This is a genomic window from Candidatus Nitrospira nitrosa, from assembly GCF_001458735.1.
Classification (GTDB): Bacteria; Nitrospirota; Nitrospiria; order Nitrospirales; family Nitrospiraceae; genus Nitrospira_D; species Nitrospira_D nitrosa.
Genome location: NZ_CZQA01000009.1, coordinates 57,672 through 115,342 on the forward strand (window position 1 = coordinate 57,672; position 57,671 = coordinate 115,342).

Annotated in this window: 53 protein-coding genes (2 of these 53 cut by a window edge); 13 read left to right on the forward strand and 40 right to left on the reverse strand. The window is 52.2% G+C overall.

Features of this window, described 5'->3' with window-relative positions:
* The 4 genes in view from dnaB to COMA1_RS12465 are tightly spaced (at most 22 nt apart) and all read right to left on the reverse strand, a layout consistent with a single transcriptional unit that may run on beyond the window.
* Nucleotides 1–860 carry the 5' portion of a replicative DNA helicase gene (dnaB, locus tag COMA1_RS12450; protein WP_090748998.1) on the reverse strand. The gene continues 493 nt to the left of window position 1, outside the view, so only the first 860 of its 1,353 coding nucleotides appear in the window; its start codon is at nucleotides 858–860; its stop codon lies off the left edge, out of view.
* A complete protein-coding gene (gene hisZ, locus COMA1_RS12455; protein WP_090749000.1) occupies nucleotides 857–2,251 on the reverse strand; it encodes an ATP phosphoribosyltransferase regulatory subunit in 1,395 nt (464 codons plus the stop codon). The genes dnaB and hisZ overlap by 4 nt, the downstream gene beginning before the upstream one ends.
* Nucleotides 2,252–2,273: 22 nt before the next feature.
* Nucleotides 2,274–3,872 carry a phosphoglycerate dehydrogenase gene (gene serA / locus COMA1_RS12460; protein WP_245631064.1) on the reverse strand — a complete coding sequence of 533 codons (1,599 nt, stop codon included), beginning with the start codon at nucleotides 3,870–3,872 and terminating at the stop codon, nucleotides 2,274–2,276.
* A 17-nt stretch (nucleotides 3,873–3,889) separates the two neighbouring features.
* Nucleotides 3,890–5,032 (reverse strand): pyridoxal-phosphate-dependent aminotransferase family protein, encoded by a 1,143-nt coding sequence (locus COMA1_RS12465; RefSeq protein ID WP_090749002.1) that lies wholly within the window; start codon nucleotides 5,030–5,032, stop codon nucleotides 3,890–3,892.
* A 301-nt stretch (nucleotides 5,033–5,333) separates the two neighbouring features.
* Between COMA1_RS12465 and COMA1_RS12470 the strand changes: the two genes are divergently transcribed.
* Nucleotides 5,334–6,659 (forward strand): lytic transglycosylase domain-containing protein, encoded by a 1,326-nt coding sequence (locus COMA1_RS12470; protein WP_141654330.1) that lies wholly within the window; start codon nucleotides 5,334–5,336, stop codon nucleotides 6,657–6,659.
* A 59-nt stretch (nucleotides 6,660–6,718) separates the two neighbouring features.
* Here COMA1_RS12470 and COMA1_RS12475 read toward each other — a convergent pair whose 3' ends face one another.
* Nucleotides 6,719–7,495 (reverse strand): tetratricopeptide repeat protein, encoded by a 777-nt coding sequence (locus COMA1_RS12475; protein WP_090749006.1) that lies wholly within the window; start codon nucleotides 7,493–7,495, stop codon nucleotides 6,719–6,721.
* Between the two features lie 148 nt (nucleotides 7,496–7,643).
* Here COMA1_RS12475 and bioF point away from each other — a divergent pair, with 148 nt between their 5' ends.
* From bioF to COMA1_RS12490, 3 genes are all read left to right on the forward strand, one after another.
* On the forward strand, nucleotides 7,644–8,816 hold the full coding sequence (gene bioF / locus COMA1_RS12480; RefSeq protein WP_218055376.1) for an 8-amino-7-oxononanoate synthase: 1,173 nt from the start codon (nucleotides 7,644–7,646) through the stop codon (nucleotides 8,814–8,816).
* Between the two features lie 117 nt (nucleotides 8,817–8,933).
* Nucleotides 8,934–9,992 carry a type IV pilus twitching motility protein PilT gene (locus COMA1_RS12485; protein WP_090749012.1) on the forward strand — a complete coding sequence of 353 codons (1,059 nt, stop codon included), beginning with the start codon at nucleotides 8,934–8,936 and terminating at the stop codon, nucleotides 9,990–9,992.
* 26 nt (nucleotides 9,993–10,018) lie between these two features.
* Nucleotides 10,019–11,197: a PilT/PilU family type 4a pilus ATPase gene (locus COMA1_RS12490; RefSeq protein ID WP_090749014.1), complete on the forward strand. Its 1,179-nt coding sequence runs from the start codon at nucleotides 10,019–10,021 to the stop codon at nucleotides 11,195–11,197.
* Nucleotides 11,198–11,265: 68 nt separating this feature from the next.
* Here the strand turns inward: COMA1_RS12490 and COMA1_RS12495 are convergent, their stop codons facing one another.
* Both COMA1_RS12495 and COMA1_RS12500 read right to left on the reverse strand, forming a co-directional pair.
* Nucleotides 11,266–11,631, reverse strand: coding sequence for a hypothetical protein (locus COMA1_RS12495; protein WP_141654331.1), 366 nt, complete (start codon nucleotides 11,629–11,631; stop codon nucleotides 11,266–11,268).
* Between the two features lie 285 nt (nucleotides 11,632–11,916).
* Nucleotides 11,917–12,318, reverse strand: coding sequence for a YidB family protein (locus tag COMA1_RS12500; protein WP_090749018.1), 402 nt, complete (start codon nucleotides 12,316–12,318; stop codon nucleotides 11,917–11,919).
* A gap of 286 nt (nucleotides 12,319–12,604) precedes the next feature.
* On the opposite strand from COMA1_RS12500, the gene COMA1_RS12505 reads away from it, so the two are divergent.
* From COMA1_RS12505 to COMA1_RS12525, 5 genes are all read left to right on the forward strand, one after another.
* Nucleotides 12,605–13,264: an outer membrane protein gene (locus tag COMA1_RS12505; RefSeq protein ID WP_176698024.1), complete on the forward strand. Its 660-nt coding sequence runs from the start codon at nucleotides 12,605–12,607 to the stop codon at nucleotides 13,262–13,264.
* 12 nt (nucleotides 13,265–13,276) lie between these two features.
* Nucleotides 13,277–13,984: a Slp family lipoprotein gene (locus tag COMA1_RS12510; RefSeq protein WP_090749022.1), complete on the forward strand. Its 708-nt coding sequence runs from the start codon at nucleotides 13,277–13,279 to the stop codon at nucleotides 13,982–13,984.
* Nucleotides 13,985–13,986: 2 nt separating this feature from the next.
* Nucleotides 13,987–14,715 carry an intradiol ring-cleavage dioxygenase gene (locus tag COMA1_RS12515; RefSeq protein ID WP_090749024.1) on the forward strand — a complete coding sequence of 243 codons (729 nt, stop codon included), beginning with the start codon at nucleotides 13,987–13,989 and terminating at the stop codon, nucleotides 14,713–14,715.
* A 206-nt stretch (nucleotides 14,716–14,921) separates the two neighbouring features.
* The gene (locus COMA1_RS12520; RefSeq protein ID WP_176698025.1) at nucleotides 14,922–15,536 is read left to right on the forward strand and encodes a hypothetical protein; all 615 of its coding nucleotides are present in this window, start codon (nucleotides 14,922–14,924) and stop codon (nucleotides 15,534–15,536) included.
* 15 nt (nucleotides 15,537–15,551) lie between these two features.
* Nucleotides 15,552–16,529 (forward strand): hypothetical protein, encoded by a 978-nt coding sequence (locus COMA1_RS12525; RefSeq protein ID WP_090749028.1) that lies wholly within the window; start codon nucleotides 15,552–15,554, stop codon nucleotides 16,527–16,529.
* Between the two features lie 52 nt (nucleotides 16,530–16,581).
* Here COMA1_RS12525 and COMA1_RS12530 read toward each other — a convergent pair whose 3' ends face one another.
* Nucleotides 16,582–17,652 carry a P-loop NTPase gene (locus tag COMA1_RS12530; RefSeq protein ID WP_176698026.1) on the reverse strand — a complete coding sequence of 357 codons (1,071 nt, stop codon included), beginning with the start codon at nucleotides 17,650–17,652 and terminating at the stop codon, nucleotides 16,582–16,584.
* 203 nt (nucleotides 17,653–17,855) lie between these two features.
* Between COMA1_RS12530 and pyk the strand changes: the two genes are divergently transcribed.
* The 4 genes from pyk to COMA1_RS12550 all read left to right on the forward strand — a co-directional run bounded on the left by pyk (nucleotide 17,856) and on the right by COMA1_RS12550 (nucleotide 22,343).
* Nucleotides 17,856–19,307, forward strand: coding sequence for a pyruvate kinase (gene pyk, locus COMA1_RS12535; RefSeq protein WP_090749032.1), 1,452 nt, complete (start codon nucleotides 17,856–17,858; stop codon nucleotides 19,305–19,307).
* A 455-nt stretch (nucleotides 19,308–19,762) separates the two neighbouring features.
* Nucleotides 19,763–20,422, forward strand: a complete 660-nt coding sequence (locus COMA1_RS12540) for a fibronectin type III domain-containing protein (protein WP_176698027.1) — start codon at nucleotides 19,763–19,765, stop codon at nucleotides 20,420–20,422.
* Between the two features lie 500 nt (nucleotides 20,423–20,922).
* The gene (locus COMA1_RS12545) at nucleotides 20,923–21,498 is read left to right on the forward strand and encodes a fibronectin type III domain-containing protein (RefSeq protein WP_176698028.1); all 576 of its coding nucleotides are present in this window, start codon (nucleotides 20,923–20,925) and stop codon (nucleotides 21,496–21,498) included.
* Nucleotides 21,499–21,626: 128 nt separating this feature from the next.
* Nucleotides 21,627–22,343 carry a fibronectin type III domain-containing protein gene (locus tag COMA1_RS12550; protein ID WP_090749040.1) on the forward strand — a complete coding sequence of 239 codons (717 nt, stop codon included), beginning with the start codon at nucleotides 21,627–21,629 and terminating at the stop codon, nucleotides 22,341–22,343.
* A gap of 111 nt (nucleotides 22,344–22,454) precedes the next feature.
* On the opposite strand, the gene COMA1_RS22200 is transcribed toward COMA1_RS12550, so the two are convergent.
* The 32 genes from COMA1_RS22200 to COMA1_RS12710 form a co-directional block, all read right to left on the reverse strand.
* The gene (locus COMA1_RS22200) at nucleotides 22,455–22,769 is read right to left on the reverse strand and encodes a PEP-CTERM sorting domain-containing protein (RefSeq protein ID WP_090749042.1); all 315 of its coding nucleotides are present in this window, start codon (nucleotides 22,767–22,769) and stop codon (nucleotides 22,455–22,457) included.
* Between the two features lie 468 nt (nucleotides 22,770–23,237).
* Nucleotides 23,238–24,266, reverse strand: coding sequence for a lipid II:glycine glycyltransferase FemX (locus tag COMA1_RS12560; RefSeq protein WP_176698030.1), 1,029 nt, complete (start codon nucleotides 24,264–24,266; stop codon nucleotides 23,238–23,240).
* Between the two features lie 62 nt (nucleotides 24,267–24,328).
* Nucleotides 24,329–25,312, reverse strand: a complete 984-nt coding sequence (locus COMA1_RS12565) for an exosortase/archaeosortase family protein (protein ID WP_090749046.1) — start codon at nucleotides 25,310–25,312, stop codon at nucleotides 24,329–24,331.
* Between the two features lie 123 nt (nucleotides 25,313–25,435).
* Nucleotides 25,436–26,695, reverse strand: coding sequence for an acyltransferase family protein (locus COMA1_RS12570; protein ID WP_141654333.1), 1,260 nt, complete (start codon nucleotides 26,693–26,695; stop codon nucleotides 25,436–25,438).
* Between the two features lie 100 nt (nucleotides 26,696–26,795).
* Entirely contained in the window at nucleotides 26,796–28,352 is a 1,557-nt protein-coding gene (locus COMA1_RS12575; RefSeq protein WP_090749050.1) for a class I adenylate-forming enzyme family protein, read from the reverse strand.
* Between the two features lie 31 nt (nucleotides 28,353–28,383).
* Nucleotides 28,384–29,358: an NAD(+) synthase gene (gene nadE, locus COMA1_RS12580; protein ID WP_090749052.1), complete on the reverse strand. Its 975-nt coding sequence runs from the start codon at nucleotides 29,356–29,358 to the stop codon at nucleotides 28,384–28,386.
* The gene (locus COMA1_RS12585; protein WP_090749054.1) at nucleotides 29,355–29,648 is read right to left on the reverse strand and encodes an acyl carrier protein; all 294 of its coding nucleotides are present in this window, start codon (nucleotides 29,646–29,648) and stop codon (nucleotides 29,355–29,357) included. Before COMA1_RS12585 ends, nadE begins: the two co-directional genes overlap by 4 nt.
* 94 nt (nucleotides 29,649–29,742) lie before the next feature.
* Nucleotides 29,743–31,704, reverse strand: coding sequence for an asparagine synthase (glutamine-hydrolyzing) (gene asnB / locus COMA1_RS12590; RefSeq protein ID WP_090749754.1), 1,962 nt, complete (start codon nucleotides 31,702–31,704; stop codon nucleotides 29,743–29,745).
* Nucleotides 31,705–31,755: 51 nt separating this feature from the next.
* The gene (locus COMA1_RS12595; protein ID WP_218055377.1) at nucleotides 31,756–32,664 is read right to left on the reverse strand and encodes an aldo/keto reductase; all 909 of its coding nucleotides are present in this window, start codon (nucleotides 32,662–32,664) and stop codon (nucleotides 31,756–31,758) included.
* An 8-nt stretch (nucleotides 32,665–32,672) separates the two neighbouring features.
* Nucleotides 32,673–33,776, reverse strand: a complete 1,104-nt coding sequence (locus COMA1_RS12600; RefSeq protein WP_090749058.1) for an acyltransferase — start codon at nucleotides 33,774–33,776, stop codon at nucleotides 32,673–32,675.
* 33 nt (nucleotides 33,777–33,809) lie between these two features.
* Nucleotides 33,810–34,574, reverse strand: coding sequence for an SDR family oxidoreductase (locus COMA1_RS12605; RefSeq protein ID WP_090749060.1), 765 nt, complete (start codon nucleotides 34,572–34,574; stop codon nucleotides 33,810–33,812).
* Nucleotides 34,571–35,035, reverse strand: a complete 465-nt coding sequence (locus tag COMA1_RS12610; RefSeq protein ID WP_090749063.1) for a 3-hydroxyacyl-ACP dehydratase FabZ family protein — start codon at nucleotides 35,033–35,035, stop codon at nucleotides 34,571–34,573. The genes COMA1_RS12605 and COMA1_RS12610 overlap by 4 nt, the downstream gene beginning before the upstream one ends.
* Nucleotides 35,036–35,070: 35 nt before the next feature.
* Nucleotides 35,071–35,319 carry an acyl carrier protein gene (locus tag COMA1_RS12615; RefSeq protein ID WP_176698032.1) on the reverse strand — a complete coding sequence of 83 codons (249 nt, stop codon included), beginning with the start codon at nucleotides 35,317–35,319 and terminating at the stop codon, nucleotides 35,071–35,073.
* Between the two features lie 28 nt (nucleotides 35,320–35,347).
* Complete coding sequence (locus COMA1_RS12620) at nucleotides 35,348–36,115, reverse strand: SDR family NAD(P)-dependent oxidoreductase (protein WP_090749067.1); 768 nt, start codon at nucleotides 36,113–36,115, stop codon at nucleotides 35,348–35,350.
* On the reverse strand, nucleotides 36,112–37,161 hold the full coding sequence (locus COMA1_RS12625) for a 3-oxoacyl-ACP synthase III family protein (RefSeq protein WP_090749071.1): 1,050 nt from the start codon (nucleotides 37,159–37,161) through the stop codon (nucleotides 36,112–36,114). The genes COMA1_RS12620 and COMA1_RS12625 overlap by 4 nt, the downstream gene beginning before the upstream one ends.
* The gene (locus COMA1_RS12630) at nucleotides 37,148–37,822 is read right to left on the reverse strand and encodes a YdcF family protein (RefSeq protein WP_090749073.1); all 675 of its coding nucleotides are present in this window, start codon (nucleotides 37,820–37,822) and stop codon (nucleotides 37,148–37,150) included. Before COMA1_RS12630 ends, COMA1_RS12625 begins: the two co-directional genes overlap by 14 nt.
* A gap of 96 nt (nucleotides 37,823–37,918) precedes the next feature.
* Entirely contained in the window at nucleotides 37,919–38,071 is a 153-nt protein-coding gene (locus COMA1_RS21115) for a DUF5989 family protein (RefSeq protein ID WP_176698033.1), read from the reverse strand.
* Nucleotides 38,072–38,106: 35 nt separating this feature from the next.
* Nucleotides 38,107–38,508, reverse strand: a complete 402-nt coding sequence (locus COMA1_RS12635; RefSeq protein WP_090749075.1) for an SxtJ family membrane protein — start codon at nucleotides 38,506–38,508, stop codon at nucleotides 38,107–38,109.
* 13 nt (nucleotides 38,509–38,521) lie between these two features.
* Nucleotides 38,522–40,366 (reverse strand): carbamoyltransferase family protein, encoded by a 1,845-nt coding sequence (locus COMA1_RS12640; protein ID WP_090749077.1) that lies wholly within the window; start codon nucleotides 40,364–40,366, stop codon nucleotides 38,522–38,524.
* Between the two features lie 121 nt (nucleotides 40,367–40,487).
* A complete protein-coding gene (locus COMA1_RS12645; RefSeq protein WP_141654334.1) occupies nucleotides 40,488–40,919 on the reverse strand; it encodes a fibronectin type III domain-containing protein in 432 nt (143 codons plus the stop codon).
* Between the two features lie 103 nt (nucleotides 40,920–41,022).
* On the reverse strand, nucleotides 41,023–42,159 hold the full coding sequence (locus COMA1_RS21410) for a sugar transferase (RefSeq protein ID WP_218055378.1): 1,137 nt from the start codon (nucleotides 42,157–42,159) through the stop codon (nucleotides 41,023–41,025).
* Between the two features lie 23 nt (nucleotides 42,160–42,182).
* Nucleotides 42,183–43,184 (reverse strand): Gfo/Idh/MocA family protein, encoded by a 1,002-nt coding sequence (locus tag COMA1_RS12655; protein ID WP_090749081.1) that lies wholly within the window; start codon nucleotides 43,182–43,184, stop codon nucleotides 42,183–42,185.
* 748 nt (nucleotides 43,185–43,932) lie between these two features.
* The gene (locus tag COMA1_RS12660; RefSeq protein WP_176698034.1) at nucleotides 43,933–44,889 is read right to left on the reverse strand and encodes a polysaccharide deacetylase family protein; all 957 of its coding nucleotides are present in this window, start codon (nucleotides 44,887–44,889) and stop codon (nucleotides 43,933–43,935) included.
* 2,432 nt (nucleotides 44,890–47,321) lie between these two features.
* Nucleotides 47,322–48,290, reverse strand: coding sequence for an acyltransferase family protein (locus COMA1_RS12670; RefSeq protein WP_141654335.1), 969 nt, complete (start codon nucleotides 48,288–48,290; stop codon nucleotides 47,322–47,324).
* A gap of 80 nt (nucleotides 48,291–48,370) precedes the next feature.
* Nucleotides 48,371–49,717 carry an O-antigen ligase family protein gene (locus COMA1_RS12675; protein ID WP_090749087.1) on the reverse strand — a complete coding sequence of 449 codons (1,347 nt, stop codon included), beginning with the start codon at nucleotides 49,715–49,717 and terminating at the stop codon, nucleotides 48,371–48,373.
* Entirely contained in the window at nucleotides 49,714–50,598 is an 885-nt protein-coding gene (locus tag COMA1_RS22205; protein WP_090749089.1) for a polysaccharide deacetylase family protein, read from the reverse strand. The genes COMA1_RS12675 and COMA1_RS22205 overlap by 4 nt, the downstream gene beginning before the upstream one ends.
* The gene (locus COMA1_RS12685) at nucleotides 50,504–52,312 is read right to left on the reverse strand and encodes an HAD-IIIC family phosphatase (RefSeq protein ID WP_090749091.1); all 1,809 of its coding nucleotides are present in this window, start codon (nucleotides 52,310–52,312) and stop codon (nucleotides 50,504–50,506) included. Before COMA1_RS12685 ends, COMA1_RS22205 begins: the two co-directional genes overlap by 95 nt.
* Before the next feature lie 38 nt (nucleotides 52,313–52,350).
* Entirely contained in the window at nucleotides 52,351–53,472 is a 1,122-nt protein-coding gene (locus tag COMA1_RS12690; RefSeq protein ID WP_090749094.1) for an SGNH/GDSL hydrolase family protein, read from the reverse strand.
* 74 nt (nucleotides 53,473–53,546) lie between these two features.
* Nucleotides 53,547–54,491: a GNAT family N-acetyltransferase gene (locus tag COMA1_RS12695; RefSeq protein WP_090749096.1), complete on the reverse strand. Its 945-nt coding sequence runs from the start codon at nucleotides 54,489–54,491 to the stop codon at nucleotides 53,547–53,549.
* Nucleotides 54,492–54,524: 33 nt separating this feature from the next.
* Nucleotides 54,525–56,342 (reverse strand): asparagine synthase-related protein, encoded by a 1,818-nt coding sequence (locus COMA1_RS12700; RefSeq protein WP_090749098.1) that lies wholly within the window; start codon nucleotides 56,340–56,342, stop codon nucleotides 54,525–54,527.
* 4 nt (nucleotides 56,343–56,346) lie between these two features.
* Nucleotides 56,347–57,156 carry a ChbG/HpnK family deacetylase gene (locus COMA1_RS12705; protein WP_176698036.1) on the reverse strand — a complete coding sequence of 270 codons (810 nt, stop codon included), beginning with the start codon at nucleotides 57,154–57,156 and terminating at the stop codon, nucleotides 56,347–56,349.
* Nucleotides 57,153–57,671, reverse strand: partial view of a lipid II:glycine glycyltransferase FemX gene (locus COMA1_RS12710; protein WP_090749103.1) — the end only. Its footprint extends 540 nt past the window's final position; only the last 519 of its 1,059 coding nucleotides appear in the window; the start codon falls outside the window, past its right edge; the stop codon is at nucleotides 57,153–57,155. Before COMA1_RS12710 ends, COMA1_RS12705 begins: the two co-directional genes overlap by 4 nt.

Consider the following 57,671-nt stretch of genomic DNA (forward strand, 5'->3'; position numbering starts at 1 on the left):
CGACCAGCTGCCTCTGCCAATCTCCACCAGTCCTCTTTCTGCAGTTTGCCCGTGCGGAGCGCATGTGAATCGACCCGTGCTTCAGAGCTGAGCATGCGCAGGACGATTTGAGGTTTGGACATTTCGAGACTAAAGATACCAACGACCGTGTTGGCATGAATGGCAGCATGTGTCGCAAACCCCAACGCCAGACTTGTTTTTCCCATGCTCGGCCGCCCTGCCACAACGATTAAGTCCGACGCTTGAAGCCCAGCAGTAATGTCATCGAGGTCATAATAACCAGTCGGCACACCTGTCACATGTTCCTTTCGTTTCGACAGCTTATCGATGACATCCAGACTTTCTTTAATAACCTGACTGATTGGGCTAAATGATCGCTCCAGTTTCCCCTGGGCAATGCTGAACACCGACCGCTCCGCAAAATCGAGCAAGTCATCGATAGAGGCAGTCCCCTCATATCCTCTCGTCAGTACCTCTGTCGAGGTACTAATCAGCTGACGGGCGACGGCCTTGTCCCGAACGATTTTGCAGTGATAGCGAATGTTGGCCGAGCTGGGGACAATCTGAACCAATTCCGCGAGGTATGCCGCCCCTCCAACTGCCTCGAGTTCCTTCCGGGCCTTGAGCCGCTCAGTCAACGTGATGTGATCGATGACTTCGCCCGTATCAGCGAGTTCAAGCATCGCTTGAAAGACTTTCTTGTGGGCAGTGCGGTAGAAGTCGTCCTCGACCAGCAGCTCCATCGCCTTCGGCATCGAGGCGTTATCGAGCAAGATCGCACCGAGCACCGATTGCTCTGCTTCCAAGTTTTGTGGCGGGAGCTTGGGTTGGGAGAGATCAACTGAACTGCCAGCCATCATGGTGCCCCTGCAGGGCTGGCATACAGCGTGCGGACAAGGTTCTGCTTCAGCACCGTTCGCCTCTGAACCTTGGTCGTACTGGTCGTGTTTCCGACTCGTTGTGATATCCCCTGTTGCAACAGCAAGACATGATCCTTGTGAGATCTATCCGTGCCAATTACGACTGTCGTGGAGGCGTCTGCCTCACGACCAACTTCCGCAGCCATCCGGATCAAGTCTTGGCCAGAGGCCGCAACGAATCGTTGCAATACTCGTAAGCCCGCCCGGCGAAGTTCCTGGGTGAGGGAAACCAGATCGGAGGACAGGTTCGTAGGGCCTATCACAAGGATCTTGGAGTCAAGAGGCTGTATGGATCCAGAAAGCTTGAGACTTCGGAAGAGGCGATCGACATTGAGTCCGAATCCTGTGGATGGGAGATCACGGCCAAACCGCCCGATGAGATGGTTGTATCGCCCTCCCCCACCTAATTCCACCTCGATCCCGTCCGAGAATACGTCAAAGACCACTCCATCATAGTAATCAAACCCTCGAAACTCACCCAAATCAAGCAGCAGGAAATCTTTGAACCCTGAGGCGCAGAGTATTCCATAGACGCTGGCCAATCGATCTAAGGCCTGTAGCAGAGGTTTCTCACCTTTGGCGAGGGTACGTCCTTTGACTAAGACGTCGGCTGTTCCACAGAGCTCAAGCGCATCCAGGATCCGACGCGCAGAACGCTTGCTCACGCGCTCTTGGAAGATGATTTCTTCAAGCAGAGGCAAATCCTTCCTGGCGGCGGCCTCTTCTGCCCGTTTTCTTCCCTCGACGGAAAGTCCAGTGCACACCAGGAGGCCTTTGAAAAACCCGACATGCCCCAGTGATACCTTGAACGACTCTAGCCCCACCTGACGAAGTGATTCAATCATCAGGGTGATCATTTCGCAGTCGGCGGACGGATCATCCGCCCCAATCAGTTCAGCGCCAACTTGAAAGAGCTCCCGGTCTCGGCCGACATGCTCCGGTTCATAGCGAAACACTGTGGCGCGATATGACAATCGTAAAGGGAGACGAGCGCCGACCATACCCATGGCGACAGTTCGCGCAATTTGCGCAGTGACGTCAGGCCGTAAGAGCAGGATGCGACCGGTTGTCCTGTCGATGATTTTATAGGAATTTTCCGCTAACCTTGGATCCAGTCCTGGCGCCAGTACGTCGAGATATTCAAAGGTCGGGAGGATGATTTCGTCGTAGCCAGCTCCGTAGAATCCCTGGAGCAGCTCGGATTCGAGATGACGAACGTGACGGGCCGCCTCCGGGAGAATGGTCGCCATTCCGATAGGAACGAGCGAGCGTTCGCGTACGAGGGGTACCTTCTCCGAAGAGACAGCGCGCACCGGAGGGGCAGTAGCCATAATAGCCTAGTGACTACAATACCTATGACAGGTTCGCGACTTTAACGGAGAGAATATTTGAGCTCGCACGAATCTCGTTTAGTGCCTCAGCCGGAAACTCCGCATCGGACCCGATGATCAGAAGGGCATCGCCTCCACGTTTTTCCAACGCGCATTGCATTCGAAGAATATTAATCGCCCGATCACCGAGGACTTTCCCCACCATTCCAATAACACCAGGACGGTCCACATTATGAATGAGCAGCATGTGCCCTTCAGGGACGACTTCAACTTTGAATTGGTCGATCTCGGTAATTCTGGCTTCTTTTTTATGATACAGGGTGCCTGCAACTTGGTGTGATGTTTTCCCTGCATCGACACGAACTCGAATCAGGCTCGTGAAATCTCCGGCATCGGTACTCTTAATTTCTTTGACCTCAATGCCCCGCTCCTTCGCCACAATGGGCGCGTTCACATAATTAACGGGATGTTCCATGATGGAGTTAAGGAGGCCTTTCAGAACAGCAATGGTCAACGGCGCTATTGAAAGACTGGCAACCTCACCACTGTACTCCACCGTCACTCGTTCGAGGCCAGCCTGTACCAACTGAGTCTGAAGGGAGCCAAGCTTTTCGGCCAGGGTGAGGAAGGGTTGGAGTCGAGGCAGCAGTTCAGGGGCGACGGAAGGGATATTGACGGCCCCCTTTGCCACGCCCTTGGTGAAGTAGTCAACGATCTGTTCGGCGATTCCGATGGCGACGTTTTCTTGCGCCTCCGTGGTCTGGGCACCGATATGCGGAGTGCAAATAAAATTATCCAATGTCAGGAGTGCATTGTCTGGCTTCACGGGTTCTTCTTCGAACACATCGAAGGCGGCAGCCGCCACTCGTTTTGTTTTCAAGGCCTCGCACAAATCCTGTTCGTTGATAATTCCACCACGAGCGCAGTTGACGATGAGTACTCCAGGCTTCATCTTCTCGATGGCTTGGGCATTGATGATACCTTTGGTTTCCGGAGTCAGCGGTGTGTGAACGGAAATGATGTCGGCTCGGCGGAACAGTTCATCAAGATCCAACATGGTCACACCCATCCGCTCGGCTCGCTCAGAAGTCAGGTAGGGGTCAAATGCGACGACGCTCATCCCGATTCCCTGAGCCATCTTGGTCAGGTGACTACCGATTTGTCCGGCACCGATGATGCCGAGCACTTTGTTGTAGAGCTCGACACCCATGAATTTATCTTTTTCCCACTTTCCGGACTTGACTGAGGCGGTGGCTTGGGGAATGCGGCGGCTCATGGCGCAGATCATGGACATCGTATGCTCGGCAGTCGTCACGGTATTGCCGCCAGGGGTATTCATCACGACGATGCCACGACGGGTCGCTGCAGGTGTGTCGACATTGTCGAGGCCGGATCCAGCTCGTCCCACCACCTTGAGCTTTTCAGCTGCAGCAAGCAGTTCTTCGGTCACCTTTGTGCCGGATCGTACGATTAATCCATCGGCATCCTTGATTTCTTTGAACAGTTCATCCTTCGGCATTTTGGACTTCACCACCACGGTGAACCCCGCTTTTTCCAAAGCTTCGACCCCTTGCTTAGATAAACTATCGCTGATCAGAATTTTCATTCCTGCTGCGGCCATGTCTCTCCTCACTCTGGTTACTTTGCCATCAAGATCTCTTGCGCTTTTCCGACACCACTGCCTAGTTTCACGGAATGGCCAAGTCCCTTCAACACCATCTCAGTTGCAGCGAGGGCGGCGATCACATCGAATGTATCGGCATAGCCCATATGCGAGAGGCGGAAGATTTTCCCCTTAAGGTGATCTTGCCCACCTGCTGCGGTCATGCCGTACTTCACACGAAGATTCTTGTAGATGGCCTGGCCATCAATGCCATCTGGCGCACACACGGCTGTGAGGGCATCGCTCGGAGACTCCTTGGGAAACAGGGCCATGCCGGCGGCTTTCACACCTTCCCGCATCGCCTGAGCTAATCGTCCCTGTCGTGCAAACATCTGTTCCAACCCTTCTGCCCGCATGATCTTGAGGGCTTCCTGAAGCCCAATGATGAGTGAGACGGTTGGGGTAAACAACGTTTGATTCTTGGCCTGATTTTCCCGTTCCTTCTTGAAGTTAAAGTAAAAGGCGGCATTCGTTGCTTTATCGGCCAAGGCCCAGGCCTTGGAGCTCACGCTCACGAAAGCCATGCCTGGAGGTAGCATCAAGGCTTTCTGAGAACCGGTGATGACGACGTCCAGTCCCCAGGCGTCGGTCTTTATATCAAACACGCCAAGCGCCGTTATCGCGTCGACCACCAAAATGGTGCTCTCGTATCCTTTGACGATTTCACCCAGCGCCTTGACGTCATGCGATACGCCGGTAGACGTCTCACTTGCTTGCACATAGACAGCCTTGATTGAAGGATCTTTTTTCAGGGCGTCGGCGACTTGTTGAGGATCAATTGCACGGCCCCACTCGACCTTGAGTTCAGTCGACTGGATGCCGAATGTTTTACACAGCTTGCCCCAGCGCTCACCGAATTTTCCGGCGTTCACATACAAGGCTTTATCACCGGGCGATAAAAAGTTGGACACAGAGCCTTCCATCCCACCGGTGCCGGATGCAGCAAGCATCAGGACGTCATTTTGTGTCTGAAACAGCCATTTTAGCCCCTCGCGCACCTCGGCAAAGATCGGGTCGAATTCTGGGGCGCGGTGATGGATCATGGGACGAGCCATTGCCAACAACACCTCCGGTGGAACGGGTGTCGGGCCAGGAGCCAATAGATAGCGCTTCAGCATTGATCAATACCTCCTCAACAAAATAACAATGTAAATTCGGTAAGATAGCTCTCTGGAGAGGCCGTACGCTACCATTTGCCTTGGGAGCCTGTCAAGGAATCGAGCGACAGAATTGCGTGCGTGATTCAGTCTTTTTCGAGGTCTTGCTAATGTCCGTCTCTGAGGCCATCTGTGACCGGGAGAGGAATCGGACAGGAGTCAATGTGGCTTGCAGGGTGACCCTGATCAACGCGGATACTACGGATTAGGATGTCCGGTCGATTTCTTGACAAGTTTGCAGGGGATCGATAGGCTCTCTCGTATGTTGTTTCTTGTGATGATGTGTGTGAAGCGATGGCGTTGGACTGCCGGAATTGCGGCCACCTGTGTGGTGGGCTCCGTTCTGCTCGCGCTTCCCTGTCAGGGTTTGGCGCAAGATGCAGCTGCGACAAACCAGTCGTCCCCCTCCCCTGCCGGACAGGACACGGCACTGGAAGGGATCGATGCAGCGCAAGAAAACGGTGAAGATCTGGATCCCAATCTGGTTCCCCTAGAACCCGAGCTGACCGCATCGCCTCCAGATCTTTCCACCAGTGACAATTCTGTTGAGACGCCTTTGGTTGAGACGGCAGCAAGCGCGGGGTCGTCCGGACCGCAGGAGACGCTCTATAATATTCCAGTGGTGATCGACCAATCGGTGCAGAGTCACATCCGGTTTTTCAACACCTCAATTCGGGACCGATTCGAACAGTGGATGGTGCGGCTCAATCGCTACCGTCCGCTGGTCGAGAACATCTTTGCAGAATTCAATCTTCCGAGTGATCTCGTGCATTTGTCCTTGGTTGAAAGTGGGTTCAATCCGTACGCCTATTCAAGGGCCAAAGCGACGGGTCCATGGCAGTTTATGAAAGGGACCGGAAAACTGTATGGATTACGCATCGATCATTATGTGGATGAACGCCGAGATCCTATTAAGTCGACCGTAGCGGCAGCGCGGTATCTCAGGGACTTATATGATATTTTCGGAACCTGGCCGCTAGCAATGGCAGCCTATAATGCCGGAGAAGGAAAGGTGTTACGTGCACTTCACAAGGCCCAAGCTGAATCGTTTTCTGAGATCTCCCGGACCAAGTTGATTCGGTTGGAAACGAAGCAATATGTCCCTCGCATTATGGCGGCCACGATCATTGCTCGGAATCCTGACCAATATGGGTTTGCTCAAAACCCGGTTCCTCCTCATGAGTTTGAGGAAGTCGTCGTGACTCGCCCACTGCACTTTCGGGCCATTTCCAATATCACGGGCATTTCATACAACGATCTTCGACTCCTGAACCCGGAACTTCGTCGGGATGCAACGCCTCCGGACGAGGCGGCGTACCACCTGAAGGTTCCCGTTGGGATGAGCTCAAAAGTACTGGAATTGCTTGAACGAGTTCCTACCCACAAATTCCCTCCCGTAGCCATGATGGCAGATCGAGAGATCTCACGTCCCAAGGTCAGTGCGTCACATTTATATCGCGTTCGAATAGGCGACACACTTCAAAAAATCTCGCGAAAGTTCGGAGTTCCCATCAAGACCATCAAGGCCCGCAATAATATTTCCGGCCCCGGTATTCGAGCTGGTGCACTACTGAATCTTGCCCGATAACAGCGGGCGGACCTCTGGAAAGATCCTTACACCCACTTTGCTCTGTTCAGATGGATGGCCTAGGGTTTGGTAGGCTTGGAGGGGGTTGGTGCGGCTGGCGCAGCAGCGGCCGGAGAGGGCTCAGGGTTTTTCTTGGCCTCAATAACCTTTACTCGTACGGCGGCTTCGCTCGTAAGCGGGGAGTTTGGGTAGGTCTTCATGAGTTCTTGATAATGCTTTAAGGCCTCGTCTGGCTTTGAACGGTTTTCTTCAAGCCGAGCGACTTCAAACAGCGCATAGTCCCGGTTCATCGCTCCAGGCATGTCGATGATCGAAGAGTACGCTTTGGCTGCCTGGTCGAGATCTTTTTTCAGAAGATAGGCATAGCCTAACTTTTGATAGACCAGCCCCAGGAGCGAGGTGTTGGAGGCATAGGTGGATGTAAATCGTTGGTAGGCATCGATTGCCGAGTCCACGTTGTTTGATTGAAGATACGCATTTCCTAGGCTGAATTGTACAAGCGGGGCGGTCGGGGTACGTGGATACTCATCAAGTACTCGCTTATACAATGCAATCGCCTCATTGAGATTGGTGGCCGTTTTTTGTGGGTCATTGGACGTCCGTGTAAACAGGCGAAGCGTCGCTTCTCGCTCCAGTTCTTGCGCCTTACTGGCGTTTTGTTCCTCGTACCAGAACAATCCCCACAGGCCCATTCCCATCAGGAGTAGCAGCACAAAGCCGACAATCAAGGACCATCGATAGCTCTTGAGCCCGATCAGCCAGTGCTCAAGTCCACTCACGAGTTGTTCTTCACCAACCGGTAAGGTGCGAGGCGGAACTTTTATTCGGTACGTCATCGAGCCCCATTACTCCTTTGCGAATCAAGACAGGCTTTCTGTCATAGAACCGTTGTCTTATACTGAACGGTAGCGCACCTTGTCAATGGAATCGGAACGTGGCGGGATGGGCACGCCTCTCTGGCAACCGACATGTCGGGGGATTAACTTGTCGACTGATCAATTTCGAGCCGCACTCCAACAGCTTACCGATCAATCATTGAGGCGCTCGTTGTCCGCGTTGGATTCCGCCACTGGACCGGTCGTGAACTATGCCGGACGCCCGGTCATCTTGCTTTCGTCCAACGATTATCTTGGTCTTGCTACCCATCCGCAGGTGATTCAGGCTGCCATCGAAGCGACGGCACGGTATGGAACGGGATCCGGCGCATCGAGGCTGGTGAGTGGTACGCTTCCTCCTCATACCTCCCTTGAGACTGCACTAGCGAAGTTTAAAGGGACAGATGCGTCGCTGGTATTCGGGGCTGGCTATCTCGCCAACGTAGGCGTGATACCAAATCTTATCGGCCGAGGCGGCCTTATCATTGCCGACCGCTTATGCCATGCGAGTCTGATTGATGGTTGTCGATTGAGTCAGGCTGATTTTCGTGTATTTCGGCATGGTGATTGTGCGCATCTTGAAGTACTCCTGCGACGGCGGGCCGGTCATCGTCGTACTCTCATCATCACGGAAGGCCTATTCAGTATGGATGGTGATGTAGCGCCGCTGACCGATCTGGTCGGCCTCGCTGAACGCTACGAGGCGATGTTGTATGTGGATGATGCTCACGGAACCGGCATCATGGGAGCCAATGGTCGTGGCACGATCGAACAGTTCGGTCTGGAGGGGCGAATCCCCTTTCACATGGGAACACTCAGTAAAGCGCTGGGCAGTTATGGGGCGTATGTCGTTGGATCAAACGACTTTGTCCAGTATTTATTGAACCTGGCCCGGTCCTTCATTTTTACCACGGCTCTTCCCCCTGCTATGGCGGCAGCGGCCTCGGCTGCCATTACCATAGTTGAGCGGGAGCCGGAGCGACGAGCTCAGCTTTGGGCGAATCGCCAATACCTGTTCGATGGGCTCCAGAACCAAGGTTTTTGTCTAACGCCAACCGTCAGCCCCATTCTCCCGGTTCTCATCGGTGATGCAGCCAAAGCTTCCGCGTTTGCTGACCGTCTTCTTGCCCACGGGGTGTACGCTTCTGCCATTCGGCCACCCACCGTGCCCGACGGTACAAGCCGGATCCGGTTCACCGTAACTGCTGTGCACACCACGGGCCAGCTTGAGCAAGCCCTCCAGGCCATGACGCGTGCCGGCCGTGAAGTAGGCCTCCTCTAACTCGCTCCACGCTGATCGGCGCCTTCCGGCTATTTTCTTGATTTCAGGCAGTGATGTGACATCATGCAGAGGATGTTCCCATCCTCGCTATAACCCATTTACCAGGGGTCACACGGAATGGATATTTCCAAGCTGCTGACGTTCTCGGTCAAGGAAGGCGCATCCGATTGTCACATCAGTGCGGGCGAGCCCCCGATGATCCGTATTCACGGTGACCTCAAGAAACTCGACCACCCACCGCTGACGCCTGATGAAACACACGCGTTGATCTACGACATGATGAACGACGCTCAACGGAAGTCCTTCGAGGAAAAACGTGAATGTGACTTTTCCTTTGAGCTTGGAGACATCGCGAGGTTCCGCGTCAACGTCTTTGTCCATCAGCGTGGGCTCGGCGCGGTCTTCCGAAATATCCCAACGACGATTCTTCCGTTGGAGAAGCTTGGTATGCCGCCGATTCTGAGGCAACTGTGTGATAAGGAGAAAGGCCTGATTTTGGTGACCGGACCGACGGGATCGGGTAAGTCGACGACGTTGGCCGCGATGGTGGACTATCTGAACAACACGTTTGAGGGCCATATCATTACCATCGAAGATCCGATCGAGTTTGTTCACAAATCGAAGAAGTGTCTGGTCAATCAGCGCGAACTGAGTGTGCACACTCTCTCTTTCGCCAATGCGTTGAAGTCGGCGCTGCGTGAAGATCCGGACATCGTGCTCGTGGGCGAAATGCGGGATTTGGACACCATTCAATTGGCGTTGACCGCGGCGGAAACCGGACACTTAGTCTTTGGCACTCTCCACACGTCGAGCGCGCCAAAGACGATCGACCGTATCATTGACGCGTTCCCACCAGCACAGCAGGCACAGATCAGGACACAGCTTTCTGAAGCGTTGGAAGCGGTGCTCACTCAGACTCTCCTGAAGAAGAAAGCAGGAGGACGGGTCGCCGCGTTAGAAATCATGGTGGCGACGACGGCTGTACGGAACCTGATTCGTGAAGCGAAGTTGCATCAAATCCCAGGGATCATGCAAGCGAGTCAAAAAGACGGGATGCAAACGATGGACATGGCATTGGTTGATCTCGCGACACGTGGAGTCGTGCATAAGGCAGAGGCGCAGTCGCGCAGCATGAATCCGAATCTGTTCGGGGCGTCGGTGGCTGGAGCTGCATAAGGTCACAGTACTGGTGGAGTATGAGTATGGATGTTCGAAGCCTCTTAAAAGTCATGGTGGACCGCGAAGCCTCAGACTTGTATTTGACGATCGACGCCCCACCGATTTATCGGGTTCATGGAGCCACTGAGCAGACGGAGGCGCCGCCCTTTACGAATGAACAGCTTGAAGCGCTGGCGTTGGCGCTCATGCGTGGGCAACAGCGGAGCGAATTCGAAGAAAAAATGGAGATGAATCTGGCGTTGTATTACAAGGAACTTGGCCGGTTCCGCGTCAACATCTTCAGGCAGAGGGGCAATGTCGGGCTGGTATTTCGACATATCAAGGCGGAAATCCAGACGGTCGACCAGCTTCAACTTCCTCCGATCATCAAAGATGTCGCGATGACCAAACGCGGCTTGGTGCTGGTCGTTGGTGCGACCGGCTCCGGAAAATCGACGACGCTGGCGGCGATGATCGATCACCGCAATGCCATTTACCCGGGCCATATCATCACGGTTGAGGATCCAATCGAGTTCGTCCATCAGCATAAGAAATCCCTTATCACCCAGCGTGAAGTCGGGTTTGATACCTTATCGTTTCAGAACGCGCTGAAAAATACCCTCCGTCAAGCTCCGGATGTGATCCTGATCGGCGAGGTGCGAGATACGGAGACGATGGAAGCCGCGATCACCTTTGCCGAGACCGGCCACCTCTGTATTGCCACACTGCACTCCAACAACGCCAATCAGGCGATCGAACGGATTATGAACTTTTTCCCGGTCGAACGTCACGCCCAGATCTATTTACAACTCTCCTTGAACTTACGGGCGGTGATTTCGCAACGGCTGATCCCGTCGTTGGATGGGAAGCGTGTGCCGGCGTTAGAAATTATGATGGACACACCACGCGTCAAGGACTTGATCAAGAAGGCCGAGATCGATACCTTGAAAGAGGCCATGGAACAAGGAACGGATGAAGGGTGTCAGACCTTCGACTATGTCTTGTTTCAGCTGTATAAAGCGAACAAGATTTCCTTGGAGCAGGCCCTTATCAATGCCGATAGTGCGAATAACCTTCGCTTGAAGATCAAGCTTGAAGGACTCAAGGGCGATGATGCCGTGAACGCGTTGCTCGATAAGCAGCCAGGAACAGGCCCAGGCGCAGATGCCTTCAAGATTCAGGGAGGTCCCTCCGGAAACGTCACGCCCTTCCGAAAACGATAAGAATCCTGCCACCCGTTCACGGATGCTGACGGATAATCCAGGATGCCACCTCAGTATCCTACCTTCTGCTAGTGTTCGGCCGTTTGCCGTTCAAGATACAGCGCGATCTTTTCGAGGGCTAATGCGCTAAGTTTGGATCCATACCAGGTCGGCATGGTGTGTTCCGGATAGCCCTGCACCACAAATTGCTGAGGGGCCAACACTGACTCCACGATATACTCGTGCACCGTCCTGGCTTCGCCGTGATAGGTTGGGTCCTTGAGCCTTTGTGTACCGGTGGTACCGAGTATCAAGGGAGGGCCCACCTGGCCGTTGGCCCCAGGAATGCCGGGGATCACATGGCAGACCGCGCAGCCTGCATGTGTAAACAGATCAATGAACGGTTCCTCCCCTGTCACCAAGGGGACCTTGTCCGGTGTAACTGGTACTTCCACGGCCTTACTCGACATAATTTGTGGAGATGGGTCTCGAAGTGCCCAGATCACTGACAAACAGACCAACGCGATTGCCGTCCATACGACAGCGGGTTTTGGGGAGCGTGATCTTGATTGTGAGGTGAAGGATTCGTCTGGGGTTGAGGACATTGTGTCGGGGTGCGCAGCAGATGGCTCAACTGTTTTAGGGAGTACTGTTCACCGAAGCCTATGGATGAAGCGAACGTTGTTTGTCCCGATGGTCAAGCGGCATTCCGACCATCGGGACAAAATAGGATCTACTCGTTATTTCCCCTGGATCAGCTTGAGAAGTTGCTCCAAGGGAGCAGCCTCGATCTTCCCGTTCGGAGTGAGTTTGTCCACCAAGTTTGGAAGAAGGTTGGACAACTGTGAGCTCGTATCTTGTGGGGATAACCCGGCTGTACTCGCCAGTTGCTTGAGTAGATCGCTTCCTAACCCTTGCTCAATTTGCTGCGGCGACACCGGCATGTTCTGTCCCGTACTCACCCAGGAATTCACAATCTCACCCAATCCGTTTTTCTGAAAGGCCTGAACCAGCCCAGCGAGTCCACCGAGGTTGCTGTTGTTCCCCAGCAAACTAGTGACAGCTTGCAGGAGCGGGTTCTGCCCACCCTGCCCACTCAGGAGACCACCAACAACTTGCCCCATTTGGTCCATCAATCCCATAATCAATACCTCCGTTCTCGTAGCGTGTGTGAGAATTCCGTGTCTTATGGTTATGCCCCGTACGTGATGTACCATAGGTGACGCGCAGAGTCCAAGTGGGAATATGTTGGTGAGAGCGTGGGATTCGATGGTCACCTGAGATCTTGTAGAATACGGAATTCATGAAGTTCTATTACGATGGAGACCGAATAGTGAGAAGACCACGATGAGGTGACCAAGGTCTTGCGTCCATCGGGGATCTTGCACGGACAAGACTTCTGGTATGATGATTCACCGGAGGTTCAGGATGGAAAAGAATCAAACGAGTCTCATCACCCTCTTTGCGATTGGGTTCGCAAACATCATGCTGTTGACTATTCCTGCATCGGCGGAGATGTATGTCGCCGGAACTGCGGGGGTAATCTTTGCAGATCGTATCAATAGCATTGCAGGCACAGGCAGCCAGGCCGGAGTTTCTGGTCCACTTGCTGACTTTGACCTCCAAAACTCGATTGCCTATGGTGCCAAGATTGGCTATTTCCCCGGCCACAGTTGGTATGGCATTGAAGGCGAAGTCTTACACACCACCCCTCATATAAAAGAACTGCCAGCCACCTCATCTGCCCCAGCTGATCCCGGTATCCACATGAGAGTGACGACGGTCGGTGTGAATTTTATTGCTCGGTATCCAGGTCGTACGTTCCAACCCTACGTGGGCGCCGGTATCGGGGCCGCAATGGCACACATTGGAGAAACATCCACGGTGCGAAGCGATAGTGATCTGGCTGTGGCCTGGAATGTGTTGGTTGGTCTTCGCGCCTATGTGACACCACGCATTGCTGTCTTTGGGGAATATAAGCATGGAGGGGCGACCCTCAAATTTGATCAAGCATTCGGTGACCTCGGCGGTTTCAGCGGTAATTACCGCGCACAGTATGTTCTTGGTGGCTTGTCGTATCACTTCTAGAGGAGAACAACCATGTCACGAATGACGATGCTCGCTTTCCTAATAGGTGGGGCCGTCATGTTATCGGCCTGTGCGGAATCGATTCATCAAGTTCAACGTGATACGGAGTTGCTCGGCATTCCGTTTGGACTCGAGCAGGAGATTGATGCCACGGTGCGGTTTGCGGACTTGAAGGACTCGCCGAGTCAATATATCGGACGCACCGTTATGATCGGTGGCACGGTCATTCGCGCGAAACGGACGGAGGCTGAAACAGAAGTGGAGGTCTTGCAACTCCCGACAGAGAAAGACGGTCCCCTTTCAGACGATCGCCTTCGATCCGAAGGTCGATTCCTTGCGGTTCGAGGAGCATTTCTCGATCCTGCCAGCCTTCCACAGGGCACACCTATTACGGTGGTTGGTACCGTGAAAGGGGAGATCACCAGAGCACTCGATGAAAGCGACTATACCTATCCCATCCTTGAGGTGAAACACATTATCGACTGGAACAGTATCGCCGCCAAGAGACGGAGGGATCGGAGTCCATACTATGGTGCCTACTACCCGCCCTATGGGTATAGCGGATTCTACCCGTACGGTGGATTTTGGGGCCCCTATGGTGGCTACTGGGGAGGGGGTGGATTCTATGGTCGTCCGTATTTCGGTGGCGGCGGTGGGTTTTCACCAGCTCCGGCACCTCCCCCACCAGCACGAGTTCATCCACGTATGAGGGGCCGGTAGTCATGTTCCTTGCCGATACCCAATACCTGGTCTCTCGTCGCCAAATCTTGGCATGGGCAGGAACAGCCGGCGTCCTCTTGATGATGGCTGGACCGCCACGTTCGGTCCATGCCGCTCCTGGTACGGCGGCATCCATCTGTATCGTCCGTCCTGAACAAACCGAAGGCCCCTATTTCGTCGATGAACGCTTACATCGTATGGACATTCGCTCCGATCCGACCAATGGGAAGGTCGCAGTTGGTACGCCCTTAATCCTAGTCTTTCAGGTGTCTCGCGTTCAGGGTGGAGGCTGTCAGCCCTTGCCGGACGCCCAAGTCGATATCTGGCACTGCAATGCACGGGGTATCTATTCCGATGTTCAGGACCCAGGATTTGACACAAGCGGACAAAAGTTCTTGCGCGGGTATCACCTGACTGATGCACAGGGGATTGCACGATTCCACACGATCTATCCAGGCTGGTATCCCATGCGAACCGTGCATATTCACTTCAAGATCCGCACCGCATCGGTTGCGCGAAGACGCTACGAGTTCACGTCGCAGGTGTACTTCCCGGATGATCTGACGGATCGTGTGCACACCAAGCTCCCCTACTCGTCGAACGGACATCGTCGCGTACGCAATCACGATGATTTTATCTTTCGAGACGGAGGTGATCGCTTGATACTGGAGGCTTCGGAAACGAACGACGGCTATACCGCAACCTTTCCGATTGCGTTGGTCACATCTTGACCATCATCTCGCGAATTTATACGTATTGACGCATTCGTGCGGATCTCGATAGGCTCTAATCATTCAAATGGGCTTTGCCCTAGGAGGACATGCACATGAGACTACTCCGTGATGCCGGTCTGCTGACGTGCGCGCTATTGGTTCCCCTTGCTGTGATTGCTGCGCCACCTTCGGAAGTGAAAGTCGATTACTCAGCCGACAGCACGATGGAGACCGAAGGCGGTATGACGATGAAGTCACGCATCTACCACACGGTCGAGAAGGAACGCATGGAGACGGGCGGTTCGGACGGCATGGTCTCAATCATCCGGAAGGATAAGAAAGTTGTATGGCAGTTGATGGGCAATATGTACATGGAAATGCCGATGGATGCCTCCAATGCATCTGGAATGGATGCGTTCGACATCACGGAGCAGGTCGAGGTCGGTCCGGAGACCATCAACGGTCTGAAGACCACCAAATCGAAGATCGTGGCAGTGAAGAAGGACGGCTCCGGAAAATTCGGCGGCTTCTTCTGGACCACCAAGGAGGGGATCACCGTCAAGATGGACATGCTGTCCAAAGAGGGTGACAAGAAGATGCGAATGACCAGTGAACTGAGCAATCTGAAGATTGAAAAGCAGGACCCCGCGCTCTTCGAAATTCCCGCCGGCTACACCAAGAACGACATGGGTGCCATGATGGGTGGCATGCCCAATATGGAAGAGCTGAAGAAGAATGCACGACAGCAAAGACAAGCTCGCGAGAGCCACGCTAAAGAAAGCCTGGGCGAGCAAGTGCCTGACGTCAATAAAATGATGAAGGGGTTGTTTGGGAAGTAAGGGAGGTTGTCACTGATGCGTCTAACAAAAGCAGCCGGCTACTCCCTGATGCTTATGATTCTCATAACTCCGACCGTCCACGCAGATGATCCCTGTCTCGGTGACGAGGAGAAAAAAACCGCACTAACCGAATCAGCCGCGTTGAAGAAGGCCGAACAGACCGGACAGTCTGCCGCACTGTTTACCGCGTATATGAGAGTTGCAGCGAATGACTGCATCGACCGTTATGATAAGAGTGCGATGGAGAAATCCAAAGCCACTATGCCAAAACTTGGGCGGGACTTGGCCAAGGCCGCCGAAGCAAAAGGCGCCTTATACTCCGCTGACCCGGTGCGAGCTGATGGACAGACGTCAGCCTTTCGTTACTACGAAGCGATCGGAGACCATTTGGAAGCGAATCGTGTGATGCTTAAGGCCGTTCAGTCTAAACCGGAAGATCTGCGCCTCTTTGAAGCTGCCTGGGACATCGATAACGGCCGATATGGTCCGATTGATCCAGGCACAGGCACACGACAACCCTACAACTCCCCACCGACATTCCGACAGGAGCTGGGCAAGGTGGCATCCGTCAATGCTGATCGGCTGATGAAGGCTGAGGAGAAGGACGCTCAAGGCCTCACCCGTAACATCGGCGAACTCGGCAAAGCCAGCACGCAGTCCATCGAGAAAATCCGGAGCGCCTCTCTTTGGATGAAGTACTTGCCGGGGGGAGACAAGCCCGCACGAGATAGGGCTGAGCAACGGGGCGATATCATTATGAAGCGCTCCGACCAGACCTTTACCCAGAGCCAGGCGATGATGTATTACGAATTCGCCGGTTCACCCAAGGCGAAAGACATGGCTGCGCAGATCAAGAAGAAGGGAGAGGAGTCTCAGCGGGCCATGGAGAAAGCGGGTGCCAGTATGAAAGGGATGTTCAGTCAGAAGAGTGAGGCAGAGCAAAAACAGTTTGATAAAAAGAAAGCCGACCTCGAAAAAGAACTCGGGTTTTAACCTTCCACATTCCGGTTTTCCCACCAACCGTAACACTCCCCGACTGACCTGTTTAGTTTCCGCCACCGACCTGCCGGGCAGGATCTAGTGCGCTGTTGGTTCTTGACGCATAGGGTGTAGGCAGAATGTCTGAAGCTACAGGCGTCGAAGCTGGAAGCGACGGGGTGATGTCTGTCTTTGAGAAGACGACCGCTGTCTGCGATTCTTCGGGTTTCGGCGCATCCTCCTTGATACGGCCTGGAGATATGGTGATCAGTTGCTCAACCGCTCTGGCAAGCGACAGCAGACATTTGGCGGCAAGAGATGTTGGCGAGGCCTCGATCACGGGCAGGAAGCTCCGAACCGCCTGACTCACTGCTGGATCTTCTGGAATCTCACCCAGGAGGGTCAAGTCCCCTCCGACATACTCATGAAGAATCTTGCGAAGGTAGAGCACGTTGACTTGAGAACGACTTGAGGAACGGTTGATGACGAGGCCAGGCCGAAATGACTGGAGTGCAGCGGCTGCCATCGCGCGGCCTTCGGTATCGGTTGCGCCTGCAACACCCATGACCTCCTCCACACTCGAAAAGTCTCGGTTTGACAACGTCTCAGACAGAGGGCTCCGTGCGAGAAAGCATGCCAAGACACGACGGATCGCCGCTAACTTAATGAATCGGTAGAGGTCTAATACGGATGTTGGTTCTGGAGTGGCAACTGCCAAATGAATGTCGCCTAGCAAGAAAAAGTCGAGTGCATGATAGCTTGTGCCGGCTCCAATATCGATCACCACGACATCCGCGGTAAGTTCTTGGAACTGTTTCATCAGTCGCTTCTTGCGCGCATACGCCATGTTTGCCGTGGCCAAGGTATCACCTGTTCCGGCCAGGAGACGGAGGTTCGGGTGAAAGGTCACGGGAATGGCGACATCCTCCAGCCGATTCACTCGTTTGGTGAGAAAATCCGTCAGCGTGACGGTTGGGTTCAATTGTCCAACCATGATGTGGGCATCCGCCCCACCGATATCGAGGTCTGCCAGCAGGACCTGACGTCCCGTCTTCGCCAATGCCAGTGCCAGATTTGCGGACACCACGCTCTTGCCGACGCCGCCTTTTCCTGATGCCACTGAGATGAGAGTTGCCACAGTGCGTTCCTTTCCTTGAGAAGGCGCGATGCACGTTGTGGAAAGTGGAGTCGGTAGGACGTAGACCCCTGTGCTAGAATCATTCTACCGTCTGGAAGACAAAAGGAAAGAAAAATGCAGGATCTATGAGAATGAGAGGTTTCTGCTCAGAGCTTAGTTGCAGGCTCCAAACTAGGTTGTCTTGAATCCCATCGTCACTCCTCATGAGAAACGCGAAGATCATTTGTACGATCGGGCCTGCTAGTTCTTCACCGGCCATCTTAGATCGCTTGATCACCAGTGGGATGAATGCGGCTCGGTTGAACTTCTCTCACGGGACCCACGAATCTCATGCGGCCGCGATCACCGCCATTCGTCAGGCAGCTGCCAGACAGGGGGCGACGGTCGCCATCGTTCAAGACCTGCAAGGGCCAAGGATTCGAGTGGGGGTTGTTGCAAAAGCAGGGATTGAAGTCACCGTCGGCCAGACCGTTCATCTCCGGGCGTTACAATCGGCCCATGAAACGTCTGAAACTATTCCGCCCTCTTCTCGCGAGATTCCGGTTTCGTATCCGCATCTGGCTCGCGACCTTCGTGTCGGGTCTCGAATTCTGATTAATGACGGGCTCATTGAACTTGTCGCCGACCGCATCACAGACGATGTCGTAGCATGTTCTGTTATTGCCGGGGGGACGGTCACCTCACATAAAGGAATCAATCTGCCTGACACGGCAGTCAGCGCGCCGACGCTGACGGAGAAGGATCGACAGGATCTGCGTTTTGGTGTCCAGCAGGCGGTGGACTATATCGCCCTGTCTTTTGTGCGGGGCCCGGAAGATATCAATACAGCCCGATCCATGCTGAAAGAGTCCGGAGGGAACATCCCCCTCATCGCCAAGATCGAGCGGGCCGAGGCCGTTGCGGCGCTGAACGATATCTTGGACTGTGTGGACGGTGTGATGATCGCACGCGGCGATCTTGGTGTGGAGATGGGGCCTGAGGCGGTGCCGATTTTACAGAAACGCATTATCGTCGAAGCCAATCGGCGGCGTCGGTTGGTAATTACGGCCACGCAGATGTTGGAATCGATGACACAAAACACCAGGCCGACGAGAGCAGAGGCGTCGGACGTCGCCAATGCGGTTTTTGACGGCACCGATGCCCTGATGCTCTCAGCTGAAACTGCCGTTGGGACGTATCCGGTTGAAACGGTACAGGTCATGGATCGTGTCATTCGCGCAGCGGAAGACACCAGCGAATCTGGGGTCACCGTCCAGACAGACCCTGGTGGAGACAATCTATCGCTCGCCGAGGCGATTGCGGTTGCTGCTGCTTCAGCTGCCAGATCCGTCAGGGCTCAGGCCATCATAGCCTTCACGGAAAGCGGGACGACGGCGCGGTTGATTTCCAAGCATCGACCCTCCTCCTCGCTCCTGGGCTTCACGCCGTCTGAGGCGATTTGGCGTCAGATGGCGCTGTATTGGGGCGTGCGTCCCTTTCTCATGTCTCGAGGCGGAGCACCCGAAGCCTGGATCGAAGAAGCAGAGCGACGGCTCATGGTGGAACATCTCTGTATGTCCGGAGACATCGTCGCCGTGGTCTCTGGAACCATGGCGGGACAAGTAGGCGGTACGAATATGCTGAAGCTGCACACAATCGGATCTATGAGGTCCTGATGTATCAAGCATTCCTATTACCCTAACCAGCCTGCATCATTCTCTCCAGCACCCAACGAGCTTCCCCTCACTCGAGATGCAACTCACATAATTCATGAACGCTGTCGCTGTCACCATGGACAGATTGCTCTGGCAGGTTGACGACATCCGTTGTGCGGTGAGGTAGGCTTGGGTAGTGGCTTGGTCGTTTTGTCAGGAGCCATCATGAATGCGGTACGTTCTGGATGAATCACAATCACGTACATATTTGATGCCCACGATACGAATCAGTGCTCTCACTGAGCCACCCGTACCAATGAAGTACTCGGAACTCCTTGGAAATGAACGAATGTCAGCATCCTCTAGTTAGGCACCTATTTTGCCTTTCCTGGTTCAATCACACGCAAGCCATGTGCATCACGGTGCTGAGGTGCACAACAGCAATAAAATGCGAGCGAACCGGCGGGGTACTTTCCATGGAATACAGTCACCAGGCGGCAGGATCTTACGAGAAAAGTAACTACTTCGATATCCGATGGTTCTGGCAGGCGCTTGTAGTCGCTATCTTTATGGGCCTCGGGCCGGCTGCTGAGTGCCTGGCTTTCACTGTGAACCCTACCGTTCTGACATTTAATGCGGTTCAAAGTGGGACAAATCCACCAACCCAGACGTTGTCCGTCTACAAAAAACGTGTAAGCCAGGCAACAGTCACGACTTCCGATAGCGCCTCGTGGCTCACCATTTCGCCAAGCACGACCTCCATGACCACGCAGGCGACGCTCATGGTGGTTGTCAATACAAGTGGGCTTGCTGCCGGCACCTACAATGCAACCATCACGGTCAAGGTGGGAAAAGCAACAACGACGGTTCCCGTGGCGATGACCGTGTCATCTCCCCCATCAGCCACGACAGCCATTCTCGCGTGGAACGGGGTTACTGACCCATCATTGAGTGGCTATAACGTGAAAGTCGGGACCGCCTCAGGTCTCTATAGCAGAACAATCACTGTCGGCAATGTCACCTCGTATACCGTTGACAGTTTAACGACTGGGACAACCTACTATTTCGCCGTTACTGCGTATAACGGTGCTGGTGAGAGCCAACCATCAAATGAGGTCAGTAAGAGTATTTATTGATAGGCAGAGTGAGCTCTAGTACATGAAGACGAAGGGCTTCTTCGCTTAATGAGGCCTTGTGGTTTGTGGACACAACCGATACTGTTCCGTTGTTCATTGCCTCGGCGACTGAAGATTATCTGCTCAGTGTTATGGTAGTCGCTTCTGCTCCAAAAACTCCAACTGCGTGCTTCTTTATCATCTTGTGATGCGCGGCAGAGAAAAACTATCGAGCCGCATTAGACTCTTTCAGAGTTTTCTTGTTCTTCCTTGATCCTTCTGCAGGTTAATTCCTTCACACATTACACCGTGAGACTTAGCCTACGTACTCGAAATACTTAAAAAGTTAGGCGTATTGCCGGTTTAGTCTCTCGGCACCAATCTTGCTGTACCGCTGTGCCATGGTTCTGAATTTAGTAAACATCAATTGTGATGTTTGCCTCTCTCTCTCAGCGATCACCAACGTGCGTAAGCTTAATGTCCCATATATCCGATGTCGACTTACTTGGAGGAGTGTAAGTATGTTGTTGTTTAAGACGTTGCTCGGCTTTGCGTTTCGCAAATCCGTCCTCTCACTCTCCTATCCGGCAGTTGTCATTCTCCTGCTTTCTTCATTGATCGGCTGTGCCGACGAAAATGCAGGCGGACCGGTAACTTCGAACCTTTCTGCGCCATTGAGCACGACCGGCGCAGTGGAATCAGACGAAGCCTCGCATTCAACTGTAGCCGATGTTGGCGGAGAAGATCCGGTGATCACCATGACCTCAACGCCGTCTGGAGTAACTGCTAATGTAAGTTGGGATCAACCCCCAGGCTTCAAGGTTACTGGCTATGCGATCTACTACGGAAAACGTTCACAAGGTTCAGAGTCCGTAGGGACCACGTCGGAAGAATCGGACTCCGAAGCGTCCCAGTCAGAAGAACCGAGCTGGTGTTCCCAAGGAGAAAGTACACCCGTTGAAGCCCCATCCATCACCATCACTGGGCTCCAACCCAATACTGAATATTTTTTCGCTATTCGTGCGTTCACTGTGGTCGAGTCGGAAAGTCTCTGCTCGAACGCAATCATGATGACCACGCCTCCGGCCGAAGCGTAATAGTCGTGCAAATACCTCACGGCTCAACTCGTGAGTGGTCTTTGCGGGAGAGCCATCCCGTGATTCGAGCGAAGGCGTGTTAGCCAATTCAACGCCAGAGTCATGCAGAGCAGCTAACGGAGAAACCTATGAGACATTTTCTTAGAGCATCCATTCAGCGAACCGTTCAATCTTGGTGCATAAGTCACGTTTCAATTGCGCCGCAGTTCTGGCAGATTGTTCTGTACACCACATTCATCTGCATGGGATTTGCTTCTGCAGGTTTGGCCTGTCACGATGCCGCTTCGGCCATTCGCCTGACGCCCACATCGTTGACCTTTAATGCGGTGCAAGGTGCGACAAACCCACCGAATCAGACAATAGCCGTGGCCAGGCCCACGACATGGTCCGCGACTTTTACCACTTCCGACAATGCCTCCTGGCTTACTGTGTCACCGGCCAAGACAACTATCACGACCAGTAAGACGCTCACGGTCGCGGTGAATATTACAGGGCTTGTTGCGGGAACCTACAGAGCAACCATCACAACCAAGGTAGGCACCTGGTGTACGAATACCGCTCCGGTGACGTTGATTGTATCCCCTTCAACGACACCGCCACCACCTACACAAACATCCTCGGCAACTCTCAGATGGAACGCAGTCACTGCCACAGCAGTCAGTGGCTATAGGGTTTATGTCGGAGAGGTTCCTGGTCAATATTCACGAACCATAACCGTAGGAACCGCTACATCATCAACTGTCAACAACTTGATAGTTGGCCGAACATACTATTTCGTGGTTACAGCGTATAACAGTGCCGGCGAGAGCCCACCGTCCAATCTGGCGAGTAAGACGATCCAGTGACCCAGTGGCGTGTACGTCATCAAGTCTCACGGCGGCAATGAGGAGCAAAAGAAAAGGGCCGCTCCCTCATGGGAGCAGCCCTTTTACCCTACCGCTTCTTGGAAAAGGTATTTAGCCTTTCCGTGATATGCGTCTCAAAATTCCGAGCCCGGTTAATCCAGCTGCCAGCAAGATAATGGATGATGGTTCGGGAACGCCCGCGCAGGACTTCCTACCGCAGGGACCGGGTTTAGGTTTATGTTTAGCCGTAACAAGCTCCATGCTGCTCATCGTAAGGCCACTGGTTGTTTGAGCCGTGGCGAGATTTCCTGAGAATCCAAGAACTGCTATGACAACTCCTAGAAACATTGAACCGATCGACAAAGTCCGCCTTTCCACCAGCCACCTCCTTTTAATATTGTTGCGATGTAAACCATAACGCACCATAGGTTACCCATGGCGTGTGTCAGATACTTGAATATGTGTGTCCTGAAGAATCAATTTGTATAGCGTGTTGTAGGTAAGCAAAGTGTGCCTCCCGGATGGTGCTTCATGTACATATTAGCTTGCTGAAAATTTAACCTAGGATGAAAGACTAGATGGTGGAAGAAAGCCCTGTCAATAGGTGTACGCTGCTTATGTAGTTGCCGAATGGTCTACCAGACGGATTCAGTTAAGGAAGGTCTGATTAATTCAGAGGTTCACTTGGGAACCAGTCGAATCTAAAATGTTTTGAGAGGTGGCTGGGCAAAAGTGAGGATTAATCAGATCTTCCTTAAGCCAGTCAAGGATATCGACGGTCCTTTGCTCCACGCATCGCACGTATAGAAAACAGCCAATGGGTCAGGCGCATGGGAGCCGCTTCCACCGGAGAGATCTCGCAGATATTTGGAATCGATGCTTCCACGATAGGATTCAACCAATATGCCGATACATGAGTTGACCGGCGAAGACCAGCATCCTATGGGGCATATAGGTACAAACGGTTCTTGCCAGGCGCATCTTTAAATGTTCTAAGAAGAGAGATCCTTCAGCGATAGGACTACGCCACAGAGTAAGTCGCACGCTTTCTGCACCCCACCGTTCCTTGAACATGATAAGGCCTCGATCCTCGACGTCAGACCGACCCAGGTCGAGTGTTTCCATGCCTGCCGATTTTGCCGTTTGGATGGCTTGCCAAAAAAGCATTGGGGTCGCTCCCAGGTGGTGAAAGCGCGCATCGGAACCGCCGTACTTGTAATACACCGTTCTTCCGTGGTTCAGGGTCAGGATTCCCGCGACCGGCTGATCTCCCTTGAAGGCCACCCGAATACAAACGTTCTTTCCCATGGATGCAACGAGACGTTGAAACCAGCTGAAAGGCTGAGGTGGAAGATGTTTGCGCGACCTCATCCGCACAATGAGATCATAGAATGATTGTAAGAGCGAATCGCTCCTCCCCTGCTCATACATGAGTCCTTGTCGCTCTGCGTGACGAATCCTCCGCTTAATACAATCCTTGTGGAATCTCTTCTCGATCGCATCAAGACGTGGTCGAAGGTCGAGACGATGCCACAGATAGGTCTTACAGGCCCTAAAGCTTTTCTCGAAATCAAGGAGGGGCTCACTTGTTCGCAATTCAGCATATGCCCATCGCTGTGTTTTTTGGAGCGTGTCAAGGCGAGCACAGAGCGTTTGGAGTTGCTCGATGCTTTCGACAAGCGGTTCGCAGTGATCCGTGAAAGGTAACGAGACCAACCGGCCACGGGTCAACCAACTCTGTACGCTACAAAACAGGAGGGCATTCGTCAACTTCTGAGATGGCGAAGAGGTCGTGAGCGCGATCGGTTCGTACCCGTAGGCAGCGCGTAAAGCCGTAAGCCAGCCGATCGTATGGAAGACAGAAGAGTTCGCGTGTCGATCGACGAATTGGGACCATCGATCATCGAGAAGGGGGCGTATCATCCAGACCCTATCAGGTCCCAAGGTCATCCGTTCCTTCCCGGCATGTGAGAGCGGAGTTTCGGTCAAGCTTGAGCACGAAATGCATCATGTGAAGCGGACTTGAACCGCCGTTCTAATTTGTATAGCAGCCAGGCAATACAAACGAGCATCGTGCACGACAAGGCAAAAAGAGGAATGCCGCCATAGCGGTGGAGAGCACTGTCCAGAAGAAAAGCAGGATCGACATAATTGGCCAGCAGCGTCAACCCCACAATGCGAAAGGCATTCTTCAGGATAGCCAGTGGAACAACAACCGCTACGAGCGCAGCCTTAGTCCACCAAGAAACTAAAAACCAATGACTAGCAAGGAGACTGGTGATGATGAGCGCAAAAAATGAGCGGATGCCGCTGCATTCTTCTTCAATGAAAATAATGAAATGCGAGAGTTCAAAAGTAAATCCATCACGAAGGACTTGGATGTCAAGAATAGAAAACAGCACATCCACGGTGTCAGCCGAACTACGCTGCAAGAAAACAATGATCGAGTCCAGGAGAACAGGCGGTAAAGGAATCATGAAGAGAAGTATCGCCAGCGCAAACAGGTTGTCGCGAAAGCTCTCACTCCCAAATGCAAGCAGAAAGAGGCCCCAGCACATCACGATGAAGGCTGAAATGTCTGCGGTCAGTCGATCTTGTCGCCAGGCTACTCCATCAGCAAGCAAGTAACAAACGGCACCGCTGACTATGACCAATAGACCAATGAGTGGATTTGTTTTGCGTGAACTCAGTATGGTTGCCCTGTTCGAAAATAATAGATAGGAAGTCAGGATCGGAACCAGCAGGAGGTGAGTGAAGTGCTCCTGCTCTGAGGCAAGGGCAATGAGGTGCATCAGTGGTGCCCAAAACCATGCTCCCACACTCAGGGCTAGAAGAAGAGTAATGAAGTCTAATCGACTGGATGGCCAAGACCAGGCTCGGAGGAATGCGCCAGCATCACGATGGGCTGCAAGTGAAGCGGCCTTATCGCGCGAACCCATTTTATTGTGTTGAAAATGGGGTGCTCTCATAACTGAATATTTCAGACTAGCTCGTGATGAGTGCCTCGAAGAGACCTTCGTGCCTCACGGCCTCTCCTCGGTTGATTCTGATGACGGCTGTTGCCGGTGAGATTGTGATAGCAGGTAGATGGTTTACACACGGAGGAATATGTGTCGTTGATACAAAACGTATAAGGCGACCCAATAGCCTGCAACAATGACCAAGCCATAAACTAAAGGCTCATAGGGATCCCCCAGAAAGGTAAATAGGGTCCGTCCTACAAGGCGTCTGAGCGCGTTAAAGGCGACATTAGAATGGATCTGTCCGAGAAGATATGCGGCGATGGCGTTCATGCCAATTACGGTGAATGGAAATGCAAGTCGCGTATAACCCCACCAATCAACAAGTAGAAATGAGCAGCTAAGCAAGAGAAAGCACCATCCACCGCTGAACAGAATCCAGCTCGGTGTCCAGATCGCTTTGACGAGAGGACACAGGCCTGTGAGACTCAACCCCCAACCGCTTGCCAGTCCGACTGCTCCTGCGAGAACCAACCAGCGAAATTTGCTCCATGGCGAACTGTCACTCTGAAGGAGACGACCAGCGATCAGTCCGAGGATCATCGTGGCAAGAGTGGGAACGAAATTGAGAGTCGTCATGCCTTTTGGAAATCCGACGAATGGGTCTGCCCGTGGATAGAGGTTCAATAGCCAAACATCGAACGCCCAGGCAACATTACTGTTCTTTTGCCAGTGCGCTTCAAACCCACTGAGTCCATGCTCTTGAAGCCAGAGTTGAGATACGCCTACTCGCTCATAATCAAAGTCGTGGTCCGGAATAGGATACAGGGCAAAAACCAACCAACAAACCAATACAATGATAATCACCGCCCCCCATGCCGTTCGGGACCTCCTCAACGCCAGCCAGAAGAGAGCCGGATAGGCCAGTCCGATTTGCGGGAGAATCCAGTCAAAGGGATAGACGATCATCTGACGTGCATGTAGCGCGGCAATGGCCAGCCCCAGTCCGATAAGCAGAAGTGCCCGAATGACTGCATGTCTCCAAAGGTCACGGCGCATTGCCCCTTGCGCCGTTCTTCTGGCGAGGGAAAACGGTAGGGAGACTCCGACGAGGAAGCAAAAACTGGGCATGATCAAGTCGTGAAGATGAGCACCCACCCACTCGGCATGACTTTGCTGTTGGCACAGAAAGCGCCAGAGGGAGGATTCCGGTACTGCTTCGGCCACATTGCAGAGCTGAAACGCCTCCGCGAGAAGGAGGAACATGACAAATCCGCGATAGGCATCAATCGACGCGAGACGGTGGGCGGGCACTGTGATTTTGGATTCGGCGATCGTGCTTTCCGCATTGTGTTGCGGGTTCAATGCGTTTGTTAGAATGGTTTGTCCCATGGGCTCCGTCCGATCCACTCCCCCCTGCATATGGCATTAACCCATGGCAATCTATGTGTTACTCAATATGCCTGTAGTCATCAACACCATGAATGAAAGGCTAAGTCTGTTCAGGAGTGAGTGGAAAAGCAGGGTTGGCGGCCAAATGTTTTAAGACACTTTTCATGACTTTTCCACTACTGTTCTTCGGAAGCGACGGTAGGATAACAATTTGTTTCGGTAGGTGATGCAAAGCCAATTTGGTTTTGCAGAAAGAAGCTACCCGTTCTTCAAGACCCTCAATATTCTTATCTCGAGGCACAGCGAACACCTTAACCGCCTCACCAAGCAGGTCATCGGGAATGCCGACGACCGCAGCTTCCACGAGTTCACCACACTCCAATACCGTCTCTTCGATCTGTCGACAACTGACTTTTTCGCCTCGGCATTTTAGAAAATCCTTTGCGCGGTCGACGATAAAGATGAACCCATCGTCATCCACTTTTGCCAGGTCACCGGTGTATAGTGAACCGTTACGAAATACGTCAGCCGACTCTTTCGGCTCCTGCCAGTATCCTTTCGCGATATTGGCGCCTTCCGCAACAATCTCGCCGACTTGCCCCGGTCGCACGTCTCTCCCCTGCTCATCCAGCACACGTAACGTCACACCGGGCGCTCCCTTGCCGATTGAGCCGAGTTTGGTCTCCAACATCTCAGGTGGCAGATAGGAGAGTCGTGCCGTCGCTTCAGTTTGCCCATACATAATGTAGAGCTTAATCTCGGGAAGGATCTTCTTGAGTTCCTGAATAAATATCGGCGCCAGATGCCCTCCCGCTTGCTGCGCATGTCTGAGCGACGGAAATCGCTTTTGTTTGAAACTCGAACTTCTTAGCAGAATCTGAAAATGACTGGGCGTCCCGGCAAATCCTGTGCATTGCGTGTCGATCATTCGTTGAAGAACCGTTTCTGGATACATGAACCGATTGTCGATGACCACCTCGCCACCGACCCGTAGGTGCGTGTGAAGGAGGGAGGCCCCGTAACAATAGTGAAAGGGCAAGACCGCCATCATACGGTCCTGCTCGTTCAGTGAAAGATAGGAGACGATAGACTCTGTATTGGCGATAATATTCGAGTGGGTAATCATCACTCCACGTGGCTGGCCAGTCGAGCCGGACGTAAACACCAATGCTGCCAACGTATCGTGACTCACTGGAGCATAGTCCGACACGGGCGGCTGTTCGGAAGGAAGACCCGAGAAGTTCAGCTGGGATAAGACGTACGGGATTGGAGGAATAGCGCGGTCGGTGAGGACGTGGGTATCCGAGAGCACACCCGCGTGAGTGGCCGCGACTGAGGCTTGCGCACATACAATCTTAGCACCGCTCATTCTCAGGATAGAAGCGAGCGCTTTTGTTGAACTGCTGGCTGGGATGGGGACTATGATCAGTCCAGCCTGCAAGGTGCCCAAATAGCAGGCCGCCCAAAAGAGTGAGTTGTCACCAATCAAGAGGACGCGGTCGTCTTGTCTGGATCGATACCGAAGAAGATAGGCAGCAATTCGACCGGCGTGAGCCGTGAGCTCTCCGTAGGAGATCGTTGCTGGGAGCAGCCGGAGCGCTGTCCGATCAGGATCTTTGTCGGCAAGTAAATGATGCGCGACATTGATGGTACTCATGACGACCGTGTCCGAGTGGAAGGAGGGCAGGTTAATCGATGGTCATGGATTGTGCATGGAGATACTTGGCAACTTTCCGTTTTGACTCAATCATCTGATAGGCACGCTCGACGAGATCATCCGTCATGCCGGATGCCTGCGCCAGATCTGCCGAAGAAATGCCATGATCTTTACCGTAGAGACAGAGATCCATCTGCTCGTACGGTAACGTAAAATAGAATTCTTCTTGCGATTGCTCTAATGTATACGTATCGGTCGTAGGAGGACGGCGTAGGATGTCTTCAGGCACGCCGAGATACGCCGCAAGCCGATACACTTGTGACTTGTACAAGTGAGCGATTGGCTTGAAGTCAGCCGCGCCGTCGCCGTTCTTGACAAAGAAACCCTGATCATACTCCAGCAGGTTGGGTGTGCCGGCTACCGCATATTGCAGCAAGTCCGCGTAGTAGTATTCCATCATCTTTCTGGTCCGCTGCTTAAAATTTGTCGCCGCAACAATGCCCAGATAGGCATCCGGCGTGAGACGGACCTTCATAATCTGACCATCGGGCGACTGAACAACGACCGAAAAGATGGCGTAACGGCCGGCGTCGAGGAGACCTGGAAGCACGATCTTGCACTTATGCTTGGGGCCGTATTCAGGAACCACCATTCGGATCGAATCATCTCGTCGCTTGTAGCACCCCGCACCGGTGAGAATCGGACTGATGTCTTCCAGTACCGACTTGACGTTGAGCCTGTCGGCAACCATGCGGCCTAACTGAAGACTATTCGGTGAAGAGTCCGCCTCGGGCATGAACAGCAGCTGAATGCGGTCATGTCCAAGTGCCCGCGCGCAGAGAAAGGCCACGACGCTGCTGTCGATTCCTCCTGAAACGGCAATGACAGCGCCTTTTCGCCGAAGTGTATGGAAGACTGTCTGACGAATCCAACTGGTGATGCGCTGTGTCTCGAGCTCTGGGTCTAGTCGCAAGAGATCAGACGAAACAGCTGTGATCGTTTTCATGGGCGTGTTTCCCTTGTGAGTCTAGAGGAAGATTCTGGCGCAGACTGCGGGGAGGCCGATTGTTTCACAAGAATGAACGAGACGATTTTACTCACGGAATCCAGATTGTCAGGGATCAGCTCTTCGTCCTTTACCTTTATCCCGTAGGTCGACTCAAGAAACCTAACCAATTCAAGGATGCCGGTGGAGTCGATAATACCGGTCTCCATGAATGAATCGTCATCATTCAATTTGCCCTCTTCGCCAAAGAGATAATTATCAACGACAAATGTACGGATTGTTTGCACCATTCTCAAAAATCCTCCTAACCTGTGTCTACCTCCTTGCCTACCGCAACGAGGTATCGACCGTCATCATGTGATCGGCGACCGCCGACGCGCCAATCTAAAAAGTCGTAAATCGTTCCGGGGAAGGATAACCGTTCCGTATTCCACGCCCATGCATGAAACGGTCAAGAAGCACTGTCGTCGACAGAATACCCGTCAGTGCCATGTTGTCCTTGACGCTCGTCTCCATACCCGAGCGAAACTTCTTTACCAATGCCGCTGTGGCTCGAGCGTCAAATACTCCATCGCGAGTGATTCTTTCCGATGAGAGAAGATCCCCGATGAACTCGTCATTGCCTCCAAAGAAACTGATACCATCAGGTGCTCGATAAGGCTGTTTTGCCCTTGTTCGTATCGACTCTGGTATTAATCCTTTTACGGCCTGCTTCAATAAATATTTCTGATCAAGTACTTTCATCTTCAAGCTGACAGGTAAGCGGGCCGCAAAAGACGCTACTCGATGATCCAGGAACGGATAGCGCCCTTCGACAGCATGTGCCATCGCCACGCGATCTCCTTGCGCCGAAAGGATATATCCGGGCAGCAAGTATCGTGATTCGAGAAATTCAGCTTTAGCAAATGAGGACCACAATGAATAGGAAGACGGCAGATCGCGTTGCAAAGACGACACGGCATCAGCGGTCGCAAGTTCTGCCTGCGTCGAAACTGAGAAGAATTGTTTCGCTTTCGCCGTAAGCTCCCAGCGGGGCAAGTGCGAGAAAAAAAGACCCGTCAACTCCTGTGGGGAAACATGGAAAAAGTGTTTCAAGTATTCGAGTGATTGTCGTTGGATGCCGGGCAGATAGGGATACAGACGTTTGAGGAGGAGCGGGCGCCACAGAGAGTCTGGACGTCGGCCCCAAAATTCACGAATCTTGGTCTCTTTGAAAATATCATAGCCGCCCAATAGTTCGTCCGCACCTTCACCGGTCAGCACCACATTGAAGCCGCTGTCGCGTACGAGCTTCGAGAGAAGATAGAGGGGCGCAGGCGCGGTACGAAGGATCGGCTGCTCGGTGTGCCAGATCACATCAGAAAACACACGGGCAATGTCCTCACGGCGACATTGAACGGAGGAATGCGATGTCTTGAGGAACGAACTTGCTTCATGCTGAAACTGACTTTCATCAATGTCGCTGGATTCAAAGGTGACAGAAAACGTTCTGAGTCGTTCACCAGCGCTGATTCTCGCCAAGGCGGCGACGACCGTGGAATCAATGCCGCCGCTCAGATATGCTCCGACGGGGATATCGGCTCGCAATCGAATCTTCGTCGCATCCTGGAGTAATTCCAACAACTCCTCGGCCAATTGGCTGTCTGGTTCGTTCCGGCATTCGACCTGCGCCGTAAGATCGAGCGTCCAATAGGGTGTGATCATGATATGGCCATCCTGAACGATCAGCGAGTGTCCTGGAGACAATTGGCGGATACCACGAAATACCGTGCGAGGTGGGATTGTCGCCCAAAATGTGAACAGCTGGTCAAGGCCGGTGAGATCAATCGAGCAAGGAACTTCGGGGCAAGCCAACAGTGCCTTGATTTCCGAGGCAAATAGGAATGCTCCATCCACTTGCGTATAGTAGAGAGGCCTGACTCCGAAACGATCACGCGACAGGAAAAGCTTTCGTCTTGGAGCGTCCCAAATTGCGAAGGCCCACTGTCCATTGAGCCGTTCCACACATCGTTCCCCTTCTTCCTGGTACAGATGGAGCAAGACTTCCGTATCCGAACTCGAGGTGAAACGATGTCCTTTTGCGATCAATTCGTCGCGGAGCTCAATATAATTGAAGATTTCTCCGTTGAACGTCATCCAGATGGAATCCTGGGCGATCGACATCGGCTGATGTCCGCCTGCCAGATCGATAATGCTCAACCTGGCATGAGTAAGGCCGACCGGACCATCACTGTAGATCCCCACATCATCAGGACCTCGGTAGCGGATGGTCCCGATCATCTGACGTAGACGTACGCGGTCGACCGGTCCACCATGCATCTGGAAACTGCCGGCTATACCGCACATCTTAATGACATCTCCCATCCACAGATCGGCAAGATGAGTCCATTTGTCCCCTTACCGAAATCTGCGGCGTAATTCACGCGGCATGATATTTAGAGTCTTGATGGCGAGGGATTGCAACGGACCGGGAAGCCATTGTCTGATCAACTGATCAAAGCGGTTGCGCTGCCGATGATGCACCCTCGCGTCGAGACGAGCCCGCTGCTCCTCGCTCAATCGCCAATCCGACGCGCCACAATTGTCCAGGATATGCTCGATCGAATTTCCTTTCGGAATTGCCACGACACCCGTCTGACAGACACACCAGTTCAGGACGATCTGGGCCGAAGATTTGCCTGTTTCTCGAGCCAGCTCGGCAATCACGCCCGTAGGATCGCAATCATGTATGCGCGACAGACCTCGGGCCAGCGGACAATAGGCGATAACCGTCACATGGTTGGCTCGACAGTACGGCAGCAACTCCGTCTCGATCGTGCGATCGATCAGGTTGTAGCGTACCTGATTGGATACGATTGGGAACCGTCCCAAAGCGTTTTGCGCCGCGTGAAGTTGCCGTACTGAGAAGTTACTGACCCCAGCGAATCGCACCTTACCTGCCGTGATTAAGCCTGCAACGGCTCCCATGGTGTCAGCAATTGGGATCGTAGGATTGGGATCATGCAACTGGAGCAAGTCCATATAATCCGTGCCGAGCCGTTGTAAACTCGCATCGACCGACCGGCGCAGATCGGAGGGGCGAAAGTTCTGGGGCGAGACTTTCGTAGCGAGAAACACTCGATCACGCAAGCCTCGAACGGCTTCACCGACCACCGACTCGGACCCATAGGACTCAGCCGTGTCGATGAATAGGGCTCCGGAGTCCAATCCCCTTCGTAGCGGTAGCGGCCCCGCATGGTATTCCCAGGTGCCGATGCCAATTTCTGGGATAGTGACCCCGGTTTTCGAGAGTTCTGTCAGTATCACCGCGGCCGTCAACTCGACACAGGAGGTAGGGAAAGTGGAGGGATTCGAAATGTCCGCACGCCATAACGTTTCAAGAAATGCGCGACTTCATCACCCAACGCGTTCGACCGACGAGATTGCTCCTTCTTGGCGATCTCGATCCAGGTTGTACCTTGGGCATGCAAGTGCTGTCGCGTCTCGTCGGGAATGTCCCAAAGACTCAGTACCACATCGACTGAATCGAATGTAGGTTGATGAGTCTCCGTCCGCATATCGCTCTCGACGACTTCCAAGCTCCAGGAATCGTCGGTCTTGCACCACCACTTGGTCGATGGTTTAGATACACGGTACCGAGTTCCCTCTTGTTTGCAACAGAGGCCGGAGTCCATGAAGAAGTGAATCATTTCCCTCACGATCTTTCGGAACAGCTCAAGCTTCTGCGTATCGGACAGGTGTTTCGGAAAGTCAGGCGCTTTGCTGATGATCCGAGCCGGAAAGCCTACGGCTAACGACCGGGGTGGGATTGTGCCTTGGACGACGGACCTGGCTCCTACCACTGCGCCGTCGCCGATTTTAGTTTTTGGAAGAACAAAGACGCCCCATGCTAGGGAGACGCTGTGGCCGATCTCAATCGGCTCAAATTCCACCCCATAGCCCTCGAAGGCGCTCAAAAAAGAATTATGGCCGAAGATCAAACAGTGTCCTCCGATCCCCGAATCATCTCCCACGACGATAGACCGAGCCGGATTGATGAAGGACATCTGCATGATCTGGCAGTTACGTCCAAGCACGAAGCGGGAGTCCGGAAACTGCAAGCCGCCGACGAACACCTGTTCGTTGATCTTGCTGCCTTCCCCAATCTGTAGATACGGAGTGTCCAAGAAGGTCGTAGAACCGATTTGGACATGAGCACCGATTGCGATGTCTTTGCCGCGTATGACGGTCAGAAAACCGATTGATGTGTGTTCTCCAATACTGACCCGATCTCCACAGATGACCGAACCCCATCCGATTGAAACATGCTTCCCGATGCGATATCCGCGCAGACGATAGAGCCACTTTTTGATGAAGCTCGGCCAAAGGCCGAATAGAAGAACGTCCCGAACTGGGATGCGCGGTTTCTCAGTCAACACGTCGTACTCAACTGAACGGATGGGGCATTGTCTCTAAACCGGCAAGGAAGCGCCCCCGTCCACGATCAATGTCTGGCCGATAATGGATCGGGCCGCATCGGAGCAAAGAAAATGGGCGGCTTGTGCCACTTCTTCCGCTGTGACCAGCCGCCCCAGGGGTGATCGGTTGGCCAACTCCGCTAATCGGGCCTGGGAATCGGGCATGGAAGCCCATGCTTCCGTTGCGACAGCCCCGGGTACAATGACATTGACTCGAATCCCTCGGGGGGCCAACTCAACCGCAAGGTGTCTGGAGAGAGCCTCAAGCGCACCTTTCGATGCGCCCACGATCGAGTAAGCGGGAACGACACGTGACGCACCATGCGAACTCACCGCCACTATGCTCGCCTCCGATAAGAACCGAGCACGCAGTCGTTTGATCAGATCAAAGAACGAGCGAACATTGAGCGAAAACGTCCAATCGTAATGCCGGAGGGTCAATTCATCAAACGGTTTGTGGACGCCGGTCGCGGCACAATGCACAAGACCGTGGAGCCCACCTCCCAATCCCGTTACGCATTGTTCGAGGTTGTGTAGACCGTTCTCAATGGTCAGATCTCCCCGGCAGAGTATGAGCCGAAGCCGTTCCTGTTGTGCTAAAGCAAGCAGCGAGTCGGCAGCCTTTTGACCGCGGACATAGTTGGCGACGACCATGGCGCCGGCTCGAGCGAAGTGGAGCGAGATAGCCCGACCAATTCCTCTGGTGCCTCCTGTGACAAGAATGTTTTTGCCTTGCAGGGAATATAGTGAGTTTGTCATCTTGCCTTCGGCCGCCTCTCCGGATGAGTCCTCCAATAGGTCAACAGGATCTCATCTTGGTGTCCCACGACAAACTGCTCATGAGGGACGAATACAAAAAATAGCCCAGCGGAACAGACCTGCTTGCCTTCAACCTCCGCAAAACACTCGGCAGTCGCAAAACTCTGGCGATTCTGCGTGATTGTGGCATGCAGACGTATTTCCTGATCCGGCTTCACCCATTCGCGAAAGGTTGCGCTATTGATCTTTCCCAGCATGGCCCGACCAGGATGTGCCTCCTCTGCATCGAGACACCGTCCGGCTGCCTGGGCCATCATTTCGGTCAGGATGACGCCAGGAACGACTGGGAAACCCGGGAAATGGTCTCGAAACAGCTCTTCGGATGCCGGGAGCACCTTAGATGCAGTGATCCGCTTACCGGGCTCTAATTCAAGAATTGTATCGACAAGGATGAATCGCATGGCAGACCAACTGATGATGCATCAGCCCACTTGCATTAGGAAGGAGTCGAGGTGAGCGTACCGTGTCGGCGCATGACATCCAAGATATCGCCGACCGTTTTGACTGTCTGGATATCCTCGTCCGTCAGGACGATACCGAAGTCACTATCCAGGCTGGCCATCAACGTCAATATGCCGAGCGAATCCCATGCCGGCACGTTGTCTCGATGGGTATCCGGAGTCAATTGGTCAGGAGCTATCTCGAACACCTGTGCAATCCAAGTGACGGCCTCAGTCTGTGTCATTGTTGCTCCCTTCCTTTCGTCCATTGTGTTACTGCGCAGAACAACCTCCGTCCACAACGAGGTTGGCCCCAGTAATCCACTTGCTCTGAGGAGAGAGCAGGAACGTGGCCGCATGCGCGACATCATCAGGGCTCCCAATTCCCAGAGGGTGCATGTCTTTGAGCGCTTGTACCTGGTGGCCAGAAAGCCCGGCCAGGGCTCGCTCAGTCATTTCCGTTCGAACCATACCGGGCGAGAGCACATTGACACGGACATTTCTCCTCGCCAACTCAGTTGCCATCGCTCGGGCTCCAGCCGTCACGGCACCTTTGCTTCCGCTATAGGCAATTTGACCCGGTTTGCCGACGAGCCCATAGATGGAAGCAATAAACAGAACCGAGCCCCCCTCCTCCGTGAGAAGATCTCGTCGAGTGACTGATCGAGCCAATTCCATCCCAGCCACAAAATTCACCTGCATCATGGCGTGAAGCTTCTCGGGACTCGTGGCGCTCAAAGGAAGAGTATCGACCGTGCCTGCCGCGTGGCAGAGCCCGTATAGTCGCCCCATGGCGGCGACGGTTTCTTTGACCGCCGGCATGATTGCAGTCACGTCGGTCAAATCCAACTGCACAATCCGGCACACTGGCCCCCTCGCCCGTTGTGCAGTTTCTTTGAGCCTGGCTCGATCACGCCCGATTAAGACCAATCCCGCTCCTTGTTGAGCCAATTGGACTGCGATGGCTCGTCCAATGCCGGATGAAGCACCAGAAACAACGATTGTTTTACCCTCGAATACCCTGGGTGAATGGTCATTCACGTCAACACCTGTGACGTATTATCCAACTCCAAAGAATCTAAGATGGCATTTGAATCCAAGTCTACCAACGCCGACCCCCACGATAACCCGACCCCGTACCCCAACAGCATCAGCCGGAGTGAGCGATCCCGAGGCCTCATGAGATGCCCTTGTGTCATCGCCAGAGGGATCGATGCTCCTCCGGTATTCCCAAAGTGTCGAAGAATGATTGGAACCTTTTCTGCAGGAAGGGATTGCTTCACACACAGATGTTTCATGATGAATTGGTTGGATTGATGCAGGATGAAGTAGTCGATATCGTCGGTGCCCACGGATGCAGCCTTCAATGTCTCATCGATCAGTGTAGGAACCCGTTTGATTGTAAAATTAAAAATGAGCGCGCCGTTCATCGAGACGCTATGTTTGTGTCTGTCCTGTTCAAATCGATTCCGGAACCCACCAGACTGGATAATCATCGAGTTGTATCCGCCGCCGTCCGAATGTAAGGCATAGTGCCAGGTCGGTTCCGTCAGGCCCGTCGATTCCAACGCAGTGGCCGATCCGGCATCTCCAAACAGCAGGGACACCGAACGATCAGATTGATCGGAAAACCGGGTCGGTGTCTCTCCGTGAAGCACCAATACCCGACGCATTCCTCCCCCCTGCAGCATCATTGCGGCCAACCACATACCATAGGGATAGCCGGAACAACCAAGCCCCACATCGAAGGCGGCACAATGATCGGCAAGGTTTAGACGATGATGAATCACACAAGCGGTGGAAGGCAGAAAGTAATCAGGGGTCTGCGTCACCATAATAACGGCATCTATGGATCCCGGATGCCACCGCAATCGATCCAACAGGCGTTGAGCCGCGGCAATGCAGAGATCGCTGCTGCAGATGGTTTCCCCTGCGATATGGCGGCTCGAAACACCGGCCATACCGGTCACTTTTCGAACTTCCTCTTCCGTAAAAGCAGAAGAGTCCCTCACATTGTCAAACCGCCTGCTTGGTACGCAGGTACAGATCCCTGCGATTCTAGCCCCGGTTGTCTTAACAACTGCCATATGAGTTCCTTCCAAGCCAAGCTACTTGACCAGTTGATGCAAGGAGATCATCCGGCAGAGGCCACCATTCAGCATAGAGATACCCAATCGTTTTGCGCAGAACGATGTAAATACCCTTCACTGACAACCACCATTGTTCAGGATCGTAACTGTCTTCGATGCCGGCAATGACACCGATCGGAGTGTTTTCACCGAACGCTCGCTTGAATAACACCAGACTCTTTCGTGCGTGTGCCCCGAGGGTAAACACATTGATCCCCACAACATGGATGTGTGAGTCGAGCAGCCAACGTTTGACTGCCAACGCGGATGTATAGGTGCGATGCCTGTCAATATTGGGAACGGTAAGAATTTGAATGACTTGCTCATTTACGCCAAACTTTCTCAGTTGGTCGGCAGCGTGCGCAGCAGCGTTCTCCTCCAATGGTTCATCCGCTTGCCACCTAGGGAGGGTGCCAACCGTGACGACAAGGTCATACCCGCCGCTATTGAATTCCTTGGCCGCGTCCTTCATTGCAGCAGATTCCCAAATCCACCCTTCTACGACCAGGATATTGGCTTGGACGGGATCATTCATCGCAAGGAAATCGTGTATGGTGAAGACAAACACAACTACGGCCAGGAGAACAGCGACGATCCAACTCTTGATCGTTCCACTCATTGTGACGCATCACTATGGGATGGAGAATGAAGCCGTACCAAAGGTCTTAAGATCCACCAGTGAACATGGAGTGCGGTCGAAAGAATGGGGACACTTCTAGAAAAGCGTATAGACAAACGGGGCCAGCGCTGAGCCTTGTGTGAAGACGATCAATACACTAAACAACATCAGAACAAGAACGATGGGGAGCAACCAAAACTTCTTTCGTTCCTTCATGAATGTCCACAATTCCCCAATTACTTCGCCCATTGGACACCTCCTCCTTCATGACGACTAACAACGTCTTAGAATTGAAACTTCATATGTCCTTGTAGCCTTGGTTTCTTTGAGACACGATAGGTTGAAGAGTCTTTGGTCAAGGCCTGTCTCATCACGTCTTTCCCTATAAGGCGGAACAGAATTCCCATTGGAGTGATGAGAACGTAAAAAACAAGACCGAGCAGAATACTGGTGTTGATTCGTCCAAGGGTATGGCCCACCTGCATCCATATGCCATGTACTGGTTTTAAGAGCCCTGGGGACATCCCTCCGAGCAGCATAAGCGCTCCGCCTAGTCCAATCGCCCAGAGGCGTACCACTTCTCCTCGCATCAATAACGGCCACAGCCCAATACCAGTGAAGACCGCTCCAACCAACAGGCCAAAACTGCGCAGCTCTTTCTTCGTTGCCGATTGATCTTGTGACATGGCTATTCCTTCCTTAGTCCAGAGCAAATTCATTCCTCCAATCGGAGTCTTCTTTGAGTGGCTTCTGATCCTCTTTCCTTAGTACGCAGTTCTCGAGCACTAATAGATCCATCTCCGTCCGCATGAAGCATCGGTAGGCATCCTCCGGGGTGCACACGATCGGCTCGCCACGGACGTTGAACGACGTATTGACCAGAACCGGGCAACCCGTCTTCCCCTCAAAGGCTTTCAGCAGCCGGTAGTATCGTGGATTCGTCTCCTTGTGCACGGTCTGGACTCTTGCCGAGTAGTCGATGTGAGTGACGGCTGGGATCTCGGAACGAGGAACGTTCAGTAAGTCGATTCCCCAGAGGTCTCGCTGGCCAGGATCAAATGGCAAGCGGCGCCTCTCTTGTACTGGCGCAACCAGCAACATATAGGGACTGTCGCAATCCATCTGGAAATAGTCGGAGACACTTTCCCTCAACACGGAGGGCGCAAAAGGTCTGAACGATTCGCGGTATTTAATTTTACGGTTCATAACAGATTGCATCTTCGCACTTCGGGCGTCTCCCAAGATACTGCGTCCACCTAACGAGCGCGGGCCGAACTCCATGCGTTCCTGAAACCACCCCACAACCTTTTCTCCGGCTAGATCATTTGCCACACAATTGAATAGTTCATCGTCGTTGAGTCGCTCATAGACAGCGCCAATCGCCTTCAGCCTCGCCTCGACCTGGTCATTCGAGAACGCAGGTCCGAGATAACTCCCGCTCATCCGATCTGTGACATTATCTGCTGTTCGTGGTTGTCCTTCATGTTGGTGCCAGGCACTGAGCGCTGCGCCTAGTGCTCCTCCCGCATCGCCGGCGGCCGGCTGAATCCAAAGGCCTCTGAAGGGACCTTCTCGTAGGATCCGGCCGTTGCCGACACAGTTCAAGGCCACTCCTCCCGCCAGACACAGATAATCAACCCCGGTTTCACGATGCATGGTGTTTGACAGACGCAGCATCACTTCTTCCGTCACTTCTTGTATAGAGCGCGCGAGATCCATCTCGCGCTGAGTCAACTGTGTTTCAGGCTTCCTGGGCGGGCCTCCGAACACGTCATCAAATTTCCGGCTGGTCATAGTCAGGCCTGTGCAGTAGTTGAAGTAATCCATATTCATCCGGAACGTACCGTCAGGCTTGAGATCCAACAGATGGTCGTAAATAGCCTTCACATACTTGGGGCTCCCATAGGGCGCCAATCCCATTACTTTATACTCACCAGAATTGACCTTGAATCCCGTGTAATAGGTGAAGGCTGAGTAGAGCAGTCCCAATGAATGCGGAAAGGGAATTTCCCAGAGAGGTGTCAGCGCGTTACCGTCTCCCAGCCATGCCGAGGTGGTGGCCCACTCACCCACCCCATCCATGCAGAGGACACCGGCTCTCTGATACGGTGATGCGAAAAATGCCGAGGCAGCATGGGATTCGTGATGCTCTCCGAACAACAGCTCGGGAAGATCGGATTTCTGTAATCCATCAGCACAAGTCAGAAGCGCATTGTTGAGAGCGTTGCGCAGCAGCAACTTCTCTTTCAGCCAAACCGGCATCGCCGCCAGAAACGATTGCACCCCACTAGGCGCAAATCCAACATAGGTTTCCATCAGGCGTTCAAACTTCACAAGGGGTTTGTCATAGAAGACCATATATTTCAAATCCTGAACCCCAATGCCGGCCTGGGCGAGGCAGTAACGCACAGCCCTGGCAGGGAACCCCGGATCATGCTTTCGTCGCGTAAAGCGTTCTTCCTGAGCTGCAGCGAGAATCATGCCGTCTTTGACAAGACAAGCCGCGCTGTCATGGTAATAAGCAGAAATGCCGAGTATGTACATGCTGTCAACGGGCTCCCTTTTCGGTGATCACGGCGACGGGTGTCGCCACGAGAATCTCGCTGCCGGACCACGGCGTCATGGCCCTATCAGATTGCACGTTGCCCGCCTAGTCACGCACTTTTCAAGATGGACAACAATCGATCTGCGCGGTACGGGTGAAGACCTCATTTGAGCAGCTGCTGTCGAGTCCATTAAAGGCGCTCACTGCAAAGTAGTAGGTCAATCCCGGATCTAGATTAGGCACAGTCCCGTGGCTGGTGGCCATAAATAGCTTGTGATCATACGCGCACGAGCCTGGCTGATTGGGAGAGCGTTTCCCATAATGAATGTAGTAGCCAACCACGCTTGAATCTTTGACTGAATCCCATGCCAAGCTGACAGCCATTCCTGCATGGGTGGTATTCATAGTCTGCTCCTGCTCGTCACTCCCCGCGCACCCGACCACAGCCAGGAAGAGCAAACTGATGAGTACCGTAGCGCTTCTGCCGATGACGAATATGGGATTCCAGTGTGCATGATGCACAACAAGAAGTCGTTTGCGAAATATCTTCATGCCCATACCTTCAGTTGTCGGCTCTAGGCTGCGCACCGTGATCTCAACCCCCACCAGCTTTAGGTAGTGACAAACAGCTTAAAAAGAAGGGATAGATATCGTGTCAACAGGCGCCTTTGCCTGTAATCATGGCGGCTGGTGTCGCAAGCAGAATTTTGATGTCGCACCACAGGGACATGGTCCTGGCATACTGTAAGTCAAGGCGTACCATCTCATCGAAGGTGGTACGGCTCCGACCCACCACTTGCCAGAGGCCAGTCATACCTGGCTTGGCCTCTAAAAGGCGACCTTTGTGCCATGGCTTATATTGTTGCAGCTCGTATGGGATCGGGGGCCTCGGTCCCACTAAGGACATGTCACCGATCAATACATTCCAGAGTTGCGGCAGTTCATCAAGGCTGGTTCTCCGAAGAAATCGGCCGATGGAAGTGACCCTGGAGTCATTTGTGAGCTTGAAGACGACCGGTTTCTCTTTCTCTTCAGTCTGTTCGTGGTTACTTGCGGTGATGAACCAGCTCACATAGTCCTGATGAGCCTGCTGATCCGCGCTTGAGTACATGCTTCGGAACTTGTACATCGTGAAGGGTTTCAGGAGATGCCCCACTCGAAGCTGCTTGAAAAACACCGGTCCTGGCGACGAAAGTTTGACGAGCACGGCGATGAAGGCAAATAAGGGTAACAAGAGAGTTAACAGTATGGAGCTAAACGCAATATCCATACCTCGTTTGATCGACTGAGAATGCGAGCGGGTTAGTCTATTCGATAAGAGGTCGGGGTGCAGCAGCGGATCCAGCGTAGGCACGTCCTCCTCATTTGATGTCGTTAGATTGGGATATACACGTACGATGATAGGTAGGCGTTGTGCAAGCTCCGCATTACCCTGCTGCGCGATTGCACATCGACAGGAGTTCTCAAGTCGATGGGAAATGCCGGGCAGATCGGTCGCATTGAGTTCGGGCATAATCAAACCGATAACGCTCGATTCTTCAAACCAGCCAAGAGTATCCAAGTCTGATGCAACCACCACTAAGGCGTTGGTTATGAGGCTGCTCATGGATGCCGCTTGTGTACCACCCCCACTGGGGAGACTGATTAACACCAGCGCCATGCCAAGCGCTGAGCGATTGGAACGTTTTCTTTCTCGCGTCACCGCCTCCTTGAAAAGTGGCTCATCGAGTAGGACCCAATGCGGTTTCACTGTGTCGATTGTCCCAAGTGTGAGTGTCCCTGTATGACTCATTGCCTCTCTCTCCATCAACGTGGCTATGCCAATACAATTTCTTTATGCTGGTTCAGAGATTGTTCAGCTGCTTCAAGAATACGCACGACCCGCAGCCCAGCTATTCCGTCGTTAATTGGTCTTGTCTTATTCATGATGCAGTCCAGAAAATAGCGAGTTTCTACCTTCAGCGCTTCAGCTTCTTCAATTTTGGGGGCGTACATATCGCCGGTTCTGTAGCTAACCAAGGCCGCGTGCATTCCGGTTTCATTCTTGACATCGGCACCCTTGTCATAGACGCGGAGTTTCTCTGCCAGGTCGAGGTCATTCCAGACGAGCATGCGCTTCTGACCCCCGACCAGCGTTGTGCGCATTTTTACCGGTGAGAGCCAGTTCACGTTGATGTGTGCAAGAACATTATCAGGGAAATACACGGTCAGATAGGCAATGTTCTCAAGATTGTTCACGTGGGCCCCGCCGGTCGCTACAACCAACTCAGGCTCAACGCCGATGAGGTAATCCATAATCGACAAGTCATGCGGCGCGAGGTCCCATAGCACATTGACGTCATGCTGAAATAGGCCCAAATTCACGCGTGTCGAATCATAGTAGTAGAGGCGGCCCAATGTGCCTTCATCGATAAGTTGTTTGATCTTGCGAACAGCCCCAGTAAAGAGAAAGGTATGGTCAACCATGATTTGGAGTCCACGGCGATCCGCCAGTTCAATCAGTTCCTCGGCTTCGCTGGACGTTGCTGTAAAGGGTTTCTCCACGAACACATGTTTCCCATTCTCAAGCGCTTTCTTGGCTAATTCGTAGTGGTACGAGACAGGCGTCACGATCGCCACGGCATCGATGTCCGTGGCGAGCAGCACGGCATCCGGGTTCGTTGTTACACCAATGCCGGGATGTGCGGCCATCACACGAGTCAAGGCCGCGGAAGACTTATCGCAGATCGTGACGACTTTGCAGTCGTGATGTGCGAGGAAATTTCGTACCACGTTCGGTCCCCAATACCCATACCCAATTACACCAAGACGTAACATAGTCCACTCCTTGGAAGAGGTTAGATGAAATTGCAGAACCTAGTTTTTTGGACCTGGAGACGAAGGAGAACAGTCCGCTAGCGTGAACCTTGTGAGTTCATCTGGATCCAGGACATGGATCTGAAGAGAGTGCGCCTTCGTGAATGCAAGGGCAGCACCCAAACGATCCAGCAAGCGAGCATGTAGGGTCTTACATCCGTCGACGACGGAGTCTCGTTGCAGTGTCGTCAGGAGGACACCAACGACGTAGTCTTGCCGATACCAGCCGATATGGTCAGTGTCACGGCAACAGCGAGATAGTAATGAGATGGCCTTGTCGGCTGGCTCGGTTCCCAAGGGTATGACGATGCCTTGTGGGTTTGTGCAATAGACAAGCGCGATCCGACAGGGGTGACCTGATCGTTCGGAACGTTTAGACTCGCTGGCAACGAGACAAAGGAATCTTTCTTCCGAACACACACTATCGGGAGTGGAGTATTTCGTCCTTCTCATCCATTGTTCAAACAACGGCCACCTACCCTGCCATCGCGGACCTGTACCCATGGAGATATTGAATAAACTGCACGCTGGTCCAGCTTGCTTGCTGGACAGTCTGGGATCATGAAGTATTTGAAAACTGAGACCGATGTCCGTAAGCGCAGGTTTGCGATTTGCTTAGGTCTAGAAAGTATGAATCAATTATGCGGTGTGGGTGCCAATTAAATTTGTGGGGAAGGCTATAAAGCTGGGTATTGTTTACTGCCTATGCTCATCTTCCCTCTCCACAGAGCCGACTGAAGTGACTGAGGTCCTGAGGTAATCGAGGTTTGACTTGCGCCGCAAACGCTGCAACTTCGCGAGGAAGGGCATACCAACAGCGATCCCCATATCGGGTCGTGACGTATTTGAGAAGCTGTTCATACAGATCGGCTGGATATTCCGAAGGCTGCGGCTTCCCATCAAAAGACAGGTAGTCCGGATGGACGATTACTAAGGCCATGCCTCCGTGTGAAGCCACCCAGTCAAGTTTCTGTTTCCACAGATCGATCGTCGTTTCCCTGAAAATCACGAACAATGTCGAGTCCTGCGGAAGCGTATAGGGGAGCTCCACGTAACCCTTTGAGCCGCTTTGTTGAACCCAGAATGGGAAGATCGTCCCAACCCCATCGGGTTGCGGCTCGAACGGGTCAATGTCGAAGGTGGAGGCATCGTAGGCAACATTGAGGTCATGAAGCCATTCCAAGTTGTGAAACATGAATCCTGCTCGGAAACCGGAGGCTTTCCACTTCTCGCAATATTCATTGATCTTGCGAGCCTGCACTTGAAAATGTTGCGACGAACGGTAGAGCGTTCCGTCGTGATGGAGATCATGAACAGCGATTTCAAACCCTTTATTCTCGAGTTCTGCTCGGAGGAGATCAGGTACTTGGTACTCGCCTTCTGGAACAAAATGAAACGATGAGCGGATGCCACAGGCCATATCCAGTTCCGCCAACTGTTTGCATCGAGCCAATCCTCGCATGCCCTCGACATCGTGCGTTACGACAAAAGCAAACTGCTTTCCCTTTGGCCACCCCGGCCAGCCATCCGGCGATCGAGCTGCAGGTTCCCAAATCGGCCAGGAACTGCTGAATTGCCGCCGTAGACGATTCGCCATCAGACGTCGAGCTCGCACTCGAATGGCCCAGGGAATAGCCGGCTTGAGGTAATAATAGAGTTTCTTCATATACGAGGTATTTCTAAACGCAGATGGGGGACTGGTCTCCACGTATTTAAAGAACCGAAGAGAACATATGCAGGGCTGAGGCTGAAGTTGCCACTCTACTCGCTGGACGTCGAAAAGATCTCAATCCAGACAATGGTATTTGCTGATGAGGCGTGAGTCTGTCAAAACAGCCCAGACTGAAGGGAAATCCGTACACTTTGACACGTTGCCGTACAATCCCCCATCTCAAAAATGGGGAAGAAGGTACGTGAACACGAGAGGAACGAAACAATACCGAATAATCGTCTCTGGCACCTATTTTGCTCATGTTGGTTTAGAGGTATTTTATACGTAGTTTAATGCTGAACCGGATGTACGAGTCTAGTCGTCAGGGCGTATAACGTGCCGTTGACCGCCCTCTTTTCTGAATGAGGGTAGTAGTAAGGGATGTTGCGTTAGAGGGTACAGTTAAAAATCAACCAGAGAAACTGGACACGAATGACTGCTCAAGAATTAAGCGCTGGTTCATGAGTCAATTGTGCTGTTCCCGTGACTTGAATGGTACGAATGCAATATCATGATTCAGGGCCTCAAGATCTCGGCGGTATAATCGCTGGTAATTTGTGCTTAGCAAGCCCTATTTGATTCCCTTATGACTGAACTTACATCAAATAAACATGCCGGAATACGGAGGGACCTCATGCAATTCTTATGGCTTCCACTTATATTGTTTATGGCTGCTGTGCCGATCACGCATTCTCCCGCTGAGGCGGCCTGCAGCGGAGGAGGAACTGCTTGGACATGCACCGCTGGTAGTACGGCCGCAGACATCAATTCCGCCATCAATTCGGCTAGTGATGGAGCAGTCATTACGCTTAGTACAGGCACCTACTCAGGAACTGGCATTCAACTGAGTGCGAGGAACGGCGTCACCCTGATATGCCAAACCGTGGGTGGATGTACAATGACAGGCAACGACTCAGTGTTTGAGATTAATGGGTGCCCTGCCGCCCGTACCAACCTTATGCGAATCAGCGGATTTAACTTTACCACCGCTGGCAATAACAAAATTTGGATCTACTGTACATTTGACATTACGAAACTTCGACTCGACAACCTGACCTTTACCAGCATTGGTTCTGGAAACCTAGCTATCTTCGTGGGGGAAGGTGGCGGAGGACCACCGTTTGCTGATCGCGGGGAGGTTTATGGTGTGGTGGATCATGTAACCTGTCAATCTCCTTCGCATAACTTTGTGTGCCTTCACAACACGTCAGGCGGGGACCAGTGGAGAACAGGTGGTGTAGGCTCGGCTAATGCACTCTTCTTTGAAGACAGCGTATGTAACTTTGGCACACGGGACGATTTTACCAAGAGCTGTGTAGACAACTGGCGAGCCCATGCGATGGTACTGCGGTTTAATACTGTCACAGGGTCCAATTTGCGGGCTCATAGCTATTGTCATTATGGTCCAGAAGTGATGGAAATTTACGGGAACACGATCAGTACAGAATCAGTGAGTAGCCCGGGGGCCTGGGATATTCATTTGCAGGGCAGCGGTGAGCAAATGGTCTGGGGCAATATTGTTTCTCCCCAAGGCTCCGGATCGCTCGTTCCAATCGCGACTCAAAGCTACCGAAGCGATTCCTCAAATCTTCCTCAAGGGGATTGTACTGTGATTGCCGATGGGACACAGACAGGCGTAGGTACCCCCCGTGATCCCAATGATGGGAATCGCTCCCCCACGTCATCCTACTATGGGTATCCCTATTGGCATCAGCCTGGCCGCGATGGAGCAGGCACACTCAAGCCGATGTACAGCTTTTTGAACAGGACCCGGGGAACAAATGCTATTGCTCATCTCGTCGTGAACAATTCCGGGACTTGGACCGGATCAAAAGCAAATTGTTCGAACACGAACACGAGCCGGGTGAATTGTCACCTTCAGTTAAACCGGGATCTGTATCAGGAAACTCCATCTTTCACCGGATCAAGCGGGCTCGGCGCAGGGCCCTTAGCAAACCGCCCTGCTGTTTGTACGCCAACCCCAGAATCAGCTGATGTGGGGAATGGTGGAGTTGGATATTGGGCGACCGATCAGGGGTCTTGGAACAGGAGCGCATCAAACCCAAGAGGTGCTCAATTCAATGGGGCTGATGGTGTATTATACCGTTGCTCAGCAACCAATACCTGGACAATTGCTTACACACCCTACACTTATCCTCACCCTTTACAAACAGGTGGAGGAGGAGCTAGCAATACTCCACCCCCTTCTCCAACGAATCTTACTGTCCAATGAGACCCATGGTGGGATTCCAAAATGAGAATTGCCCATAATTCACGTGGTTTCAGTTAACCATGCAGGAACAATATCCCGCAAGCTAGTGTTTTCTTGGTTGTGTTTGCCTGACTTATTGGAACGTGAGAATCACTACGTGCCTTTTCGATACAACTCAAGCAAATACTAACTGATACATGTTTCTGATTACCGCAATGTTTTTCCTGGCTTCATCAAGCACTAGGACGGTAACGATGGTCAGAACACAAGCGATGGTGAGCGAAATACCAAGGGCCATAATCGAAGGAAGATCAAAGTAGTCTATAAACTTGTGCACAAGATGCAGTATGCCTATTTGAGCAATATAGCCAAAGAGAGAGTATTGCCCCAACATAACTATCCAGTCGTACGCGACTTTCATCACTAAATGTCTGATTCCAATCATATAGATTAAGCAGACGGTTAGGCTGACCCCAACCAACTGGAGAATGTATGGTACTCCCCAAATGCTAATCGCTACCGTATAGACCAAATAAAGAGCGCCAAACTCAAACGGATATTTATAGAGATCATTAAGTCTGTCGATAGGGTAGGTTCCGCATGCTAAACCCAGAATACCAAACCCTAACATTTCAAGGTTGGGGCTAGAAACCGACCATAGACTTGATGCTGTCACGCCTAGCACCACCAGACAACAAACTCCGCAAAGAAGTAACCGGTTGCCTCCACAAATGATCAATAATGAGCCAGCTACTGGCAGGAAATAACTGATTGGAAGCAGTACCCAAAACAATGACTTAGCATTACCTGAAATATAAATATCAGCAGCACGATCAAAAAATCCAATGATGCCTGGCAATTGCCCCCTATAATTTGCGGCGAAGAGAATATTCGAGATCACATTGAGGGCCGTAAAGATCACCAGAAGTTTAATGCCACGCTGCAACAGCCTCCCAAATACATGGTTGTAGTTGAGCCCGTGCCTCCTAGGATAAACACTACTCACAAGAAAACCTGTAATGAAAATAAACGATGGAGTAATAAATCTAATATAAGTGTAAATTGCTCCTTCTGTGCTAACAAAATAGTTAATCCAATGGTACAGAAGCATCAATAAGACGAGCACTCCCTTTGTGAAATCCAAGGCAGAATTCCGATGATTGTCTCTGCTCATCTTGATCTACAGTTCCAGACTTGGTTATCCAGAAAAAGGTAACGGACTAACTAATACCTGGTACGACAGGTGGCCTGTGCAAAAACAGATCCTGGAAGGCTCTGCATGAGTACAATAACCGTCAGTAGCCAGAGAACCCCAATTTTATTGAATGACGCTTCCGAGTAGTTGTACACCACAGCAATGATCAAAACGACTAGACGAATACCAGCATCTGGTGCACCAACTATAAGCCGCTTCCTTATCCGTAGATAGGCCGCGACCAGAACACCGACCAATACGCTGATACCAAACCATCCTCCGTTGAGATAGGTTTCAAGATATCCATTATGGGCCTGAAAAATGCCTCCAAATTTCTCGAACGAGATTCTGAGTCGCTCTCCTGCCCAGAAAGTATTAAATCCAGCTCCTAAAAAGGCATTTGGCTGAAGTTCGATCAACATCGGCCAGATCTCAGTACGGGTGGTAAGAGTTGGATCTCTCCCCATTGCATCGAGGAAGTCTTCTTTAATACCGACAAGATACTCCAATATCAATATGACCGCGATTAAACAGCCTCCAATCAACTCTAATCGAATTGGACGGTTTCGTATGCCTGTTCGATGAAGGACAAGAAGAAGCACCGATCCCAATACCGCACAGAGTAGTGATGTGACGCTATTCACGATCAATAAGAGATACCAGCATGACCCCAGTGTGATCAGGCGGGACGCTAGGAACGCTCGTGGTGGTCGCCTGGCTCCTTTGGGCCACCCTTCCAAAATATCCCAAAGAAGAAATACTGCGCCAACCATGGCGAGTACACCAAGAGTGTTTTTATGGGTGGCCACCCCCACCCACATGACTTCACTTTTGTCGTAACCAACATAGGCCCTCCCCCATTCGGGAAAATAACGGATCAGTATTACGGAAAGAGGAATGCAAAGATATGACATCCTAACAAAGATCGCCTTAATCGCCTCTGCGGGAGCCAACTCCGTGAGTACTACGAGGGCCATAATGACGGCGCCAAACTCTTTAAATAACCTCTTGAAGGTGATCAAAGGATAGTCTGACCACAGAATACTGAGCCACCAAAAGACGTAGAACACAACAACAGCGGTATTCTCTTTTAGGACGGTATCCCATCGAAGTTTTCGTCGCAGCAGGACAACGCTGCCTACGAGTAGGAACAGAATGCTTATCATTGCCTCTATAGGGTTTCCTTCATCCACTGATTCTGCAAGTCCTCCTCCTCCCGTCTGGCTGAACCATTCGGTGACTGGACGGGAGCCATAGATTACGGCCCATACTACGACGATCCAGGTTGTGCGAGTTACACGCGGACGCTCTCTCTGCTCCTGGTAGTAAATCCAGATAAGGACGGTGATGAAAGCTATGAGAAGCAATAGATTCATCTGCTCCTCGAAGGGACTGAGCCGTTACAAACTAGTGCTAATGCTTTGGACACTGGGAGAATGTTTGCTCCTGAAGCGATTGATCGGTCGACTATCTTCTCGAACAACTGCGGCGCACAGCCATACATGGTAGGCTGAGGGGAAATATCATGAGTAGAAAAGATCAACCACCCATTATTCCTCTGATTACGCTCGATTAGATCCCAAATTACATCGGGCTGTTCCCTTGCTCGCTCGATAAAAAATGCATAAACATAGTTTAAGTCCACCACACCGATGTTGGCTCTCTGGGAACCAGCACGGCAGCATGCAAAGCGACGGCCTGTTTGCTTTTTTATTTGAGGCCGTGGTGTCGTGCTGATTGGATATGACATCGTCTCAAACCTCGTCCCTGGCATAATGGTTTCCAATGTTCGCTGATTTTCCAGGATAGAGTGCTGGAAACATTGCGGATCAGTATCCCAAGCATCACAGTGCCCAAATGTATGACAGCCTAACTCGTGCCCTTGAGCCAGTACTTCCTTCACATGTGCAGCGGAGCAGATACGTCCGACCGACTCCTCGCGATCCAAAAGGCCGAGCGATACATAGTAGGTGCCGGCTACACCATGTTGACGAAGAATCTCGCCTCCCACTTCCAAGGCCGACAAGGGGAAATCATCGAAAGTGAATGAGATCAACGGCATCGTATTCCGCATCTTTACCGGTCTTCGACAGAAAGCTGCCGCCACAGTTCTTCGATACTTTCCTTGGATCCTCTCCAACACACCCGCGATGCGCACTCCCCTATCCCCTCTCATCGTTATGTATATGAATGATGTTCTCCTTTGGGATAGCCCGTGATTTAGAGTATTTGAGAGAAAGAAGGCCATCCCTCTCATCAATGCATTCGAACCCAATCTCTTCAAACATTTTCCCAGGCTTTGCGTTTTTCTCTGTCTTCCGATAATTGGCAAAAAAATCACGTCTTTCCGGAAGGGAATACTTGTCTAAAAGGTATGCTAGAAACGCATGTTCCACTCGCTTACCTTGAATTCGACAACTAAACATCAGATCCATCAAGCGAGGCTCCTGAACATCCACTACGGCAAAGCCTACGATCCCATAGCTTCCGAACCTGTCAGTGCACCGAATGACGAACGTTTCATGGGCGTGAGATTGTCCAAGTTCTGTCAATTGTTCGCGTGGATACCTAGCACCCGAGAAATTCATTTGATTCGTTCGCTGCGCTAACTCGTACACACGTTCTAAATTCTCACCGGTGAGTTTCGTCAGCGTCACTTTGATTTTACATTCCTGGAGAAATGTTCCATAGTCGCCATCAAATGATTCTTGAACGAGTTGACGCTCCTTCTCCTGCTGATACATGGCGCGTCGGTGCTGACTCTCTTCCGTAATCGGTACCTGACACTCTGGCCGGGAGAGAAGCTGTCCGGCGTCAGCTGCATCCACGACCGCAACGTGAGGGTGTGCACTTCGCACTTCCTCTCGCTCAAAAGGTTGATCATCCACAAACGCTAAACTCTCTATCCCAATGTTGAGTAATTGCGCGATTCTTGCGATCGAGAGGCTTTTCTGATCCCAGCTGATTTGTGGATAGAGAAAGTACTTGTCTATCCCCCAAAGCTGAAGTACTTGGACGGCATCAGCATAATTATTCTTACTGGCTATCGAGTGCAGGATGCCGCGCCGGTCCGTTTCTCTGATCACCTCAACGATGTCATGCCGAAGCTTGAGTCGATCAGGCCCATCCTCGATAAGTGTTCCGTGCCACAGGGTATTGTCAAGATCCCATACGATGCATTTCCATGGCTTCGTCGCCTCAGTTGAGGGCCCCTTCACTTCTTTCTTGGGATATAACCATGCGAAGTCTATAAAGCCGAAATACAGAACCGTATCGTCAGCCTCATTCGGCACGATCTCCACTTCAAATGGTCGTGCAAGGTCTATCCGCTGGAGAATGTCGCTTACAGCAATGTGTTCGATGAGAAATCCCGGCACGGACTGAACGACTCGTTGGAATACGCTGGTAGAAATCTCATTGCGCATTCGAATTGAAAAGGTCAGATTGATCGGTTTTTGGGTTGGGTTATAACACTCAATGAGGAAACAGTCGGGAGGGACGTCAGCTGGAGAAGCCCTCTCAGCCTCGCATCGACGAAGGTAGGCGACCTTCCCCAAGACCTTCGACTTGAGTTGCCGAGGAAGTGGTGCTGATCGCGCAAGTGCGCCGATCATCATGTTCCTCTTTTCCTTGCGCAACGACTCTTGCCGTGAATACCGGGCAAGATTACCGACCGTCCAAAGCTTTCCCCACCGCTTGAACCGAAGTTTCAAAAGATAAGGCCTGACGACTTCATCGGTGTCGACACGCGTCATGCCGTCAATAAACAACCTGCAACCCCCATCCTCTCGTGGATCGTAAAGTTCACATGTGGTGTAACACGTCGGCCATGCACATTCAGTACAATGCTCCCCCCATGGCAGCGCCGTCCGGAACTCCACCAGAGATGTGAGTTCCTCAAACCGTTTAACAATATTCGGAGGCAGGGCGTCGATCGATTCTAAGCGATCATTGATTTCAGATTCATACATGGAGCCAGCCTCCTTGCGACACCTGATAGTTCACCCGGTTACTTCGCAGAGTTAATGTACTGACTCACAGCCTCACCGATCACCCTATAGCCGTTTTTACTCGGGTGCATATCACGCGTGGTTTGCGCATAGAGTTGTCGGCTAACGGATTGTTTCAGCATCGGCAGTGGGTCCAGGTAGGCGATTCCGGCACTAGCGAGGAAGTCTGTCAGTGCACCCTTTACGGATCGTTCATTCGTAATCACCCGCATCAGCGCGTCATGCAAATGAAGTTGGGGGTCCCTTTCCAAGTACTCTGAAAACACGGTCTCCTTCGTGGGAATAATCACGACGAGAAAACGACATCCTTCGCTTTTGCACACTTGATCCATTTCCTTCAGCAGATGAAATGTGATGCGCATGCCTTCCCGTACAGGGCCACTTCGCTCATCCAGGCGTTCCGCGATACCAATTGGGCGAAAAGCCTCACGAATATTCTGCTCTTTGATGATAAGTGCGGTTGTATACGGATCGCTAATTTCCGTCACCTCTTTGAACCGAACACCTTCTTTCACCATGGCGAAGAGCGGCCCATGGAAGATCAACCGGTACACCATGCTATGTTCAGACAGCCAGTTTCTCAGCCCAGCCCCCCAAACGGGCGGCTCAGACGATCCCCATATGTTGGCATCGACCTTCTCCCATCTTTCTTGCCGCAAGTATGACCAATGCTCAAGGCCATAGGTCACCAAGAACGCGTTTTCAAAATCATCGCCCATATACAGACCGCATATGACCCATCGGGGATGAAGCGTGAGACCTTTAGCAGTGAGAAGATGGTAGTATTGGTTAGGACCATATCCGCCGAGGCCGAGGTTGTAGACATTCAACCCTGTTTGCCTGGCTGCGACTGCTGGCCAGGCGTCTTCCATGCCTGCCGTATTGCCATAAGTATGAGAATCCCCGATTGCTACAACTTCGGCTGCCGATGGGACTGTTTTGTTTCGAAATCCCCATGTGTCAAAGCCGGAAGTGTTGGGCGCTACTGTGATCCCTAGCACGCTATCCTGTACGACTCCAGCAGACAAAATGTCCGCGGGATTCAAGAGCAGCCTTGCGAGCACCTCGGACAGGAGGAGGCTCACTACAAGAGAGAGAACCAGAGCGACTGCTTTTACCATGATCTGCTATTTGTGATTGAATGAAGGAGCGGGGTCGACTAATGTGGATCTCAAACACTAGAGACTGATATCGATTAGTCTCTTAGACCGCGTCTGGAATACCACTCATCTCGAGCACGCACAAGGCGGCTTCGAAGCCAGTATGGGATAAGGTCCTTGAGAGTTTTGTGCAGGCCCAATTTGAGACAGAGATTACCTTTGAGAGTGAGCGGAACAAAATAACGTGGGACATCCATCCTGACAAAACCGTTCTCTCTCTTAAATCTAGTGAGCGAACTATCTATCTTGTTGCCATACACATAGCTTTCGTAAAGTAAGTACGGAATACTTTTTTCCGTGCAGAGTCTGACTGCTTCTGATAACAACGCATTGTTTGGCCGTCTTTCGCGATACTTCAGCTTCGATATGATCTGCATGATTGCAGCACTCTTCACGTCCCAAACAAGTTTCAAGTAGCCGATCATTTCCCCTTCAGCGTAGGCTGCCAGGAAAGTACTTCTTTCACGATAGGTTCCGTTTTCAGCCTCAACACGCCCAAAGTCCTTGCCGAAATGCCAGAATTGCCTTCCCGCTCTGACTGGTGACTCATTATAGATTGACATAATCCCGCGGACGTATTCGTCATCAAATGTCACCTGTTTCACAGTAACGCCTTTTTTTTCGCTCGCACGTATATTTCTTCGACTGGCAGACGAGATTTGCTTGCTGAACCATTCATCATATGACGAGAGGTGGATCACAGCCACATTGTCCGACTCCATATAAAATGGAAATCTAGGTTGGGTATCAGGAACACGCTGCGCAAAGGTGAAAAGGTCAGGCTTATACTCAACACCTTGTAATTCTGACAGCACGTGATACGGGTCCGGAAGACTAACCCCAGGAAGCCAATACTCATCGAATATCTCTGCGATATGTAAAAATTTGCCTTTTGTAATGATCGCCACATCATCCAGGTGGAATGCTGGTACCTCCTGCATCCTACCCTTGATACTTACCTCGTGTGTGGCGGTTAACATCGGATTCCTCCCCACAGTTGCCATGAGCAGATACTAGGGCTTATCAATAAGCACACGATGCAGAAGCTCGAGAGTAAGCATAACGTGAATCTCATTGGTATGATTTCGACTTCCGCTTAAATGTTCTTGAACAATAGCCTCGATTTGACTTCTTTGGACGTATGGTCGTGAGAGGGTGCGAGGATCCAGCAGGATCTGCCGAACGTAATCACTAAGGACATCTTGATACCACACCCGATAGTGGTTGAACTTGTGTCTTCCCAGAAACATTCGTTCTAGATGCAGGACAGATACGGCATGGTTGATCCGTGCCAGCCATTGAGGCATCCCATAGTCAAACGCGTATTCGGACTTTACAAGAACCTCTTCCCACTTTCGCAAACCTCTTCCGGCCATCCCCTTCCTACCCACACCGCGATCTGTAGGGATGTCTCGCAATACAGGGTTACCATTTGCGATCAGATTCAAGCACACATCGTAGGTAGCAAGAGCCGATTGAGGAGCACGAAACACAGTCTGAACAAGGTCGTTATCAAGATAGGGCGATCTGATGGACACTTGCGTCTCCTCGAGAGCCAACAGTCCATAGTGATGCCAGGGCGCCTGTTTAAAGACAGCAAACGATACGGGATGACCTAGAAGCAGTGAGTAATACGTCTCTTCTGCCTGGCTGAGGTAGGGAAGCACATCCTGGCTAAACAAACCTGGTACTGGTCGGTTCGGTTTAAAGGCTCGTACTCCCCGTAGTACTTCGCTACCGTAGTTCCCCGTCATCCTGACAGACGCGATTTCTCGGACTCGCTCATTGAGATAGAGATCGGACGCTCGCCGGACATCGGCACAGCCGTCTGTCAAATAGACTGCGCGTTCCGCATAGTGATGGAATCGCGAGAGGAAATCTTTTCCGACATCAATCACCTCGTACGGTTGCTCGCAAATACGAGCCACCTGTCGTGCTACCACAACATCCTGACAGTCACGATACATGCCGCCAAAGGTGTAACAGGGAAGCGTCCTTGGACGAGGCTTATGCCACGCCATAATCATGCGGGAATCAAGGCCACCGGTTAAGGACATGCCAATCGGTTCGTTCGATACGAAGTACCGTGAGAGTTTACTAATAAATATGTCCTGCAGTATTTGATAATAGGATTCCGGATCCAGTCTCTCCTGTTCTTCCCATTCTCTTGGTTGAAAATACGTCTCTTTGCATTCCACGGAGCCATTCTTTAGAGCCCACTTCGACCCACCAGGCAGCACCGCAATCCCCTCAAAAAGCGTTCGATTCTCTAATACACATCCGCATGTGACATACTCTCCGAAGGCACGAGGTTCTATCCTCCGAAGTTCAGGTCGCACAGCAAGAATGGCCTTGGCTTCAGCCGAAAAGTAGACTGCCTCTTTGGATTGGTGATAATAAAGCCGGTGCATTCCATACCGATCGTTAAACAGCGTAGTCGTTCCGCGCACCCGGTCTGCCAGGAGACCATGAAACCTCCCATTTAGCCCACAGGGGAAATTCGTCTCCGACTCGGCCCGTCGTACCAGATATGAGGATGGACTTGCCATGCCGCGAATCCCAGAGGGGCTCCTATCCTGATTGGACTCAGGATCGGAGAAGTCCTCTCCGGAAAAGATCAATGTGAGGTTGCCATCCGCATTTCTCAGAGGCATATCTTCCGAAAATGAGTTCCTTCTCGCTACCCACCCCACATAAAGCCCTAGAGATTCATCCACCCAAGTCCCAGCGATATAAAAACTCTCGTGCTGCAGACGCTCAACCATCAGCTTGAGTTGAACTTCCGCCCACTCACGAGACATTCTTGTGTGTAGTCCGACGATTCCTGGCATCGCCTCAAATCCCCTCGGATGACAACTGTGCCGTCACGACAGCAAATGGATGTACGATCACGTCTCTTTCAATTAAGTGCGCACCAACTGCTTCCCTCAGGAACGAATACTCATCATGATTAACTGGATGAGTTTCCACTTCGACCACAAAATTGCGAGATAACGAGAAAATCCGATCCAGGCGCTTTTGGGGCGTGATCGGAGCAAGCGAGAAAAAATAATCAGTGAGACGATGGCGTCTTTCCAGTCGACTATCGATCCACTGGCGATAGAGACGGTTTCCGAGGCTCTTTTCCTCCATCTCAAAGGAAAAATTTCTCCTGACGATAGTGTGCTGCGGCAATAAGCCCTGAACCAGCACGTTCGCACAGAGGTGCATGTGATGATGCCCGTCGATACGTGCCGGTGCCTCTCCATACAGACGATTATATTCATCAAGTTGCATCTTCACGACATAGTCAAATTGTTTGGTGAGTCCAGGATGAAACAGTACCTGCATGAAGCGGTGTCGCAAGAGGTATCTGGCGAGTCCTTCCTGGCTCTCTCTGAGTCTTGAGGAGCATTGTCTTGCCGAGAACCGCGTGGTCAGGTTGAGATGCAGGCCGGTATCAATTCCATGTTCATAAGTCATCGCGGCCGCTCGTTCGGAGTCATCCATAAACATCATGGCGCTCACGGCAGACACCGTTCCACAGCGTATGCAATCGAATGTCCGATCAGTCGTTGTGCGATCTCTTCCCCAATCATCGGCATTGATGATAAGCGCACCAGTCGTTCGAGGGGAATGATTCGCTTCGCAGATCGCTGGGATCACGTCAGGGCTCGACTTATTCGTCTTAATTTCTCTCCCATCGTCACACAGGCAAGACTCAGCCTGCTCTCGCATGAATCGAACCGGCCCAGAAAACTCACCGTTCGCCCTTTCTCACCAGCGAGATCTCTCTTGAACTTATACGTGCCGGCATTCGTCTCCGGGTTGATCCCGTTCAGATCATACTGCGTCACGTGAGCCTCTTTCAGTCTCTGGATCAACTTCCATTGGAGGAGATACGATCCTCTACGTTTCAACCCGACCGTCGTGGTCGCGCCAAACAGATACACTGCAGTAGAACCGATCGCGCTGCAAATGAGACCAGCGCAGTCTCCGTCATGAGAATGGCAGAGTATCAGCTGCATCTTATATTCGTTGGGCAAACACCGTTGCATGTCTCGAAATTCATGAATGTCGTTCGGTTCTTGAAACTGTTTTCTTGCGACCATCTCCTTGTACATATCGATGAATTTCTCAAACAGGTCATCCTCCCGCCCTTCAGTGATCTCAACGTCTTG

Coding starts and splice junctions, on each gene's coding strand:
- COMA1_RS12585 (WP_090749054.1), bottom strand. CDS start 29,648: ATGGTGCAAACAATCCGTACATTTGTCGTTGATAATTATCTCTTTGGC.
- COMA1_RS12540 (WP_176698027.1), top strand. CDS start 19,763: ATGGAATACAGTCACCAGGCGGCAGGATCTTACGAGAAAAGTAACTAC.
- COMA1_RS12520 (WP_176698025.1), top strand. CDS start 14,922: ATGGAGACCGAAGGCGGTATGACGATGAAGTCACGCATCTACCACACG.
- COMA1_RS12630 (WP_090749073.1), bottom strand. CDS start 37,822: ATGAGTGGAACGATCAAGAGTTGGATCGTCGCTGTTCTCCTGGCCGTA.
- COMA1_RS12475 (WP_090749006.1), bottom strand. CDS start 7,495: ATGACGTACCGAATAAAAGTTCCGCCTCGCACCTTACCGGTTGGTGAA.
- COMA1_RS12550 (WP_090749040.1), top strand. CDS start 21,627: ATGAGACATTTTCTTAGAGCATCCATTCAGCGAACCGTTCAATCTTGG.
- serA (WP_245631064.1), bottom strand. CDS start 3,872: ATGGCCGCAGCAGGAATGAAAATTCTGATCAGCGATAGTTTATCTAAG.
- COMA1_RS12605 (WP_090749060.1), bottom strand. CDS start 34,574: ATGACAAACTCACTATATTCCCTGCAAGGCAAAAACATTCTTGTCACA.
- COMA1_RS22200 (WP_090749042.1), bottom strand. CDS start 22,769: ATGGTGCGTTATGGTTTACATCGCAACAATATTAAAAGGAGGTGGCTG.
- COMA1_RS22205 (WP_090749089.1), bottom strand. CDS start 50,598: ATGAGAGGGATGGCCTTCTTTCTCTCAAATACTCTAAATCACGGGCTA.
- COMA1_RS21410 (WP_218055378.1), bottom strand. CDS start 42,159: ATGAGTCATACAGGGACACTCACACTTGGGACAATCGACACAGTGAAA.
- COMA1_RS12660 (WP_176698034.1), bottom strand. CDS start 44,889: ATGAAGAAACTCTATTATTACCTCAAGCCGGCTATTCCCTGGGCCATT.
- COMA1_RS12500 (WP_090749018.1), bottom strand. CDS start 12,318: ATGGGATTGATGGACCAAATGGGGCAAGTTGTTGGTGGTCTCCTGAGT.
- COMA1_RS12615 (WP_176698032.1), bottom strand. CDS start 35,319: ATGACACAGACTGAGGCCGTCACTTGGATTGCACAGGTGTTCGAGATA.
- COMA1_RS12505 (WP_176698024.1), top strand. CDS start 12,605: ATGGAAAAGAATCAAACGAGTCTCATCACCCTCTTTGCGATTGGGTTC.
- COMA1_RS12675 (WP_090749087.1), bottom strand. CDS start 49,717: ATGAATCTATTGCTTCTCATAGCTTTCATCACCGTCCTTATCTGGATT.
- COMA1_RS12510 (WP_090749022.1), top strand. CDS start 13,277: ATGTCACGAATGACGATGCTCGCTTTCCTAATAGGTGGGGCCGTCATG.
- COMA1_RS12610 (WP_090749063.1), bottom strand. CDS start 35,035: ATGCGATTCATCCTTGTCGATACAATTCTTGAATTAGAGCCCGGTAAG.
- COMA1_RS12645 (WP_141654334.1), bottom strand. CDS start 40,919: ATGAAGATATTTCGCAAACGACTTCTTGTTGTGCATCATGCACACTGG.
- COMA1_RS12485 (WP_090749012.1), top strand. CDS start 8,934: ATGGATATTTCCAAGCTGCTGACGTTCTCGGTCAAGGAAGGCGCATCC.
- COMA1_RS12695 (WP_090749096.1), bottom strand. CDS start 54,491: ATGTTAACCGCCACACACGAGGTAAGTATCAAGGGTAGGATGCAGGAG.
- COMA1_RS12560 (WP_176698030.1), bottom strand. CDS start 24,266: ATGATACGCCCCCTTCTCGATGATCGATGGTCCCAATTCGTCGATCGA.
- nadE (WP_090749052.1), bottom strand. CDS start 29,358: ATGAAAACGATCACAGCTGTTTCGTCTGATCTCTTGCGACTAGACCCA.
- COMA1_RS12465 (WP_090749002.1), bottom strand. CDS start 5,032: ATGCTGAAGCGCTATCTATTGGCTCCTGGCCCGACACCCGTTCCACCG.
- COMA1_RS12700 (WP_090749098.1), bottom strand. CDS start 56,342: ATGCCAGGAATCGTCGGACTACACACAAGAATGTCTCGTGAGTGGGCG.
- COMA1_RS12635 (WP_090749075.1), bottom strand. CDS start 38,508: ATGTCACAAGATCAATCGGCAACGAAGAAAGAGCTGCGCAGTTTTGGC.
- COMA1_RS12575 (WP_090749050.1), bottom strand. CDS start 28,352: ATGAGTACCATCAATGTCGCGCATCATTTACTTGCCGACAAAGATCCT.
- COMA1_RS12565 (WP_090749046.1), bottom strand. CDS start 25,312: ATGAGAGCACCCCATTTTCAACACAATAAAATGGGTTCGCGCGATAAG.
- asnB (WP_090749754.1), bottom strand. CDS start 31,704: ATGTGCGGTATAGCCGGCAGTTTCCAGATGCATGGTGGACCGGTCGAC.
- COMA1_RS12655 (WP_090749081.1), bottom strand. CDS start 43,184: ATGTTACGTCTTGGTGTAATTGGGTATGGGTATTGGGGACCGAACGTG.
- COMA1_RS12490 (WP_090749014.1), top strand. CDS start 10,019: ATGGATGTTCGAAGCCTCTTAAAAGTCATGGTGGACCGCGAAGCCTCA.
- COMA1_RS12690 (WP_090749094.1), bottom strand. CDS start 53,472: ATGGTAAAAGCAGTCGCTCTGGTTCTCTCTCTTGTAGTGAGCCTCCTC.
- COMA1_RS12470 (WP_141654330.1), top strand. CDS start 5,334: ATGTTGTTTCTTGTGATGATGTGTGTGAAGCGATGGCGTTGGACTGCC.
- COMA1_RS21115 (WP_176698033.1), bottom strand. CDS start 38,071: ATGGGCGAAGTAATTGGGGAATTGTGGACATTCATGAAGGAACGAAAG.
- COMA1_RS12545 (WP_176698028.1), top strand. CDS start 20,923: ATGTTGTTGTTTAAGACGTTGCTCGGCTTTGCGTTTCGCAAATCCGTC.
- COMA1_RS12525 (WP_090749028.1), top strand. CDS start 15,552: ATGCGTCTAACAAAAGCAGCCGGCTACTCCCTGATGCTTATGATTCTC.
- COMA1_RS12625 (WP_090749071.1), bottom strand. CDS start 37,161: ATGGCAGTTGTTAAGACAACCGGGGCTAGAATCGCAGGGATCTGTACC.
- hisZ (WP_090749000.1), bottom strand. CDS start 2,251: ATGGCTACTGCCCCTCCGGTGCGCGCTGTCTCTTCGGAGAAGGTACCC.
- COMA1_RS12570 (WP_141654333.1), bottom strand. CDS start 26,695: ATGGGACAAACCATTCTAACAAACGCATTGAACCCGCAACACAATGCG.
- pyk (WP_090749032.1), top strand. CDS start 17,856: ATGAGAAACGCGAAGATCATTTGTACGATCGGGCCTGCTAGTTCTTCA.
- COMA1_RS12515 (WP_090749024.1), top strand. CDS start 13,987: ATGTTCCTTGCCGATACCCAATACCTGGTCTCTCGTCGCCAAATCTTG.
- COMA1_RS12640 (WP_090749077.1), bottom strand. CDS start 40,366: ATGTACATACTCGGCATTTCTGCTTATTACCATGACAGCGCGGCTTGT.
- COMA1_RS12685 (WP_090749091.1), bottom strand. CDS start 52,312: ATGTATGAATCTGAAATCAATGATCGCTTAGAATCGATCGACGCCCTG.